Raw genomic sequence first — 57,671 nt, forward strand, 5'->3', positions numbered from 1 at the left:
AAACCTCAAAAACATACTCCTGAAAAGAAAAGTAATACCCAAACTGGAAATGGTCCATATTCGCATATTCAAGATTCAAAGTTTGTAGGACCTGGAAAGGACTTTACTGCGGCTCAAAAGAAAAAGATAATAGAAGAGAACATGAAGAAAAATGGTGGGCTAGTTAAATCTGATTCGTCAGGTAAAGTCGCTACTAAGCCACAAAAGAGCAAAAAGGCGTTACACCAGATCCAAATGAGTGGCAAATTGATCACATCATTCCTAAAGATAAAGGTGGAACTAACAGTTATAGTAATGCTCAAGTGCTTACTCGTAAGGAAAATAGAGATAAGTCAAATAAATTACCTTCTGACTCAAATGAACCAAATAAAAATAAGCCACCTTCTAAGCCGACAAGGAGGAAGAAATGAAACCAATTATTTTGAATGATGGTTTGAATAAAAAGAGTCTGTGGAACGGTTGCATACTTGCATCAATTGCACATGGAATTATGGTTGCTCACTATCCTGAGTTATCATATGAACATTCATGGGACGGAATAAACTATAGCGTAGTTGATGGTTCAGGAGGAAGAGGAACAATTACATTTAAAGATAAATATTGTGTTGGGGCGTTTCGTAATGATAACGTCACCCGTACAGAATTTTCTTCAGCTATTGACTTTTATAAAGGCGCACCACCAGAAGTCCTTGAGTTATCAAAAAATGAGACTTTAGAGTATCTTCTCGAGGAAGGAGACGATGGTATGTCAAGACCTTACATTACAACAGCATTTTGGGCTGATGACGACAGAATTTTTTCTAATGATAATATCGTAAGATTGATTCAAAATGGTGGTTATCTTTTAGAGAGACAGCTAATGGAATATGACTCTGCGGTTGAGTCTTGGCGAGATTATTATGAGATGACCAATGTACAAGTCGATCTGTTAGAGTCCATATATACTAGAAAAATTAAAAAACCAGAAGCAAAGATCATACTAACTAAAAGAGAAATTAAAATGATTGGAACGGATGATCATGAGGGATTGAGTGAAAGTAGTACTTCGTTTGAAGAAATCGGGATACAGTGGGAGAGTTAGGTTACGGGGGGGACCTGTAGGAAGTTGTCATGAATTGAGATGAACACATAAAAGCTACAATAATATACCTTAATAGCGTTATGTTGAACAGGTCGTTATGGTCAGATACCACCGTGACTGACCTGTATTTTTTAATCTTCGTTGACTTACAGTTTTTTAAATTAAAATCAATATTTTGTAAATAGATCGGGCTGGAAATTGTTTTGAAATCATCTTACCGATTATATAGGAAAACTCGGCCAGCAGGAGGGCGTCTACCTGATCTGCGAGAAACAGCAGTCTGGTGATGGACAGCAAAGTAGTGAATCAAGTTGATAGGAATGAACCATGAGACATGGAACACATAACGTGCCCATGTGTTATCGAGGATACGGCATGACCGCCAGGTGAAGGGAGCGTTTGTTCCCGGCCTGGCTTTTTGACGTGCGGACAGCCGGCTGATCAACGCTGGCCATCGATCTGGATTAATTATCCTTTTGATGATAAAGTAAGGACAATCTTTTTATAGAAAGAGAGGCCTCTGCGTTATGAATAAAGCTCAAAAAAATATATTTCTGCATTTCGTATATCTGGTGCTGATAATCGTTCTGTTTGCGATCGGATCGGACATGTTGACTGAGTACAGGGCCGAGGCTCGAACCAGATTCGAGCACAACTTGTACTATGAAACTGCAGTTCTGATTCTGTGTTTCGGAGGTATCGGCGTCGTGCTCGGTCTAAGCGGGCTCAAGCGTTCGCGCGGGGGAAGAATCGGTCTGAACAAATCCAAGCTGCTGCTTCTGGCCCTGCCGTCGCTCCTCGTGACGATAAGTCCTCTGTTGGCCCATTTTGGCGTGTTTGACTTTTACGAGTCTCTATATGTATATATTCTGGAGCATCATGATATTACTATGGTTTCTAGCATTATTTTCGGACATTCTTTTTTTACTAGTTTTGTGAAAAAATAATCGGGTACTGGAGGAGCGAAGATGACGGATGATTTTTATTGCGACGAAGTGTTAAACGGGCGAACGGCTGTACAGAAGGTGTTCGAAACGGAAAGGGTGCTTGCTTTTCATCATACCCGTCCTTATTACCCGGTGCATATTGTGGTCATACCAAAGAGACATATTGCATCTCTTGTCACGTTGGAGGAAGCGGACAATCCCCTGCTGATCGAGATGATGGACATCATCAAGCAGGTTGCCAATCAGGTCGTTGCCGAGCACGGCGCTGCCAGAGTGAATACCAATCTCGGCAATTATCAGGATTCGAAGCATCTGCATTTCCATGTGGTGTTTGGCGAGCCGCTAAAGAGGTAGGCCCATACGAGGGCGCGGGAGCCTGGCCGCCTTGTCGTCAAGGAGCTTGATCCCGTGTGTTAATTAAGTGTTAAAAAAGAAGCGGAAGGTTTGCAGGGGGGTTCCCGTTCCATTATGATGAGAAGAGATATTACAGAAGATGAGATCAAATGGGAGGAAGGGAAGGACCGAATTGGATAATACTGTGAGACTTGTCAAACCGGAAGCTATGATTTTTGATATGGATGGGACGTTGTTTCAAACGGAAACACTGCTGCTGCCTGCTCATAACAAGCTGTTTGATATTTTGCGGGAGGAAGGGCATTACGAAGGGGAAACGCCGGACGAGGAGCTCGTCCTGAGCTGCCTGGGGATGCTGCTGCCTGACATTTGGAAGAAGGTCATTCCTAACGGAACGCCTGAGGCTCACGCGCGGGCGAATGAACTGCTGCTGCAGCTGGAGCTTGAAGGTCTTGAGAACGAAGAGGCCGTCCTGTACCCGAAGGTGAAGGAGACGCTGGAAGAGCTGCATCGCCGGGGAGTGAGGCTGTTTGTGGCAAGCAACGGTCTGGAGCAATACGTCAAAGGGATTGCGGAAGCCCGCGGCATCATGCCGCTGTTCGAGGGGGTGTACAGCGCCGGGGAGCATGGGACAGCCACGAAGGTGGATCTGGTCCGGCTGCTGCTGGACACGCACGGCGTGAAGACCGCCTGGATGGTGGGCGATCGCTCTTCGGACGTCGAGGCAGGCAAAGGGAATGGGCAGACGGTCATCGGCTGCCATTATGCAGGGTTCGGTGGCACGGAGGAGCTGAAGGGGTCTGATGTGATCATCGACGCATTCGAACAGCTGCTTACCCTTTATGATCAGGCGAAGGAAGCGTAATCCGCTTTAAATATCGAGCATGAACAGGGGAACTCTCCGGCCACAAGTCCGGCAAGAGCTTCCCCTGTTCGTTGATATGTTCAGAAGCCGGCTTTCATGACCTGTTTACAAGAACTATAGGGCCGCGCTGTCTGTGGAATCGAGCCGGGATTCCTTTTTTTGTTTGTACAGCCACAGGGCATACTCAAGCGGCCTGACGATGGACTTCCGGTAGGAGACGTGATCTCCAATCTGGGAGAAGACTTCTCGGGACGGCTTGGGATTCACCTCAAGCAGAAGAATGCGGCCGTTTCTGTCAATGGCAAGATCAAGCGCAAGCTCGCACAGCGCCTCGTATTGCGATTCCAGGAAACGGGGAATCTCCACGCCTAGACGGTAAGCCTCCTGCATGACCTCCTCCCGCTTCTGCACCTCGGGAATCCACTTATCCAGCAGCCGGTCCATCGGGATGGCCCGGCCTCCGCCATGCAGATTGGAGGTCACGCTGTGCATCGGCCCCATGCGTCCGACACATCCGGTCACCTCCCACTCGCCAAAGCCGTTCTTCTGAACCAGCATCCGGTAATCATGAACCCGGCCGGTCGGCAGCTCGATTTGAATCCCCTCTTGCACAACATAGTTGCCCCGCATGTTCCAACTGGAGAGATACCCTCCGATCTGCGAGAGGGTGACTCGTCTCGGCTTGATGATGCTCCGGCTTTGGTTTCGGCCTTGAATTTCATAGATGCCGGGCAGCAGCTGCCGTTTGCTTACGCGCAGAATGCCGCGGCCTCCGGTGCCGTTGATCGGCTTCAGATAGACCGTCTGGTGTCTGGCAAGCATCCGCTGCACGTCCTGAAGGCTGTGAATGAGCTGGGTTTCCGGCAGATGCTGGCGAAACTCTCTCCTGTCATGAAGCACTTTATGAATCGTCCATTTATTGCGCAGCGGCCTGTTCAGAAACAGCAGCTTTCTGTAGCGTGAGCGGAAGCTGACGAGCTGACGGAAACGCGCGCTTTTCTGGATGCGGCACCGGTCGAAGATGATGTTCGGAAAGGAGCGCCACTTTCTGAACCATTTTCGCTGTTCCGGACTGTAATGCAGTGCATGGATCATGCCGCCTCCCGGATGCACATCGGCGGGGGTGAACACATACACGTCCAGGCCGAGCTTCCGGCCCTCCGTAATCATCCGCTCATAGATATGCCTTTCCTCCAGAACCTTGCGGTCATTTAAGTAGAGCGTTAGGATGCCTAGGACAGGCTGAGACATAGAAGTTCACCTTCTTGATTAGAGTCGGGGCTGGCCCCTTTTACAGCCGCAGGCCGGATGTCTACCCCTTTCAAATTCAGTACCGGCCTGCCGGCAGCGTCCATTTCGAGGCCTTCGGCATGCATGCCGGCAAGAAAGCACATTTTTAACGCGGCCGTATGGCCGGTCGCGACAGTGCAATGCAGCTGGCCGAGCTCGCTGATCTGCAGGCGCAGCAAGGAGGACCCGATCCGGCGGTTGCGGTAAAGAGGGTGTACCGCGGTCATGCAGGCCTCCTTTCCATAATCTGCGGCATAGCTGATCCCGATCGGCATGCTGCCAAGCTCCCCGCGAACGGTGGCTGCCACAATGGAGGTGCCTGGCTGGTGGAGCGCTTCATAGCTTAGAGCAGCCAGATGTCCGATATGTCCGGCCTTTAAGCGCCTGCCCCCGCAGCGGCTGAAGAATTCGAGGCACTCCCGGCGTAGATGAGGCCAATCGGCTGGATCATGCAGATGGAGACGTGCGATTTCCATAGTAACCCTCCTTTGTGAGTACAAATTTCAAACCCTTTATTTGTTATCCAGCAAATAGCCGCAGTACTGGAATATCCGCTCCAGCGACTTTTTGCGAATGGCTGGCTCATCAAATTTCATCGGCCGCGAATTGGCCTCGAAGAACCAGAGTGCGCCATCCGCGTCGACGCCAAGATCCATCGACATTTCGCCAAGCATGTAACCAGAGCCCTTCTCGATCTGTCTGGCAATGGATACGGCGGCTTTCTCCACCTCGTTCAGAATAACGGCTGTTCGTTCCGGGCCGAATACAATCGGCAGCAGCTTCTCCGGGTCCTCGATCGAGCCGCCGCGCGGCACATGCGTCGTGATGCTCTTGGCTCCGGCCATGCGCGCACCGATACCGGTTACTGCCCATTGGCCGGTCTCCGTCTTCTGCGCCAGAATGCGGAGATCGAAGGCGCGACCGTGGACGGAGACCAGCTCGATGCCCTGCTGCACGAGGTAGGATTTGCCCTGGGTTTCCTTGTTGACCCGGTTCCATAACCGGTTCAAGGTGGCGGCTTTATACGTCGTGCTGTTTTTGTCGCTCTGAATTTGAATCCGGTAAGGCAGCGACTTGTTCTTCTGATATTTCACCCTCATGATGCCTCGGCCTGCTTTGCCGTTTTCCGGCTTCAGGTACAAATAAGGCATGCGTTTTATCATTTGCTGCAGCGTTGCGATTCCTCGCAGCTTTCGGGTAGGCGGTGCCCATTTTTTCGTATATCGTGACTTGCTCAGCCACTTGAACAATTCGCGTTTGTTAAAAAAGAACGGGTTGTAAATCATCATATCGGGATGCTTGAGGCATTGGTTTATTTTTTGGCGGACCCAGGGGATGGCTTCGTCCTCACGGCTTGGAATCCGATTATATATGATTTGGGGCAGAGGATACTGCCTCTGCTCCCACTTGTGATTGCTTCCGACATAGTAGCCTTTCACGGTGTCCTGTTTCAGCTTCAAATCCCGCGCCGTAACGACATAGACCTGATAGCCCATGTCCTTTCCGGTTTTAAGGATCTCCTGGAAATTTTGCCGATTGCCCCGAAACATATAGTCGGGATCATGCATGGTCAGGATCGCTACTACAGCTCTTCCATCGCTTTCGAATCGTCTGTTCACGTGTCATTCCCCCTGCTGAAGCCGCTCAGATACAAGCTATGATCAAAGATGTGCTCTACGGACGCCTTGCCTTCGCTTCTCAGGGAAGGATGGTGGAAGATGGAACGCCCCGGTTTGGAGTTGGCTTCAAACATCCAGATTTTCTCGTTCTGATCGATGCCGATATCAAACCCGATTTCCCCAAGCAGGTGAGTGTGATGATTCTCAATCGACTCAGACAGGATGACTGCCGCTTCCTTGGCACGTTCCAGCACTTCCTTGGCCCTTGCCCCGAATGCCCGGGAAAGAGCGCTATCTGGCGTAAGCAAAGAACCACCGTTTTTAATATGGGTTGTGACGCTGCCCCGACCTGCTTTTTTGGCGCCGATACCAACGACGCTCCAGCGGTTCTTGCCGTTCTTATGCATATGGAACCGGAAATCGATCGGACAGCCGTCAATTTCGATCAGGCGGATACCCTGCTGGATGACATAGTTGTGGAGCTTCGAGCCGTGTCTGGACTGCAGCATTCGCATCAGGCTGTTGAAGCTCGGGAATTTGAGCAGCGTGTTGCCGCCATTGCCGTGATAGCGGGCGAAATACCCTTTCTTGGGATGATAGGTCAGCCGGTATATGCCGAGTCCGAGGCTTCCAGCCGAAGGTTTGTAATATACGAAGCTGTGACGATCGAGCATATCCTTGATTCGCTCGGGGCTCGGGTTCGAATACGTTTCCGGCAAGAAGCGGCTTGCTTGAACGTCTCCCTCCAAACGATTGAAAATATCGGACTTGTTAAAGAAGGCCCAATTGAAAAATGGAATGTTGCGCTTCGTGAACCGTTGTCTCAGCTGGTTAGTGAATGGAGAGAAGTCGGTTTTCCGGCTGGGCAGACGGTTATAAATGACATCGGGCAGCGGGACCGTTCTGCGGACGAAGCCGCCATTTGAACTGAGCAGGAAGCCATGGACCGTCTCTCTCTGCCAGTTGATGTCCCGGGGCGCGAAGGCATAGACGAACATTCGTTTATTGCCGTCCCGAAGCAACTGGCGTATATACCCTGTGCGGGAACCGAAGGGGGTGGCCGGATTGCGAGGGCCGTCGGACAGTACACCGACGACAGGCCCAAGCCGAATCTCGCCTTCCCTTGGTGAATAGATGTAAGCAGGACCTGGTCTTGGGACATGGACGGCATTGCGCACCCCGCTGCTGAGATAAAGCTGCTTCCCCGATCGTTCTATGGGCTTCACAGCTGCCGTAACCGCGCTCGTGCCGATCCGAAGCAGGACGTTTTTTTTGCCGGAAAGACCCAGGCTTCTCATTAGCGAACCGGACACAAGGACGACTTTTTCGGGCTGCTGAGAGAAATGAATATTACCGTAATTCAAACTCATGTATTTACCCTCCTAAGTTGTCGAAGCAATAAATAACGCGTGTAATGCAGCGGATTTTCGATGGCCTTTGTTGCCGCAGGCTGCTCTCCTGTCTGCTTGAATGCTTCTCGGCCAGGCTTGGAGTTGACTTCAAGGAGCCACACCTTTCCTTCTCTGTCGATGCCAAAGTCGATGCCTAGCTCGCCCAGCCGACCGAAGCTGCTCTCAAGCAGGGGAGGCACGAGCCGGGATAACCGGCGAATCGTGGCCAGTACGGAGGCAGCCGTCTCGGCTCCGAACTCCGCTGCAAGATAGGGCTGGGCTAACAAGGCGGTCCCGCCCCCGTGAAGGTTTGAGGTTAGCCCCAGCCCCGCGCCTTCGCGAACCGCGACGCCGGTTAAGGACCATAATCCTTTGGCGTTCTTCTGAACGAGTGTCCGGACGTCAAAAGGATTTCCGCTTCGCGAATATAGGTGCAGAAACGGCTGCATCAGAAATCTCCGTTTTGCGGTAAAGCGGCTCACCCATTCCGGCAGCTCTGGAAGAGCGATGAGCCGGCTGAAGATGTCATTGCTCCGGTCTCTCCCCTGCAGACGGACGCTTCCTTGATCCCGAAGCGAGATATATAATGTACGTCGCCCTTGTGATCCCCCGCTCGGCTTCATGAACACTTCCCCGTGAAAGGTGGCAAGCGCCCGGGAAAGTGATTTCGAACCGGTGTAGCTGAGGGTAGGGGGAAGAAAATCGATGACGTCGGGAGAGCGGCTTAGCGTGTTGTAAACACTGAGCTTGCCGGGAAGCCCCCGGGACCATAACCTCCATCCGGCTTTCGGCAGTCCCCCCAAAAAGGCGGCCACCGCAGCGCTTTCCCGGGCGCTTCTGTACAGACAGCGATCATAGATGACACCCGGTATGGGAAAACTGCAGGATATCCACCCTTGACCGGATGCATACCGATAACCGCGAATGTGGGCCGAGGGATTTTCGGAAGGAAGAGAAACCGCGTAGCGCGGCGCTTCCTCAGGGCAAAACACAAATACCGAAACACCGAGCCTCTCGCCGACCTCGCTTAATTCCTGGAGATAATGTTCCTCGGCAAAGGGAGGAAAGCCCGATCTTCGGCATACCATGACACCGAGTGAACCTATTGTCGTAGAGGACATAAGGACCTCCTTCTTCAAAAGCCGGACAGATAGCGGCAGTATTGAACCAGCCGTACCGCCGAAGGTCTGATCTTGGCTGAATTAAGGGGAGCATTCTCGCTTTTGGACGGCTTGGAATTGACCTCCAGCAGCCAGATATGCCCCGTCGTGTCCACGGCCAAATCGATGCCCAGCTCACCGAAATGCAGCGGGATTGCTTTCTCCAGCCCGCTTGCGATTTCAAGCGCCGCCTGCTTCATCCGGGGAAGCGCGGTCTGTCTGGCCGTCAGCGGAACTCCGCTTGAGGCAAGCGCATCCTTCACCGTCGACAGGCTGCCTCCTCGTGCCAGATTCGATACAAAGTGATTGTCGCCCGCGATCCGGGCCACGATGGAAGTCACCGACCAGTCACCACTCTTGTTCTTGTGGACGAGTGCGCGAAAGTCGACATTCCGGCCCTGGATGCGAATCAAATCGAGTCCCTGCTGAATCTGGTACCTGGTTTTTCTCATTTTCAAGGAAATGGTGCTGAACAGCTTCAAAAGCGATGGGTATGTCTTCTTCTTGGTACCTGCAAGCGAGGTGGTCATCGTCTGGTAAGTGCCGTCTCCCTGGCGGGTAATCCGGATGATGCCTGTGCCGAGGCTTCCGCGCACCGGCTTGAGGAACACCGTGGAATGGGTCCTGCACATCGCCTTGAGCGTATTGAAGTTCCTCAGCAAATAGGATTCCGGCAAATACGGCTGAAGCTTTTCATTGGAGCCAAGCGCCTCAAACACTTCCGATTTGTCCAGGAATTTTTCGTTGAACACATGAGTTCCAAACCGAGATTTTACTTCTTTCATAAAATGCTGTACGCTAGGACTGTTCTCCAGCTTGCGCGTAAACAGCCGGTTATTGATGACGTCGGGAGCCGGAAAGGTCGCTTTTTTCCATCCTGCGTCATAGTGAACCGCTTCAAGCGATGACAGGTTAGAACCTATCATGTCAGGGGTAAAGAAGTATACATATGCACCCTGGGTTTTGCAGGCCTTGACCATTTCCAAGCAGAACGATGAGATCGATCCGAACGGTTTGCCGTGATCACGGGAATCGTAGCGGCTGACCATCACGCCGATGAGCGGACCGAGCCTCAGCGTCCCCTCTAATGCGTTGTACTTGACGTTTAATACGGTGCGAGGAAGAAGTCCGGATCTGCTGAATAAAGAAGGGTGAAGTCGAAGCGTGGCCGTTTTTCCTCCCGAGTAGACGCGCACCTCCTGCTTGAAGGACCCGTAAGCTAGCCATATCGACCGGTCTGTAGGAATACGCAACTGCTTGATGAGTCGGTCGCCCAGCTTGATATTGTCATTCGGGAGAAGGGCTGAGCTCATAAGCTGAACCGTGATCTTGGATTTGGACATCATGGATCTCCTTCCGACTACAACTGGATGTCTGGTGAACAGATTGGACTTCATCTGATCATTGCATGTAATGCATCATATGAGGACATATATCCCTTGGTGATTGTACCGCTGGTGAAAAAGGAGGTGCTGAAATTGCCAGACTGGCTCTTTGTTTTGGTCAATATGGTCGTCGCTGCGTTTGTCGGCGGTGTCACGAACCATTTAGCGATAAAAATGCTGTTTCATCCGCGGGAGAAGATCGTGCTTTTTGGCCGACGCCTGCCCTTTACACCGGGGCTTATCCCGAAACGGAAGCAGGAGATTGCCGTATCGCTCGGCAATGTAGTTTCCGACTATCTTGTGACAAGCGAAGGCATTCAGGAATTAATCCGCAAGCCGGCATTCCGGAACAAAATAGAGGACACCGCCGTCCAGAAGCTGAAGGAATGGAGCGAGTCTGAGCAGACCGTTGGCCAGCTCGCGCATTCGCTCTGGGGACCGGAGCAATGGGATCGCCTGAAGCAGCTGGCCCAGGAATCGGCGAGGCGGCTGACCGCTGGCGGTGTCCATGCGATCTGGCGCGAGTACGAGCTGGAGAACAAGCCGCTGAAGGTGCTGGTGCCGGGATGGTCGGAGACCACGATCGATAAATGGAGCGGCGCTGCCGCGGATACGGTGCTGAAGGAGCTGAGCGATACGCTCCTGTCTGCCGAAGGACAGCGGCTTCTGCGTAATATGGCGGTGACGATGGTGGACCGGGCCGGGGGCTTCCTTGGGGCAATGGCGGCCATCTTTGTGGATGAGGATAAGCTGGTCACGAAGCTGACGCCGATGCTTGTCGGTCAGCTGTCAAGCGAGAAGGTCAGAGAGACCGTCAAAGGGATCGTAGCAGGCAAGTTGGAGGAATACGGCGAGATGCCGATCGGTTCTCTGCTTGAGGCGATGTCCGGGGAATCGGGGCCGGAGCTGCTTATCGGCAAGCTTGAGGAGGCGATTCCGTGGATGGACTGGATCGAGCGGCTGGAGGCGCTGCAGCTGAAGGAAATATTGGGCCCGAGAATGCCATGGCTGATGTCCGTGCTTCCCGGATTCCTCGAGAAAGGACTGGCGATGCTGGAACGCGGCGTTCCGGTCGCCATGAAGGCGGTCAACCTTCCGCAGCTTGTGCGGGAGCAGGTGGAGAAATTCCCTGTGGAACGGCTCGAGGAAGTCATTCTCAGTGTATCCGGCCGGGAGTTCCGGGCGATTACATGGCTTGGCGTCGGGCTTGGCGCCGTCATCGGTCTGTTCCAGTCCTTCATGACCTTGATGTGGAGATAGGCAGGGCGAAGACAGGCGAGCGTGATCAATAGCAGAACAGACATGAACAGCACAGATACGAATGAATAACGGCAGCATCTGCCGATAGGAGGATACGAATATGAACATTTACGATAAGGCTCACGATCTGGCGAAGGCGATGAAGGAAAGCGAGGAAGTTCAAGAGATCCAGGCTGCGATGAAGCTGGTGGATGTCGATCCGGACAGCAAGCGCATGCTGGAGGACTTCCGCCGCAAGCAGATGGAGATTCAGCAAAGAATGATGTCAGGGGACATGCCTTCCCAGGAAGAGATGGAAACGGTAGAGAAGCAATTCGAGCTGCTCAGTCTGAACCTGAATATCCGCCGCCTGTTTGATGCTGAGCGCCGCCTCAGTGTCATCATCGAAGATGTGAACAAAATCATCTCGGACAGCCTGCAGGATCTGTACGGTCCAAGCGGTCTGTAATCCGTTCATCCATGTATGAAAGCGAACCGACGGAGGGTTTCCGGCGGTTCGCTTTTTTTGGCATGGCCGAGGGTGGACTCAATTTCATCAGCTGAGGCGAAAACTTGTCTCATAAAATGCCAACCTCGCTCATAGAGTAGAAATATAGATTTCAAAAGAGTAGAGGAGCTGCATAACGATGAAAAGGAAGAAGAACAAACTCAAGCATACGCTGTATTTGCTGATTGCGCTCGGCATGCTGATCTATGCGTTGCCAAGCATTTCATTTGCAGATGGATTCTCCTGGGTGTCGATGTTCGGAGCGGTATGGGCCGGATTTGCGCTGCTGGTCATTGCGTCGCACATGTACATTTTAATCGGTGTCGATGAAGCGAAGGAGAAGCAGCTGGAGGCGATTCGCAAGGAGAAGATGCGCCAGTGGCAGCTGAAATGGCCGGATGATCATCAGGGCAAAGAAGCGGGCGGCCAGGGCATGCAGGGGTAAGGGAAAGGGCGGCCTCCTCTGAACGACAGCAAGCCGATGATAGGCGGGCTGTCTTTCAGGGGAGGCTTTTTGCTTTGCTATGCTGGCGACGGCTTGCTGTTATCGGCATATGGGACAAACCCCACAGTATGCCTCCTGACAAAACGTGTTATAATAAATGAATACAGTATAGTACAGTTTGAGTGCCGGGGGTGTAACAGTTGGACGTACGTGATGATACGATTACGAAGCACGAGCAGCTCGTACAGCATATCGAAAGTTTGAAGGTAGGCAGCAAAATATCGGTCCGCCGTCTCGCAAGGGAGATGGGGGTGAGCGAGGGGACCGCATACCGGGCGGTCAAGGAAGCGGAGAGTCTCGGGATTGTCGTAACGAAGGAACGGATCGGAACCGTGCGGGTTGAGCGCAAACCGAGAAATATATCCGAGCAGCTTACATTTGCCGATGTTGTCGAAATTGTAGAGGGCCATGTTCTCGGCGGGGCGGAGGGCTTGAACAAAACGCTGCATAAATACGTCATCGGTGCAATGAAGGTCGAGGCGATGATCCGGTATATCGACCCGGGCGACCTGTTGATTGTCGGCAACCGGGAGGATGCGCATTCGCTTGCGCTGGAGACGGGGGCCGGCGTGCTGATTACCGGCGGCTTCGGCACCAGCCGTGAGGTCAAGCAGCTGGCAGATCAGCTGAATCTGCCGATCATCTCCTCCAGGCATGATACGTTCACCGTAGCCTCCATGATCAACCGCGCTATTTTTGACCGTCTCATTAAAAAGAAAATTATGCTGGTGGAGGATATCGCTCTCGACAAGCCGCGGAATTATGTGAAAAACTCGGTGACGGTCCGCGATTTCAAGCAAATTGCCGCGGAAACCGGTGAACAGCGCTTCCCGGTCACCGATGAGTGGAACCGCGTTATCGGCATAGTCGGAATCCGGGATGTGGACGGGCTGGCCGATTCGCAGTTGATTGAGAAGGCGATGACCCGCAATCCGGTGACGGCCGGGATGAAGACGTCGCTCGCTTCGGCGGCACAGACGATGATGTGGGAAGGCATCGACTTTCTTCCGATCGTTGACCGCAACCGGAAGCTCATTGCGACCGTAACCCGCAAAGAGGTGTTGACCGCCCTGCGGGATGCCCGGAATCAGCCGCAGCTTGGGGAGACGTTTGACCAGCTGATCTGGAACGGAATGGCCGAGGACCGCGATGATGAGGGACGGCTGTTCTTTCACGGGTTTATTACGCCCCAGATGGCTACGGAACTGGGCACCATCTCCCAGGGTGTGCTCACCACGGTGATGAGTCAGGCCGCATTTAAAGCCGCGAAGGAAATGAGCGGCTGGGATTATGTAATGGACAATCTGTCCACTTATTTCATTCGCCCGGTACAGATCGAGGATTCCATTGTCGTGCTGCCGAAGCTGCTTGAGCTGAGCCGGCGGACATGCAAGATGGAGATTGAAATTCAGCATCAGTCGAGCCTGGTGGCCAAGTCAGTCATGACGATGCAGGCGATTGATCACGGATAATGCGCAGGGAACAGCCTCTTCTTGCGCACATTCATTAAAGGGCTTCCCGGCGGTGGCGATTGACCGCGGCGGGAAGCCCTTGTCCTTGTCATGCTTGTTGCTAACTGGAGGATGGAGAGTTCTTGAGTTTCTTATAGTAATCCCGGCTGCGCAAGCCGGCAAACAGATTGAAGGCGCCCAGCACCAGAAAGGCGGCTTCCACAATGACAGCTAGCGTTGAACCGCTGAACAGAAACATGCAGACGAGCGACAGGGATGCGAGCATGATGCCCATGCAGATGTTCATCATGGCAAGGTTGATGCCGCGGTCCGCAGGATCCGGCATGCGGCGGGCCCGGATGCTGTACAGGGCAGCCGAGATGCAGGATAGAACGAGTATAATAAATAAAGCGTATCGAATGATTGCTAGCATGAGTAAGCTCCTTTGTCATCCAAGCACCTGCTCCTGACGGCGAAGCGCCGGGAAGCAAGGTCCGTATCGGTCTATTGAAGATACTGGTATTGTATCATGCTCAGCCCGCGTTTGCATCCATCTGGCTGATGGTGATCCAGATCTGCAGCACGCCCTCCATAACCAGCATCGTCCTGATCCGGATGCGGTAATCCTTCTCCCTTACGGTGTATATTTTGTCGTCCAGCAGGGAGCGGGTCAGCCTGCTGTCGGTATCGATGTCAAACACGTTGCGGCCGCGAAGCGGGGCCAGATCCTCCCCCATCAATTTGATGATCTCCCTCTCGATCAGCGCATCCAGAGGGGCTTTTCCATTGTCCTCGGCCCGGATTTTGATTTCGCGAATGACAGTCGTCTGCGTGCTGTATTTCTTCAAGGAGGTAATATCATCCTTCAGCTGCTGGATCTCCACCTGCTGCTCATGATTGGTGTGCCACAGCTTATTGTAGCTGGCATGATAGAGCGAGTTATAGAAGACGCTGCCGACGATCATGCCGAGCAGGAAGATGGAGGTGGCCTGATAGAAGGGGCGGAAACGTTCAAAAGGCGGCACTCTCATGACCTAGTTCCTGCCCGAGCACACCCATTTGACCAGCTCGCTGCCCATATGTGCGCCTAGAAATGCAAAGCCGAGATACAGGATCTGCTTGACCGCCGGAGATATGTTGCCGCCCAGCATGTTGCTTTCGATGACGCGCATCGGATCGATCGTGCCGCCGATCGCTGCTGCCAGCGCCCAAATTTTGATGCGATCGGCAATTTCCAGCATCGTTGTGGTCGGGGGCTGCATGGATAATACGGCACCGACTCCTCCGATCATGGCGCCGCCAAGCACGATGCCGAAGGCTATGAAAAAGTCGAGAATCGCTTTTGACAAAAATGCGCTCATGGACGTCATCTCCTTTCTGCTCCCTTACAGAGGGTGCCAACCGCCTGTCCGATTAGCATCCTTGTCTTCATTCTATGGGCGGGTCCTGCCGGATTATGATAAAATGATAGAAGTTGATTTTTAGAATGTACGAATACACGTCGAGGGACGTATAACGTGAGTTATTTCATCGCGAAAGGAAGGCGTTAAGGATGAGCTCTTTCGTGCATTTGCATGTGCATAGCGAATACAGCTTGCTCGATGGGGCGGCGCGTATTGGCGACCTGGTGCGTGAAGCGGCAGCGCTTGGGATGAAGTCGCTTGCCCTGACCGACCACGGGGTCATGTACGGCGCCGTTCCCTTTTATAAAGCATGTCTTGAACATGGCATCAAGCCGATCATCGGCTGCGAGGCCTATATAACGGCCGGATCGCGCAAGGAGCGGGGAAGCCGCAAGGATCAGCCGATCTATCATTTGATTCTGCTGGCGAAGAACAATACCGGTTATCGCAACCTGATGAAGCTGATCTCGATCGGCCATCTGGAGGGCTTTCATTACAAGCCGCGAATCGATATGGAGGCGTTGGCGGCTCACAGCGAGGGGATTGTATGCCTGAGCGCCTGCCTTGGCGGGGAGGTGCCGCAGCACCTGCTGCATGGCCGGGAAGCGGAGGCGAAGGCGGCTGCGCTTCGTTACCAGGCGATCTTCGGCTCCGATTTCTATCTGGAGCTTCAGGATCACGGGATGCCGGAGCAGAAGCGGGTCAATCCGCAGCTGATCGCGCTTGCCCGCGAGACGGGCATTGCTCTCGTGGCAACCAACGATGTTCATTACCTGACCGCTGCCGATGCGGAGGTCCAGGACATGCTCATCTGTATCGGAACCGGCAAAACGGTGCAGGACGAGGACCGGCTGCAGATGACGACCAATCAGCTGTATCTGAAGAGCGCGGAGGAGATGGGCCGCCTGTTTCCCCATGTCCCGGAAGCGATGGAGAACACGCTTCTGATCGCGGAGCAGTGCAACGTGGAGCTTAAGTTCGGGCAGTCGATTTTGCCCGAATACCGGCCGCTGCCTGAAGGAAAGAGCGCATCCGACTATCTCCGCGAGCTGTGTTATGCGGGGCTGAAGGAGCGCTATGAGGGCAGTGAGCGCTGGGCGTCCGAGGAGCTGCGCAGTGAGCTTGAGCAGCGGCTTGCGTACGAGCTGGGCGTTATCGACAGCATGGGTTTCAGCGACTATTTCCTGATCGTATGGGATTTCATCGCCTATGCGCACCGGCATCATATTGCCGTCGGTCCGGGCCGGGGCTCGTCGGCGGGCAGCCTGGTTGCTTACACCTTGCGCATTACGAATGTGGACCCGATGAAATACCGGCTGCTCTTCGAGCGCTTCCTGAATCCGGAGCGGGTGACCATGCCGGATATCGATATTGACTTCAGCGACGAGCGCCGGGACGAGGTGATTGACTATGTCGTCCAGAAATACGGCAGGGAGCATGTCGCCCAAATCATTACGTTTGGCACGATGGCTGCCCGGGCCGCCGTCCGGGATGTGGGCCGGGCGCTGAACGTGCCGTTTGGCGACGTTGACAAGACGGCGAAGCTGATTCCCGGACATCTCGGGATCAGCATCGCCAGGGCGCTTGAGGAGAGTCCGCAGCTGAAGGAGCAGTATGACACGAACCGGCGGATTCGCGAGTTAATCGACATGGCGATGAAGGTGGAAGGCATGCCTCGCCATGCTTCGACGCATGCGGCCGGCGTTGTCATATCGCGCGATCCGCTGACTGATGCGGTGCCGCTGCAGGAAGGCAGCGAGACGACCGCGCTGACGCAGTACTCGATGGAGCATCTTGAGGCCATCGGGCTGCTCAAGATGGATTTTCTCGGCCTGCGGACATTGTCGATTATCGAACGAACGATGCGATGGATCGCCGAGCTGACAGGAGCGGCTCCCGATTTCGGCACGGTGCCGGATGACGACAGCCGCACCTATGAAATGCTGGGACGCGGAGAGACGACGGGCGTATTTCAGCTGGAATCCCCGGGCATGCGGCGGGTGCTGAAGGAGCTGAAGCCGTCCTCCTTCGAGGATATCGTCTCCGTGAACGCCCTGTACCGGCCGGGTCCGATGGAGTTCATTCCGAAGTTCATTCAGGCGAAGCATGGCCTGATTGAGCCGGAATATCCACATGAGGATCTGATTCCGATTCTGGCCGATACGTACGGCATCATCGTCTACCAGGAGCAGATTATGCAGATCGCTTCGAAGATGGCCGGATTTTCGCTGGGCGAAGCGGATTTGCTGCGCCGGGCAGTTTCCAAGAAGAAGCGGGAGGTGCTGGACCGCGAGCGCAGCCATTTTGTGTCCGGAAGCGCTGGACTGGGATATACCGAAGAGGAAGCCAACCGCGTCTATGATATGATTGTGCGCTTCGCCGATTACGGGTTCCCGCGCGCGCACGCGGCTGCATACGGCGTGCTGGCCTTTCAGACCGCATATCTGAAGGCGCATTATCCGGTGCCGTTCATGGCATCGATGCTGACCGCCGTCATGGGCAGCCACCGAAAGGTGGCGGAATATGTCGTTGAGGCGCGGCGGATGAACATTGACGTGATGCCGCCGGATGTCAATGAGAGCGGGGCTTATTTCACCCCGGTATCGCTTGAACGTTCGGAGGCGGAGGGTGCTGGCCGCCCCGCTGGTATCCGTTTCGGTCTGGCGGCGATCAAGAACGTCGGCACGCAGGCGGTCGAGACGATTGTGGAGACCCGGAAGGACAAGCCGTATGAGAGTCTTGTCGATTTCTGCCGCCGGGTCGACCTGCGGGTATGCAATAAGCGGGTCATTGAATCGCTTATTCAGGCTGGAGCCTTTGATACGCTGCCGGGACATCGCGCGCAGCTTGTGGCGATGCTCGATGAAACGGTGGAGGCCGCTCTGAAGTGGAAGAAGGAGCGGGATGATCTGCAGATTCAGCTGTTTGACTTTGTGGAGACGCCGAATTGGGAGATCGAATATCCTGATATTCCGCCGTACTCTGCCGGGCAGCAGCTGGAGTTCGAACGCGAGCTGCTCGGCATGTATTTGTCGGGCCATCCGCTGGACGGCTATGAGGAAGTCCTCGAGCAGACGGGTGCGGACCGGCTGATGGATCTCTATGAAGGGGAGGACGAGTCGCTTGTGACGGTAGCCGCCATGGTCGTTTCCCTCAAAACGATTACGACCAAGCAAGGCAAAGCGATGGCCTTTATGCAGTGCGAAGACCAGATCGAGCGCAGCGAAGTGGTGCTGTTCCCGGAGGTGTGGAAGCGAAGCGCGCACCTGATCGAGAAGGGGGCGCTGCTTGCCATTCGGGCCAAGCTTCAGCACCAGGACGAGGGCTTCAAGCTGCTGGCCGAGGAAGTGGCGCAGCTGAGCCCCGAGTCGCTGCAGCAGCTGGCCCGCCGCGGCAAGACTCGCCGCACCGGCGCTGCGGCGAAGCCGCCGGCCGCAGGCAGCGGGGCTGCCGCGGCGCCGGCGGCCCGGGCGCTCCCGGCGGAGCGCGCCGCCGGGCCGGAGCGTGCGGCGGCGGCAGGAGCGGGGCCGGGGCCTGCGCCGGGCAGCGCAGCGCCGCGCGCGGCAGAGGGCAGCGCCGCTGGAGCGGCGGGCCGGGCGCGGACGGAGCAGCGCGTGTTCGTCAAGATCACGGCGGATGCGGAAAAGCCCGAGCTGCTGACACAGCTGAAGCGTCTGCTCCAGGAGCATCCGGGTCCTGTCGCGACCGTGCTCTTCTATGAGCGAAGCCAGAAGGTGTTAGCTTTAAGCGAGGCGTACCGCATCAAGCCTTCGCCGGAGCTGTTCGGCCATATCGAGCGCATGTTCGGCGCCGATACCGTCAAGGTGCGATGAATCAGCCTAGCGGCCATCTGATCTAAAATTGGGATGAACGTTTTGTCCCCCTCACGCATACAATTAGGACACTACGGATAACTTGGCCGAGCGGCCCAGAACGTCCGGCAGACCCGGGCGCTGGCCTGCTTGCCCAAGTGTGTTGAGGGGGATTTAAGGAATGTCAGCAGAGATGGCAGAACAAATGCTGCGTCGCCGGGGAGTGACAGTCAGTTCGATCGCCGACATCGTGTTTACACTGCAGCAGCGGTACCACCCGGCATTGACGATGGCGCAATGCGAAGAGAGCGTGCGGGCCGTTCTGGGAAAAAGAGAGGTTCAGTATACGCTGTATACCGGGATTGCTCTTGATGAACTGGCGGAGAAGAAGCTGTTGCCCGAGCCCCTGCAGTCGATTATGGAGCAGGATGAGCCGCTGTATGGCGTAGATGAAACGATGGCTCTCGGGGTGACAAGCATCTACGGCATGATCGGGCTGACCAGCTTCGGATATTTGGACAAGGAAAAAATTGGCGTAATCGAAATATTGAACTCCAGAAAGGACGGCATTCATGTGTTTCTGGACGATCTGATCGCAGGCATCGCAGCCGCCGCATCGTCAAGAATCGCCCACCGCAACCCGGATGCTGTGAAGTATACGGATTAACGAGAGAACGGTCTTATCCCGTTCCGTTGGAAGAAGAAGAGCCCTTCAGCCCCCTTCTCTCTTTGTTGAGCTAAAAACTGAAGTATGTTATCATTATCCATTATATCGGCTCAGGATATGCCTGTGAAAGCGAGATTAGGGGGATCTGAAAGGCATGTGGACGGTTATCTATATTGCGCCGACGGCTAAGATGGCGGAAATGATTAAAACCAGACTGACGGAAGAAGGTTTTTTGGTTAAGAGCCGTCCTGTGAATCTTTCCAAACAGCAGTTTGAGATTTTGGTACCCTCCGGTGAGCTTGAGGAAGTACAGGAAGTATTAAATTCGATATTGCACCCCTAGTTTTTTGAAAGGGTTACATAGCGAAGCAACAATTCGGGTCAGCGAATCGCTAGCGCGGGCGGCCATTCAAATCTACGGCTGAAGAGGTGTAGTTGTGTTTAAAGATCTGTTTCAGAAAAAAAGGAAATACGCAACCATCCCATCAGAACGACTGGGGACGGAAGGGCAGCAGGAAGGCGAACGCCCAAAGCGCGAAATACCAGAAGGTTTGATGAACAAATGTGTCAAATGCGGCACAATTCAATACAGCAAGGAACTTGAAAAAAATCTGAAGGTATGTCAGGAATGCGGCCATCATATGCGTTTGAACGCTTTGGAACGGATTCAAATGACGCTGGATGAGACAGGCTTCGAGGAGTTTGACGCCGATATGATCTCCGTGGACCCTCTCCAGTTCCCTGGCTATGCCGCCAAGCTGGAGCAGCAGAAGATGAAATCGGGACTTCGGGAAGCGGTCATTACCGGACAAGGCTCGATTCTTGGACAGCCTGTCGTCGTTGCGGTGATGAGCTTTGATTTCTTCACGGGCAGCATGGGGTCGGTTGTCGGTGAGAAAATAACACGCGCCATTGAAACGGCAACGGAAAAGCGCTTGCCGCTTATTATTTTCTCCACATCGGGCGGAGCCCGGATGCAGGAGAGCATCCTCAGTCTGATGCAGATGGCCAAAACCAGCGCCGCCCTGGCCAGATTCAATGAACTGGGCGGGCTTTATATTTCGGTTATTACCGATCCGACCACCGGCGGTGTATCGGCGAGCTTTGCGACGCTTGGCGACATCAACATCGCCGAGCCGGGCGCAGTATTCGGCTTTGCCGGCCGGATCGTAATTGAACAGACCATTCGCCAGAAGCTGCCGGATGATTTCCAGACGGCGGAGTTCAACCTTGCGCATGGTCAGCTTGACATGGTTGTTCATCGAAAAGACATGCGTTCCACGCTCGGTAAATTGCTGGATATGCATGCCGTGAAAGGGGGATTTTGATGTCAGGCGAACTGCCTTTTGAAATGCCTCTGGCAGAGATGCGCAAGAAGATCGAAGAGCTGGAACAGTTCGGTCAGGAGAAAGGGATCGATTTCACGGATGAAATCGCCCGTCTTGAAGAACGTTACAAGCGGTTGGAAGAGGAGATTTACTCCAACATTTCGCCTTCGCAGAAGATGCATTTGGCCCGTCATCAGCAGCGGCCGACGTCGCTGGATTTGATTCAACTGATCTTTACCGATTTTATCGAGCTGCATGGAGACCGTCTGTACGGGGATGACCTGGCGGTTGTCGGCGGGCTCGCCAAGCTGAACGGTGTGCCCGTGACTGTGCTTGGCCAGCAGCGGGGCAAGGATACGAAGGATAACATTGCCCGCTTCTTCGGAAGCGCGCATCCCGAAGGATTCCGCAAAGCGCTGCGCCTGATGCAGCAGGCGGACAAATTCCGTCGCCCGATCATTACGTTTATTGATACGAAGGGCGCATACCCTGGCAATACAGCTGAAGAGAGAGGTCAGTCCGAGGCGATCGCCCGCAATCTGCGGGAAATGTCATCGCTCGGGGTGCCTGTTGTTTGTGTGGTCATCGGCGAAGGTGGAAGCGGCGGTGCTCTTGCGATGGCAGTAGGCAACCGTGTGCTGATGCTGGAGCATGCGATCTACTCGGTCATTTCCCCGAACGGGGCTGCATCGATTCTGTGGAAGGACGCCTCAAAGGCAGACCAGGCTGCGGAAGCGATGAAAATTACCGCACAGGATCTGTTGAAGATGGAAGTGATCGAGGAGATTATTCCGGAGCCCAAAGGCGGAGCCCATAAGAATTATGAAGAAACGGCCGAGTCCATTCGCAGTGCGCTTCTGCGCCATTTGTCCGAGCTGTCGGGCATGGATGCCTGCGAGCTGAAGGAAGACCGGTACCGCAAATTCCGCAAGATCGGCGAATTTGAGGTGGCGGCAAGCGAGCCGATCGAGCAGCAGGACGAGCAGGATGCCGTGCTGTAGCTGCTTTTTTATTCAGCATAAAGATGAAGATATTCGGATGATATGACAAAGTTCCTATACAAACGAGTCATTTTGTAGTAAATTTAGTTGTTGGAAAAAGAGATATAGAGACCCTTGAAAAAAACGGAGGAAACCCAAATGCGCAAAACGAAAATTGTATGTACCATCGGTCCTTCCAGTGAATCGTTGGAAAACACCAAGAAGCTCATTATGGCTGGCATGAACGTGGCTCGTCTGAACTTCTCCCACGGTGACTTCGAGGAGCATGGCAACCGGATCAAAACGATCCGCAAGGCTTGCGAAGAATTGAACAAAACGGTAGCAATCCTGCTTGACACGAAGGGACCGGAAATTCGTACCGGCAAGCTTGCGGTAGAGCCGATTGAGCTTGTGCAGGACGAGTATGTAACCTTGACAACCGAAGAAATTCTCGGAGACAAAAACCGGCTTTCCATCACGTACAAGGATCTGCCAAATGATGTTCAAGTTGGATCTACGATTCTGATCGATGACGGTCTGATCGGTTTAACCGTAGTGGAGGTTCAAGGCACGGAAATCAGATGCCGCATTGTTAACGGCGGAACCATTAAGAGCAAAAAAGGCGTGAACGTTCCTGGCGTGTCCATCTCGCTTCCGGGCATTACCGACAAGGACGCCAACGATATCATTTTCGGGATCGAGCAGGGCATCGATTTTATCGCGGCTTCCTTCGTTCGTAAAGCAAGCGACGTGCTTGAAATTCGCGAGCTGCTGAAAAAGCACAACGCAGAGCATATCCAAATCATTTCCAAAATTGAAAATCAGGAAGGCGTGGACAATCTCGATGAGATTCTTGAGGTGTCCGACGGCCTGATGGTTGCCCGCGGGGACCTGGGCGTTGAGATTCCTGCAGAAGAAGTGCCGCTTGTACAAAAGCGCATGATCGAGAAATGTAACCTCGCCGGCAAGCCTGTCATTACAGCTACACAAATGCTGGATTCCATGCAGCGCAACCCGCGTCCTACACGCGCTGAAGCGAGTGACGTGGCCAACGCTATCTTCGACGGAACCGATGCGATCATGCTGTCTGGCGAAACGGCTGCTGGTAAATATCCGGTGGAATCGGTGCTCACCATGTCCCGTATCGCTGAAAAAGCGGAGTCCGCACTGAGCTATCGTGAGATGTTCCTGAAGCAGCGCATTGCTCAGGAAACGAGCGTAACCGAGGCGATCAGCCAATCGGTGGCCATCTCGGCGCTGGATCTTAATGCCAAAGCGATTATTTCGTCCACAGAGTCCGGCCACACGGCACGGATGGTGTCCAAATATCGTCCTCAAGCACCAATTATCGCTGTAACTACGCAGGAGAGAACGCTGAGACGTCTTGCCCTGACTTGGGGCGTAACCCCGGTCAAAGGCGAAACCGCTACTTCCACGGACGAAATGTTCGAATATGCCCTTAAAGGCGGCATCAAATCCGGTCTTGTGAAGGAAGGCGACCTGGTTGTTATCACGGCTGGCGTTCCGCTCGGTCGTTCCGGCTCGACGAACCTGCTGAAGGTTGAACAGGTTCCTGCACAATAATAGAACCGCAATCGATGATTACAATTTAGATTTTGCATATAGAGCAAACAAGCAATGGACGAGTATCGGGCCATTGCTTTTTGCATAGATAAGGGGGCTGCATCTCGTGGGAGCTTCATCGGAACTACAGCTGAGCCGCTGGTTCAGCATCTCTATTCGGGTGCGTTATCAAGAAACGGATCAGATGGGCGTCGTATACCACGCCAACTACCTGAACTGGTTTGAGATCGGAAGAACGGCAATGATCAGGGAGCTGGGCTATTCGTACCGAGATATGGAAGAAGAAGGGTTGCTGCTGCCGGTGGTCGATCTGGATGTCCGTTATCGGAAGCCCGCCAAATATGACGATGTCGTTACGGTGTTCACGCGCATGAGTTCATTTTCTCCATTGCGAATAAACTATGAGTACGAAGTCCGCAACTTAAACGAGGCGGAACTCGCTCAGGTGCAATCGCTCCTTGAAGAGGGTGCGGCACAGCTTCCAGGGGAGCTGCTGGCTTCCGGGGCGACCCGGCATGTATGGCTGAATCAGGAGTGGAAAGCGGCCAGACTGGATAAAAGCTCGCCAAAGCTGTATGATGCATTAAGGAACACCCTTTTGGGGAGGAAGGAGTAAACACTTATGTGGAAATGGATATTGGCGGCTATCATTTTCCTGCCTGCCATTGAAATATTCGGTTTTCAGTATGTCGCCGAGCAGGTTGGGGGAATGAACACGTTGCTTCTTACGCTCCTGACCTCTGCCATCGGTGTAGCCATGATGCGGTTCGAGGGCCGCAAAGCAATGGAGGATGCCAAGCTGAGAATGAACTCGGGGATGGTGCCGGGATCATCGATGGCGGATGGGCTCTGTATATTTCTCGGCGGTATGCTGCTGATTCTGCCTGGATTCGTAACGGATATTATCGGCTTCACGATGGTATTTCCGCTGACCCGTCCTCTGTACAAACTATTGCTGCTCAAATGGCTGATGAAAAATATAAAAGACGGCAAAATTACGATTTTCCGCAGATAATCGCATAGGCCGGGCTGTGAAGCTGCATCGCTATGGCGGGATACAGCGGCTAGCGGATGAATCTGCTGGATCACAAGAATCATGGTTTCCCCGTCAAGGGATAGAATAGCAAGGCCAGCCGAGCATGTTCGCATGCTCTGGCTGGCTTGTTTTGTTGGGATATGCACCCATTAGCGCACCCTTCCGCCAATAATGTAGTTTCGCAGGTCCCGGAAGACATTCGCCCTTCGAAAGGCATCGAGAATGACAAGGGACACCGGACCTATAATGAGTCCCAGAAACCCGAACAGTTTGAGGCCGACAAACATGCCGAACAGCGCAGCAAGCGGGTCCAGTCCGACACTGCTGGCCAGCACCTTCGGCTCCATAATCTGTCTGACGATCAGAATGACGCTGTACAGGACGGTCAGGCCGATGGCCAAAGGGAGATTGCCGGTCATGAAGCAGTAGACGGACCAGGGGACGAGGACGATTCCGACACCCAAATAGGGCAGAAGATCGACCAGCCCGATCAATAGCCCGATCGCAAGCGCGGATTTAACGCCGAGCGCATACAGGGCGATGACGACGATAACCCCGGTGATGGAGATGAGAATCAGCTGGGCTTTAGCGAATCCGAACAGCGCTTTTTTCAGGTCGGATACAATGGTGGACATCGGCTTGCGGACCATGTCGGGCACGGCCTTAAGCAAGGTTCGGTTATGCCGCTCCCAGCTGTTGCTCAGGAAGAAGGCGGACAACAGCACCACGATCAGAATGGTGCCGAGATTCGGCAAGGAATAGATCACTTGCAGGATGCCGTTAAAAATGCCGGATATTAGCTCGGTAACCGCTGTGCCGAGCGTCTCGGTCGTTTTGCTGATATTTTGGTTGATTGTATCGTGATAATTAGGGTTGTTCTGATAGAAACGGCTGATTTCATTCACAATGCTCTGAAAGCTCTCATTCTGGGTCCAGGCTGTAACCCATTGAATCCAGGAATCCATATGCAGATTCAGCGATTGCGTCAAGGCGATCAGCTCCTTGACCAGCCTCGTCACCGCTGCAGTCAGGATAAGCAGGGCGCTTCCGACGTAGACGATCAGCGACAGCGTGACTGCAAGCCAGCGAGGGAGCTTCAGCCTGCGCTGGAGCAGGCCTACAAACGGGTTCATGGCATAAGCGACAAGCCAGGCAAGAAGAAAGGGGTACAGCAGCGGCAGCAGCATATAGATGGCGTACACAGCAAGGGAAATAGAGGAGATGACCCAGAGCCCTCTGCCGATGCGTTTAAGCAGCAATCGTTCCAAGAGATCACGCTCCTTGTATGTTCATCAGGACAAGTGGAAACAGGTCGACTTCTATATACGTATGCAGCTTATCCATCCATAAGGCTAATAGATTAAAACAATCTTTTTTCAAGATTCGACAAGGACAAATGTCACAGTTATAATGGAATTGTAAGTGATTTCAAAAAAATGTTTATGAATACGATAAACAATTTTGATGTGATGAATGTTCCATCTTATGTTCACTTATCAGACAAAATCCAGTATGATATGAGAAGGTTTTACAGTCAGCTTCAGGAAGTGAGCATAGGCACTATTTTTTTGCTTTTTTTCATCCGACTTCATGAAAATGTTTTCATTGACGTCACCAATCAGTTTATCTAACGATAAAAGGAGAGATGAAACATGACAGCTACCAAGGGTTTGGAAGGCATTGTAGCTACCACTTCTTCGATTAGTTCGATCGTTGATGGCGTTCTGACTTATCGGGGATATAATATTGATGATCTCGCAGAGCACGCAACGTTTGAAGAAGTGGCTTATTTACTATGGTTCGGCAAGCTGCCGAATGCCGAAGAGCTCAAAGCGCTCAAGCAGGATCTGAGCGACTACGCTGCCATTCCGGATGAGCTCATTCAGCAGCTGAAGCTGTATCCGAAGGATGCCAACACAATGGCGGCCCTTCGCTCGGCGGTATCGGCGCTGGCATTGTATGATGAAACAAGCGACGACATGAGTCGTGAAGCGAACGAGAAGAAAGCGGTTAAACTTCAGGCTCAGCTGCCAACGATCGTGGCTGCAATCGCCCGCATTCGGCAGGGTAAGGAGCCTGTGGCTCCGAAAGCCGGGGTTTCTGTCGCCGAGAATTTCCTGTATATGCTGCGGGGCGAAGATCCGGAGGAGACTTCCGTGAAGGCGCTGGATCAGGCGCTGGTGCTGCATGCGGATCATGAGCTGAACGCATCGACGTTTGCATCTCGGGTAACGGTAGCGACGCTGTCGGACATCTACTCGGGCGTAACCTCAGCTATTGGCGCCTTGAAGGGGCCTCTCCATGGTGGAGCCAATGAGGCGGTTATGAAGATGCTCAATGAGATCGGTTCGCTTGATCGTGCAGAATCGTATATTATGGAGAAGCTGAACAACCGTGAGAAGATCATGGGCTTCGGTCACCGGGTATACAAGAATGGCGATCCTCGCGCGAAGCATCTTCAGAAGATGTCCCGCGAGCTGGGTCAGATGAAGGGCGATCTGACGCTGTATGAAATGTCGGTGCTGGTGGAGGAGACGGTGACGAAGCAGAAAGGGCTGAAACCGAATGTTGATTTCTACTCCGCATCCGTTTATACACAGCTTGGCATTGAGCAAGAGCTGTTCACACCGATATTTGCAATCAGCCGCGTGTCCGGATGGACCGCCCATATCCTGGAGCAATACGACGGCAACCGCATTATCCGTCCTCGTGCAGAATACACGGGTCTGACGGATCAGAAGTATGTGCCGGTAGAACTTCGCTAATTCGCTGTTTTCATGTACAATAGACAGGAGAAGACCGCTCGAACGCCGGTGAAACCGCGACGGCGGCTTTCTCTATGTCCTTTCATGCTTCTGAATCAACATATTCGAAGGAGGAACTCATACTCATGAAACTGGAGAAATTCGCATTACCAACCGAAGGCGAGAAAATTACAATTGATAACGGCAAGCTGCAGGTGCCTAACAACCCGATCATTCCTTTCATCGAAGGCGACGGAACCGGTCGCGACATTTGGAAAGCTTCCAAGCGCGTGCTGGATGCAGCGGTTGAGAAGGCTTACGGGGGTTCCAGAAAGCTGGCATGGTATGAAGTGTTTGCCGGAGAGAAAGCATACAATACATACGGAGAGTGGCTGCCTAACGATACACTGGAAGCGATCCGTGAATATATCGTGGCTATCAAGGGCCCACTGACGACTCCGATCGGCGGCGGCATCCGTTCCCTGAACGTTGCTCTTCGTCAAGAGCTTGACCTGTATACCTGCTTGCGTCCGGTACGTTATTTCAAGGGTGTACCTTCCCCTGTTAAACGTCCGGAGCTGGTTGATATGGTTATTTTCCGTGAGAATACAGAGGATATCTATGCAGGCATCGAGTACAAGGAAGGCACGGAAGAAGTGAAGAAGGTCATCAAGTTCCTCCAGGACGAGATGGGTGTTCACAAAATCCGCTTCCCTGAAACGTCCGGTATCGGCATCAAGCCAGTATCCTCCGAAGGCTCCAAGCGCCTTGTGCGCGCTGCGGTAGAATATGCAATCAAGCATAACCGCAAGAGCGTCACGCTCGTTCATAAAGGCAACATCATGAAATTCACCGAAGGTGCCTTCAAGAACTGGGGCTATGAAGTGGCTGAGGCTGAATTCGGAGATAAAGTGTTCACTTGGGCACAATATGACATCATCAAGGAAAAAGAAGGCACAGATGCAGCGAACGCAGCCCAGAAGGCAGCGGAAGAGGCTGGCAAGATCATCGTGAAGGATGCGATCGCAGATATCGCATTGCAGCAAGTTCTGACGCGTCCGACAGACTTCGATGTCATTGCAACGCTGAACCTGAACGGTGACTACCTGTCCGATGCACTTGCTGCTCAAGTCGGCGGGATCGGTATCGCTCCAGGCGCGAACATCAACTACGTGACAGGACATGCTATTTTCGAAGCGACTCACGGCACGGCTCCTAAGTATGCCGACAAGGACGTGGTGAACCCGGGTTCTGTTATCCTGTCCGGCGTAATGCTGCTTGAGCACCTCGGATGGCAGGAAGCGGCTGACCTGATCTACAAGGGCATGGAAACAGCGATCAACAACAAAACCGTTACGTATGACTTCGCACGTCTGATGGAAGGTGCAACGGAAGTGAAATGCTCCGAGTTTGCAAACGAGATCATTAATAACCTGTAAGGGGGAGAGCTTCGTGGCAATTACTCGTAAGAAAATAACGGTAGTGGGTGCTGGATTTACGGGAGCAACAACGGCTTTGATGCTGGCTCAGAAGGAACTGGGCGACGTCGTGCTGCTTGATATTCCCCAGCTGGAGAATCCGACGAAAGGGAAGGCGCTCGATATGCTTGAGGCCAGCCCGGTGCAAGGCTTTGACAGCCATATTGTCGGAACATCCAGCTATGAGGATGCCAAGGATTCCGACATCGTCATCATTACGGCTGGCGTAGCCCGCAAGCCGGGCATGAGCCGGGATGATCTGGTCAACACGAATGCTGGCATCGTGAAGTCGGTATGCGAGAACGTGAAGACGCATGCGCCGAATTCCACGGTCATCATTTTGAGCAACCCGGTGGATGCTATGACCTATGTGGCTTACCATAGTCTTGGGTTCCCGAAAAACCGGGTGATCGGACAATCCGGCGTTCTGGACACTGCTCGTTACTGTACGTTTATTGCCCAGGAGCTTAATGTATCCGTTGAGGATGTGCGCGGATTCGTGCTCGGCGGCCACGGGGATGACATGGTGCCGCTTGTCCGCTATTCCAGCGTTGGCGGCATTCCGATCGACACGCTGATTCCGAAGGATCGCATTGAGGCGATCGTGCAGCGCACGCGGGTAGGCGGCGGCGAGATCGTGAACCTGCTGGGCAACGGCAGTGCCTATTACGCGCCGGCTGCCTCTCTCGTCCAGATGACCGAGGCGATTCTGAAGGACAAGAAGCGGATTCTGCCGGTCATCGCGCTGCTCGAGGGAGAGTACGGCTATCAGGATCTGTTTATGGGCGTGCCTGTTATTCTCGGCGGAGATGGGATCGAGAAAGTGTTCGAGCTGGAATTGACGCCGGAAGAGAAGGCAGCGCTCGACAAATCGGCCGAATCGGTGAGAAGTGTAACTTCTGTAGTGACGTTATAACGAATGCGATTTCACAAAATTGCCTAGAATCCAATCCCGTCCCGATGTTTCGGGGCGGGATTGCTTTTCTTTGGAGAGATTGTCCAGTATAATATAAGGCGATAATGACAAGAAAGTGACATGAATCACACTAACGATGTTGGAGGAATTTATTCATGTGGAATGTGACATTTTTTCTGCATATGGTCGGAACGGCAGCGCTTGGATTTTATTTGATTCTGCCATTGGTTGTCGGCGGTATTCAGAAGCTGTCCTCAGGTGCACAAGAAGGGGCAATTAGCACTATTCATGTAGCGAATCGGGTTGCACAGTATGGTTTGGTGCTTCAGCTGTTGACAGGGGGATACATGATGTCCCAGGGCAACTACACCTACGTGTGGATGGCGGTAGTAACGGTTCTGCTGCTTGCGATGTTCGCGGTTGGGGGCATCATGAGCAAGCCGCTTAAGAACGCGCTCGCAGGAATTCGGGAGAAGCGTGATGTGAAAGCCGACATCGGCAAGCTCGGCACATTCAGTGCGGTGCTGTCGCTGCTGCTGCTCGTTATGATTTTCTTCATGGTATTTGACAACATTATTTAAGAGCGCGCATGAAGCGTGAGAAGCGCGGCTGATCTGCTGTTTATCTGTAGGTTAGATAGACAGGCCGTGTTCTTCAGACGATAACCGGACCAGGCTAAGGGGATTTCCCTTGCTGGTCCGGTTTTTTATATTGGACCGCCATATATAATGTTCGCAATAGAGCTGGTAGTGGGAACATGGGGTTCGGACGAATGGGATGAGCGGGTTAAGCGGGATAAGCCAGGGGCCAAGCCTTCCGGGGGATGGCGTTTGATCAAGCGGAAACTGTGGTAATTATCATATCGTAAGGCTCCGGCAAGAATAAAGAGCCAAAACAGACACATCCTATGAAAGGCCGATACTGACCTGAAAGGAGAGATAAGCAAATGTCACAGAACAACGGGAAGCAAACGCTGCCGCCGCAGCATCAGGATCGCCGGCCGGGCGTTGAGACGGAAATGAATCCACAGCCTGTATTTGAGACAAGTGAATATAAAGCTGCCGGCAAGCTGGAGGGCAAGGTGGCGCTCATTACCGGAGGAGACAGCGGCATTGGCCGTTCGGTGGCGGTTCACTATGCCAAGGAAGGCGCTGACGTAGCGATTGTATATTTGAACGAGCATCAGGATGCGGAGGAGACGAAGCGCCAGGTCGAGCAGGAAGGGCGTAAATGCATTTTGATTGCTGGTGATGTGGGCGATGACGGATTCTGCCGTGATGCCGTGAAGCGCACGGTGGAGGAGCTCGGAAAGCTGGACATTCTAGTCAACAACGCAGCTGAGCAGCATCCGCAGCAGAAGATTGAAGATATTTCGAAGGAGCAGCTTGAGCGCACGTTCCAGACGAATATCTTCTCGATGTTCTATCTGACTCAGGCGGCCATGCCGCATCTGGGCAAAGGGAGTACCATTATCAACACAACCTCGATTACCGCATACCGAGGCAGCCCGCAGCTGCTCGACTATTCGTCGACGAAAGGGGCGATTGTTGCGTTCACGCGTTCCCTGTCCATGAACCTTGTAGAGAAGGGCATCCGTGTCAATGCCGTAGCTCCGGGGCCGATCTGGACGCCGCTCATTCCGTCCACTTTCCCGGCGGATCAGGTGAGCGAGTTCGGCGGAACGCAGCCGATGAAGAGACCGGGCCAGCCGGAAGAGCTCGCACCTGCTTACGTATACTTGGCATCAGGCGATTCCTCTTACGTTAGCGGACAGGTCATTCATGTCAACGGCGGCGAAGTGATCAACGGGTAAGACGAACGGTTAGGATTAGTCAAGATTAGCAGTAAAGATTAGCGGTCAAGATTCACGGTAAAGATTAACGAAGCAGCGGAATCGTTTCCTGACGAGGAACTGAGGGACACGAACCGGGATTATAACACGGGACATAACAGCGGGCGGCATGCATTAGGGCATGCGAATGCCCGCTGTTTTTCTGGTCGGATTCAACCGATTATACTACTCGGCGGCAAGCGGCATGTTCGGATAATCAATTTTTAAGTAAACCCTTTCATGACAGAAGGGATATGATATGATAGAACTAGAATAAGGTATGATTATTATCACAGCCACCAGGTTCTGGTCATGAGAGAGGAGTTAGTCTAAAGTGATTAGGCAGTTTGAAGAGAGCATGTACCAATTGATCGTAGAAACCTCCACGAACCTTCCGGGTGATGTGCGAAGAGCGGTTCTTCGCGGAAAAGCCGCAGAGGATGCCGCAACGCGCGCCGGTTTGGCGCTTGCCACCATTACGCAAAATATCGAAATGGCGGAGCAGGAAGTATCTCCGATCTGCCAAGATACCGGCATGCCTACCTTTATCGTACATACGCCTGTCGGGGCGAATCAAATCGAAATGAAGAAGGCAATCCGCGCCGCCGTTGTGAGAGCGACCAAGGATGGCAAGCTGCGTCCGAACTCTGTCGACTCCCTAACCGGGGCCAACAGTGGAGATAATCTCGGCCCGGGCACCCCGGTCATTCATTTTGAGCAGTGGGAGAAGGATGCGGTCGAGGTGCGCCTGATTCTGAAGGGCGGCGGCTGCGAGAATAAAAACATCCAGTACAGCCTGCCGACAGAGCTCGAAGGATTGGGCAAAGCGGGACGGGATCTGGACGGCATTCGCAAATGCATCATGCATGCGGTTTATCAGGCCCAGGGTCAAGGGTGCAGCGCCGGCTTTATCGGCGTTGGCATTGGCGGGGACCGGACAACCGGATATGAGCTGGCGAAGCAGCAGCTGTTCCGGAATGTCGATGATGTCAATCCGAATGAGGATCTGCGAAAGCTTGAAGAGTATGTTCTGGACAATGCCAACAAGCTGGGCATCGGTACGATGGGCTTTGGCGGTGAAGTCACGCTGCTTGGCTGCAAAATCGGCGCGATGAACCGGCTGCCGGCGAGCTTTTTCGTCTCGGTTGCCTATAACTGCTGGGCCTTCCGCCGTCAGGGCGTCCTGATCCAGCCAGACAGTGGCGAGATTACCGACTGGCTGTATGAGTCCGGGCATGAAGTAGGCATGAATCCGGAGACGGAGAAGGAGCTGGCTGCGACAGATGCAGCTGGCACAGCATCCAGCGGACGTGAAATCGTGCTTCAGACGCCGATCAGCGAGGAGCAGATTCGCAGTCTCAAGGTCGGCGATGTGGTCATTATCCGCGGGGAAATGCATACTGGCCGCGATGCGCTGCACAAATATTTGATGGACCATGATGCGCCGATTGATCTGAACGGTGCGGTTATTTATCACTGTGGACCAGTGATGCTGAAGGATGAGGATGGCTGGCATGTCAAGGCCGCCGGTCCGACAACGAGCATTCGGGAGGAGCCTTATCAAGGCGATATTTTGAAGAAATTTGGCATTCGTGCGGTCATTGGCAAAGGCGGAATGGGGCCGAAGACGCTTCAGGCCTTGCAGGAGCATGGCGCGGTATACCTTAACGCCATTGGCGGAGCGGCGCAATATTATGCCAAATGTATCCGCAAGGTGAACGGCGTCGATTTCATGGAGTTTGGTATTCCGGAGGCGATGTGGCATCTGGAGGTTGACGGATTTGCAGCCATCGTGACGATGGACTCTCACGGCAACAGTCTGCACGCTGATGTGAACAAAGACTCGGCCGCCAAGCTGGAGATGTTTAAAGAGCCGGTATTCCTTTAATTAGGAGATAGCTGAATCAACGATGCGTGAATAGCCACGCGCTTGGATTTATAACCACGAACACCGATTGCTGTCAGTAGGCGATCGGTGTTTTTTTTATTAAGTCTTTTTTTCGAAGGTCAGGATATGGTGTTGCCAAGGAATTAACGATGCCCGAGTGTTTTTCCAAGACGATATCAAGTTTGTGGTCAAGGCGTTTAAATCTTTCGTTGCGGTTAGGCCGGCGAAGGAGGTATGATGAGAAACAAATACGAATGAAAGAGTTTCGCACACCGGCAGGTGGCGAGGAGGAACACGTGAGGAAATACGGACTAACTTTTGCTGCTTGGTTTGAAAAATATACGTTCATCCTCATTCCCGGCTCATTGGTGCTCGGCTGGCTTTTGTCGGATCATCTGATCGCTTATGTCGGCTGGATCCCGTATCTGTTCGGCTACATTACGCTTGTGATGGCACTTGGATGTGGCGTCAGGCACTTGCGGGACGTGATGAAGCGGCCGTTGGCCGTCATTCTGACATTGCTCATCGCCCACGCTGCGGCACCGCTGCTTGCATATGGCCTGGGAGCTGCCGTGTTCGGGCCGCAGTCGGATTACACCATCGGATTGCTGCTGTTTGCGATTATTCCGCTCGGTATTTCCTCAGTGATGTGGGTAGGAACCTCCGGCGGAAGCGTGCCGTTCATATTGGCGCTGGTCGTCCTGGATACGATGCTGAGTCCTATCGTTGTGCCGACGTTGATGGGAGCTTTTTTCAGCAATGCTGCGATGGATTGGGATGCGAAGGGGCTGATGGTGGATTTGCTGCAGATGGTCGTTCTGCCTACCTTGGTCGGCGTGCTGTTATATGAATGCTCGAAAGGGAAAATTAAAGCGTGGTCAGCGCCGGTGGCCCAGCCGATATCGAAGGTGTTCTTTATGCTGGTCGTGCTGCTGAATGCGGCCTCGATCGCCCCGCATGCGGCCGGGATGAAACAGGAAATGATGATTGTCATTCCGGCTGTGATCTTGCTGATCATGATCTGTTATGCTCTTGGTTACTTTGGCGCATATGCTGTGCGGAAACCGAGCCGGGAGCTGCAGATTACGGTAACCTATGCTTCCGGCATGCGGAACATATCACTTGGCATGGTGCTGGCAACCGCTTATTTTTCTCCGCAAGCTTCCATTCCAGTTGTACTCGGGATCATGTTCCAGCAGCCGGCAGCTACGCTGATTCATGCCTGGTGGAGCAGACGAAGGAACAAGGGAGGTCGAGCCGAGCAGGAAGGCGCCTGGAAGCGGCGAATTAGTTCCTAGCGCCAATGGCTGATGAAGGAAAGCTGCATCCCGATGACAGAACACTAACGAGAGAAAGAGGAGTGGGCAATGAAGCAGTATCGAAACCGGCTGACATTAATCATACTAACGTTAATCGGTCTGTCCATGGTGGGAGCTGGACTGGCTATGGTGAAGGTATTCAAGGATTCCCATATTCGAATGCTGGAACAAAATATGACCCGGGAAATAAAATTGCTGCAGGCAACGATGGAATTTGCCGATATGAACAGCGACACGGCCATCGACTATTATACGGATCTCGCTCTCCGCTTGAGGGAAATTTCCGAGGTCCGGGTGACGTTTATCAAAAATGACGGGACCGTCATCGGAGATTCAGAAATGGACCCGCGGACGATGGACAATCATGCAGACCGTGAAGAGATGCTGAGAGCTGTGGAGGAAGGCCAGGGAAGTGCAGTCCGTTACAGCAGCACGTTGAATGAGGATATGCTATATGTCGTCTTGCCGGTCCAGGCGGGTACGGCGTATGACGGGTACATCCGGTTATCGGTTACGCTGCAGGCGGTCGATTCGGGTATTCGGCAAGGCTGGATGATGATGGGAGCCGGACTGTTTGTACTGTTTGTCATCGCAGCGGTTGTCAGCTACCGGGTGTCGAGGGAGATTACGTCCCCGTTGGAGAAAATTACGAAAGTGGCAAGGCGTATATCCAGATTGGAATACGATGCAAGGGTGGATATCCAGCGCAAGGATGAAATCGGGCATCTCGCCTCGGCCATTAACGGAATGGCGGACAGCCTTCAGACCCAGCTGCGCACGATCCGCGACAACGAAGATTTGCTGCAAAGTGTATTGAACAATATGACCGGCGGCATCATTATGGTTAACCAGGCAGGCATCATTGTGCTCATCAACCGCGCTGCCGAGGAGATGCTGGGCGTTCAGGCGAAGGTTGTAACCGGGAAATCGTATCGCGAGCTGCGCCAGCATTATGAATTGACCAAGCTCATTGAGGATGGGATGGCAAGCAGAAGCAGCTTCCGGGAAGAGCGGACGTTGTATCCTGCAGAATCGATTATCCGTATGGACGGGGTGACGATGGTGCAGGAGGACGGCTCCTACCGCGGCATGCTGTTCCACCTCCAGGATGTGACGGACATTCGCAGACTGGAGCGCATGCGCAGCGAATTCGTGGCGAATGTATCCCATGAGCTGAAGACGCCGCTCGCTGCCGTGAAGGGATTTACGGAGACGCTTCTGGTCGGTGGTGTGAGCGACGAGAAGACCGCCCGTTCGTTCCTGCAAATTATTTATGATGAGTCCGAGCGGCTGAACAGGCTGATCGGTGATATTCTAGAGTTATCCAAAATTGAATCCAAACGAATCCAGATGGACTATTCTCCGATTCATCTGTCCAGTTTCTTTGATACGATTACGGAAATGATGCGCGCGGTAGCCGAGAAGAAACGGATTACGCTGGATGTGGATGTATCCGAAGAGCTGTTCCTTGAAGGGGACGAGGACAAGCTTCGTCAAATTTTCGTCAATTTGATTTCTAATTCTGTTAATTATACCCAGGAGGGCGGGAAGGTCGAGGTGACGGCTCGCGAGAAGCCGGGGGGAGACAACCAGGATGATATGATCGAGATTGTGGTGAAGGACTCGGGAATCGGGATCCCGAAAAAAGACCTGCCGCGCATTTTCGAGCGCTTCTACCGGGTGGATAAGGCGCGTTCACGCGGATCAGGCGGAACGGGGCTGGGCTTGTCCATTGTGAAACATTTGGTAGAGCAGCATCATGGCAGAATCAGTGTGGACAGCGAAGTCGGGGTGGGCAGTTCCTTTATGATCGAGCTTCCGATTCTGCAAGAAATGAACGAGATGTGAACGTTTAACACTGGCTTAACATTCCGTTGATATACTTCAACATGTGAATGATAAATTTATAGAATAGGCGGGGGTAACTTTGACTCAACGTTTGCTTGTTATTGAAGATGAGCCCACATTGTCGCGTCTGTTATCTTACAACTTGACTCAAGAAGGTTTTGATGTCGTAGTGGAAGAGCACGGAACGGTTGGGTTTGAACGAGCATCACAGGAAAGCTTCGATCTCATCCTTCTGGATGTTATGCTTCCGGGGATGAATGGCTTTCAAATTCTGGAAAAGTTGCGCAGTAAGGGAATTACCACGCCGATCATCATTCTAACGGCCAAAAATGCCGAAGAAGAGGTGGTACAGGGGCTGAAGATGGGGGCAGACGATTACATTACGAAGCCGTTTGGCGTATCCGAACTGCTCGCACGAGTGTCGGCGGTGATGCGCAGAGCGTCCGGTCAACCTGAAGAGGTGAAGATTAAAGAGGATCAGAGCAACGTGATTTCACTCGGACAGCTTGAAATCTTTCCGGACAAGTATGAAGTGAGACTTGGCGGACAGAGCATCAACCTGCGTCCGAAGGAATTCGAGGTTCTGCTATATTTGGCGAAGAAGCCGGGGGTTGTATTGACTCGGGATGATCTGATGAACGTCGTATGGGGCTTCGATTATATCGGCGGCCAGCGTACGGTAGACGTGCATGTCAGCTCGCTTCGCAAAAAGTTGGAGCTAGACCCTGAATCTGTGCACATCGACTCCATTCGAGGAGTGGGCTATAAATTAGTAGTTAATCCGAAAAAAGGCTCCCATCATTCTATTTAAATGATGAGGGGCTTTTTTTATTGGCCAGATCCGGGCTGGTTTACAATACGTTATCTTACCATGCATATTCTTTTAACATTCCTCCGTTAAGATGCGTCTTGAGGACTAGTGAAAGGAGTGGAGCTGCATGACGCTGCTTCCAACCAAAGACCCGATTGATGAGACTCATGTATTAGTTATACAACAAGAAGAGGTGCAGTCATTGTCCGTTCTTCCATACTGCCGGAGTGTTCCTGTGATCAGCGAGACCGAGACTTGCCAAGAGGTGCTGAGAGTGTTTGCCAGGGACAAGGCGATACCGTGTGTTGTTTACGAGACAAACGGAGAGCCCGCAGGTCTTATTATGAGAGATGCGTTTTACCAGCGGATGATGGGCAGATTCGCGGCGGATCTTTTCTATTCACGCCCTGCCTGCACGTTCGCGGATCTCAGCCCCGCTATGGCTGAGCTGAATGATCCAGTGGACAAGCTGCTGAAGCTGTCGCTCGAGCGTCCGGATGCCAAGTTCTATGATTGTGTCATTGTTACCGAAGAGCGTCGACTGGTTGGGGTGCTCACAGTCCGTGACTTAATGATTCTATCGAGCGAACTTCAGACGGATGCGGAGCGAAAGCGCAAATGGATTTTGCAGGAGAGCTTCCGCCATACGAGCAATATGGAAGAATCGCTTGAAAAAGTGTCGGAGGCCGCTGCACTCACGAAAGAGGAAACCGTGCAAATGAAATCATGGTCCCTTTCCGGCACGGAGAAACTGGAACAAGTAAGAACGACATATCAGCAGCTCGTCAGTGACATGGCCCAACGAGAACAACAGGTGGCCGAACTGGCAGAGAAGGCGAACAGCATTTCTTCCATTACCGCCCGGATCGCTGAAGTGGCCAGCCACAGCAGCTTGCTGGCAATGAATGCTTCGATTGAAGCGGCGCATGCCGGAGAACACGGGAGAGGATTTCAAGTTGTAGCCAGCGAGGTGCAGGTGCTTGCCAAGGAGACGCGCAAGCTGTCGGGAGATATTGCCGATCTGCTGGGCGATATTCAGCTGCTGGCAGCGGACACCGCGCAGGCCATTGCCAGCGCGCTTCAGGAGCTGAATGCTTGCGAGACTTACGTGGCCGAGGGGAGTCAGATGTTCTACGAGCTTAGACAAGCTGCACGCACGGTGGAGGAGTCCGGGGAACGCGTACATAGGCTGGCAGCAGAAACGACGTCACGCATATCGAGTGTGAAGCAGGAGCTGCTCGAGATAGGCGGACACGTAGAGGAAGCGCCAATCCGGTAGAGTTAAAACTTACAAGCTATGAATTTAATATTTTACACAGAGTTTACATTTCTGAAAAACTGCAATTACAAACCAGCATTATGATCTAATATGTAAGTCGAAGGAAATGATTACAATCATTTTGAAGGAGTGGATTGGTTTGTTTAGAAAAAGGGGTCGTAAACCTGCAGGTATTCTGGTTCTGGTGCTGCTACTGAGCACAATTCTCGCAGCATGCGGAGGCGGCAGCAACGGTGGTTCTACTGCGGGCAGCGGAACTGAAGAGAATAATGCAAACAATGGTTCGCAGCAAAGCGAAGAAACTAAAGTAGAAGCTTTGTCCGGAACAATTGAAATTGACGGTTCAAGTACGGTTCATCCATTGACTGAAGCTATCGCTGAAGAGTTCGGTGCAGTACACCCTGACGTACGCGTTCCAATCGGAACAGGCGGTACAGGTGCTGGATTCAAACGTTTTGCAGCTGGTGAGATCGCAATCTCCAATGCTTCCCGTCCAATCAAAGACAGCGAAGCTGAAGATCTGAAAGCAAACGGCGTTGAATATCTGGAAGTCCTGGTTGCTTACGACGGACTGTCTGTCGTTGTAAACAAAGACAATGATTTCGTAGACAAGCTGTCTGTAGATGAGCTTAAAAAGATTTATGAGCCAGATAGCACAGTGAAAACTTGGGCTGACGTACGTGAAGGCTGGCCGGCAGAGGAAATCAAAATCTACTCCCCAGGTACAGATCATGGTACATTCGACTACTTCACTGAAGCAATCAACGGCGAAGCTCAAGTGAGCAGAAACGATAGCCAAATCACATTCAGTGCGGATACAAATGCTGTAGTACAAGGTGTTGCTGGTGACAAGTTCTCCGTAGGTTACTTCGGCTACTCTTTCTATGAAGAGAACCAAGACAACCTGAAGCTGGTTCCAATTGACAACGGTACTGCAACAGTTGCACCAAGCACAGAAACAATTAAAGACAACAGCTATTCACCGCTGTCTCGTCCGCTTTACATTTACGTAAGCAAGAAGGAACTTGAGCGTCCTGAAGTGAAAACTTTCGTAACCTTCTACCTTGAAAATGCAGGTCAACTGGCTGGAGAAACAGGCTTCGTATCTCTGCAAGATGATGAGTACACAGCTGAACTGGCCAAGCTTGAGCAATAAGGTTGAAGGCATTTAAAAGCGGGGAATAGAAAGGGAAGAGGAGAATGAACAAAACATCGACCGAGGTAGTAGCGACAAAGAACATGACCTTTCGCCGAAGCAAGACACGGATCTCTGACAAAATCATTCCGTTTATTCTAGGGATCTGTGCCCTGCTCTCGGTTGTCACTACCATCGGTATCGTATATACGCTTCTTCAGGAAGCCATTGTGTTCTTCAGAGAAGTGCCGATATGGTCCTTCCTGACAGGAACGAAATGGAGTCCGATTCTCCCTCCTAAAGAATTCGGCGTGCTGCCCTTATTGGGCGGCACATTGCTGATTACAGGCATTGCGATCGTTTTCGCAGTGCCTATCGGCTTGGCATGCGCGATTTATTTGAATGAATACGCTCCTGCCCGGGTTCGGGAGGTTATTAAGCCAATCTTGGAAGTACTAGCTGGTATTCCAACGATTGTTTATGGTTATTTTGCACTTGAAACAGTAACGCCATTCCTTCAAAAATTTTTCCCGAGTATGGGTATATTCAACGCACTGAGTGCGGGAATCGTGGTCGGCATTATGGTGCTTCCAATGATCTCGTCTCTCAGTGAGGACGCGATGCGCGCGGTTCCGAAGACGTTGCGCAATGGTGCGTATGCACTTGGTGCCACACGATTTGAGGTTGCGCTTAAAATTGTGCTGCCAGCTGCACTTTCCGGTGTTGTATCATCCTTCGTATTGGCGTTCTCCCGTGCGATTGGCGAGACGATGATCGTTACCGTTGCAGCGGGCGCTACGCCGCAGCTGACCATGAACCCGCTGGATAGCATCCAAACGATGACCGCTTATATCGTCCAGGTCAGCATGGGTGACGTTCCGCGCGGAACGATCGAATATGGAACGATTTTTGCAGTAGGTCTGACTTTGTTTGTCATTACCTTCTTGCTCAACATTTTGGCGCAGTGGGTCGCTCGCCGCTTCAGGGAGGAGTACTAGGATGGAACAATTGAATCTGGGCGACAGCAAGGGAATTACCCGGAGACGCCGAAGTGACCAAGCGCTGCATCTGCTCTTCCTGGCATGCACTAGCGTCGGTATTATCGTACTGATGGCGCTGCTTGTCACCATCATAATGGACGGGGTACACAGGCTTTCCCCTGATTTGTTCACCAACTACCCGTCCCGTTCTGCTGACAGAGCAGGTATGAAGTCACCGATTGTCGGTACGATTTATTTGCTGCTGCTTATGACGCCGATCTCCTTCATTCTTGGTGTCGGCGCGGCGATTTTTCTGGAGGAATATGCGGGACGCGGCCGCTGGATTCGGTTGATACAGCTGAACATCAGTACGCTTGCGGGCGTTCCTTCCATTATATACGGGATTCTCGGTCTGGCGATTTTCGTCCGAGGCATGGGTCTGGGCCGAAGCTTGCTGTCCGGTGTCCTGACGATGACATTGCTTGTTCTACCTATTATCATTGTTGCATCTCAGGAGGCGATCCGGGCTGTTCCGAAAAATCGCCGTGATGCTTCGTTTGCACTGGGAGCAACAAAATGGCAAACCGTATCAAGATCGGTTCTTCCATCGGCGATGCCGGGCATTATGACCGGGGTTATCCTGGCCTTGTCCCGTGCGATCGGGGAGACCGCACCGTTGATCATGATTGGCGCATTGACGTATGTGGCTTTCTTGCCGGAGAATCTGATGGATTCCTTCTCCGTCATGCCGATCCAGATCTTCAACTGGATTTCAAGGCCGAGCCAGGCATTCCATGAGCTGGCTGCGTCGGGTATTATTCTGCTGCTCATCATGCTGTTCATTATGAACATTACTGCGGTGTGGATTCGGAACAAGTATTCGAAGAACCTGTAAACCGATGGGCGTATCCTAATAGTAAAAAAGGAGACATGAACAAGATATGGAAGCCATCATTCAGATAAATAAATTGAACTTGTACTACGACACGTATCATGCGCTGAAAAACGTCGATCTGGATTTGCCCGAAAAAACAGTTACAGCGTTTATCGGACCTTCCGGATGTGGTAAATCTACGCTGCTGCGTACCCTAAACCGGATGAATGATATGATTCCCGGGACGCGGATCGAGGGGAGTATTAAAATCGGAGGCACTGAAATATATAGTGATGAGGTACATGTCGAGGCACTGCGCAAGCAGGTAGGCATGGTGTTTCAGCAACCGAACCCGTTCCCGAAATCAATTTATGACAACATCGCTTACGGTCCGCGTCTGCACGGGATTAAGAGCAAGTCTGAGCTGGACGGCATCGTGGAGCAGAGTTTGAAGCAAGCGGCGCTGTGGGACGAAGTGAAGGATTACTTGAAGCGTTCGGCGCTCAGTCTTTCGGGCGGTCAGCAGCAGCGCCTGTGTATTGCCCGCGCGCTGGCTGTTCAGCCTGATATTCTGCTGATGGACGAAGCGACATCGGCGCTTGATCCGATCTCGACGCTGAAAATCGAAGAGCTGGTGCAGGAATTGAAGAGCAAATACACCATCGTTATGGTCACACACAACATGCACCAAGCTGCCCGCGTATCGGGTCAAACGGTATTTTTCCTGAACGGTGAAGTGGTGGAATCCGCCAATACGGACGTGCTGTTCTCCACGCCTTCGGACCCTCGTACAGAGGACTACATTTCGGGCCGATTCGGCTAATCAATTATTATAGTGACAGTTGGGAGGAGCACACATGATCCGGAGAATTGAGTTTGATCAGCAGCTCGAAGAGCTGAAAACCACACTGCGGGATATGGGCAGGCATATGGAAGAAGCGCTCGCTGCTGCTGTTGAGTCTCTGAAGAGTCTGGATGCAGAGAAAGCGCAGCATGTCATTCACAATGACGTGCGGCTGAATGCGATGGAAGAGCAGATTATGGATATCGGAACTCGTCTTATTGTGACTCAACAGCCGGTAGCTAAAGACCTTCGTCGAATTCTTGTTGCATTCCGCATCGCGAGCGATCTGGAACGTATGGGGGATCTGGCGCGTGACGTGGCCAAGGTAACCATTCGTCTTCAAGGCGAGAAGCTGATCAAGCCGCTGGTTGATCTGCCACAGATGTCGGATAAGGTACGGGCGATGGTATCGGAATCCATCGAATCCTATCTGACCGAGAATACGGACCTTGCTTATAAAATGGCGGAGGATGACGACGAGGTTGACCATTTGTACAGCAAGATTCTGAAGGAGCTGTATTCGCATCTGTCATCCGATCCGGATCATGCGAATCAGGCGATGCTGTTGATTATGGTAGGACGCTACATCGAACGGATTGCTGACCATGCCACCAACATCGGCGAGAGCACGGTATATCTGGTCACCGGACATCGTCCGGACTTGAACCAGTAGCTGTGTGTAAATGAACTTATAGAGGCTGCCATCACCGATCATAAGATCAAGGGTGGGCAGCTTCTTTTTTTGTTAAGAGGGCTTATTAACGTATCCATCATGACGCGGGCTTCGATCTGGTCCTGATCGTTCGGAAATATGGCAAACCTATGTTATGATGGGTGGAGGAAGTTATATTGGTGCGAGGTGTAATATGGAGAAGCTGATCTTGATTGATGGAAATAATATCATTTACAGAGCGTTTTTTGCCATGCCGCCGTTGACTAACGCCAGCGGTCAGCAGACGAACGCGGTTTACGGCTTTACTACGATGCTGCTGAGGCTTATCGAAGAGCATAAACCGACGCATATGATGGTCGCTTTTGATGCGGGCAAGGAAACGTTCCGCCACGCGGATTACCAGGACTACAAAGGCGGACGCCAGAAGACCCCGCCGGAGCTGTCCGGTCAGTTTCCGCTGCTGAAGGAGCTGTTGAAGGGGCTCGGCGTATCCCAATTTGAGATCAGCGGTTATGAAGCGGATGATATTATCGGTACAATTACCCGTCAGGCCGATGAGGCCGGCCGCCAGGTCATGGTTGTGTCCGGGGACAAGGACATGCTCCAGCTGGCTTCCGGTAATACCACGATCGCTGTCGTACGCAAGGGCGTGACGGAAATCGAATATTTCGGTCCGGAGCAGATCAAGGAGCGTTATGACCTCACACCGGAGCAGATTATTGATCTTAAGGGGCTGATGGGCGATGCCTCGGACAACATTCCCGGGATTCCGGGCGTTGGGGAGAAGACGGCGCTGAAGCTGCTGCATCAGTTCGGCACGGTAGAGCAGGTCATATCGCGGACGGATGAACTGAAAGGCAAGATGAAGGAGAAGATCGAAGAGCATGCGGATTCCGCTGTGCTGAGCAAGAAGCTGGCGACCATCTATCGCGAGGTTCCGCTGGAGCTGTCTCTGGACGACATGAAATTTGACGGCTTGAATCAGGAGACGGCGGGGCCGGCTCTGGCGAAGCTTGAATTCAAGTCCTTGATCGAACGTCTGGATCTCAGCACGCATGCTGGCGCAGATGCAGCAGAAGGAGCCGCCAAGCAGGCACAGGTGAACGTCACCGTAGTTCATGCTGGGGAGCTGGCTGAAGTTAAAGAGGCACTGGATTCGGTCCAGGTGCTGCATGTGGAAACCCATGGCGACAATCCTCATCATGCCGAAGTGATCGGACTGGCACTGGCGACGGAGCAGCGGCAGTTCTACATTCCCTTTGAGGTATTGAAGTCCGAAGAAGCGGAACCGCTCCGTGCTTGGCTCGCTGACAGCGAAGTGCCGAAGCGGGGATATGACCTGCACCGGCTTGATCTGGCGCTTCACTGGCAGGGCATTGCTTTTGCCGGGGCCGCATTTGACGTACATCTGGCTGCCTATTTGCTCGATCCGACCGAATCGAATCAAAGCCTGAGCGGGCTTGCTGGTAAATACGGGCTGTCCTATTTACAGGCGGATGAAGAGGTGTTCGGAAAAGGAGCGAAATACAAAGTGCCGGATGAAGCGGTGCTGAGCGAGAATCTGGCCAGAAAGTGCCTGGCCGTCTCCGAACTGGTTCCGATCCAGGAGAAAGAACTGGAGGCTAACGGGATGCTGCCGCTGTTCCATGAGCTGGAGATGCCGCTGTCCCGGATTCTTGCGGACATGGAGAAGCAGGGCATTGCCGTCAATGTGGAGGATTTGAAAGAGCTTGGCCGTGAGTTCGAATCGCAGATCGAGAAGCTGGTTCAGCAAATCTATGAAATTGCCGGAACCGAGTTCAATCTGAACTCGCCGAAGCAGCTGGGGGAGATCCTGTTCGTCAAGCTGCAGCTGCCGGTGATCAAGAAGACCAAGACCGGCTTCTCGACCGATGCCGAGGTGCTGGAGAAGTTGGCTCCGTATCATGATATCGTGCGGTTAATTTTGCAGTACCGGACGATAGCCAAGCTGCAATCAACGTATGTGGAAGGGCTGCTTAAGGAGATTTCGGATCGCACCGGCAAGGTGCATACGTATTATCGCCAGACCATTGCTGCGACCGGGCGGCTCAGCAGCCAATATCCGAACCTGCAGAACATTCCGATCCGCTTAGAGGAAGGACGGAAGCTGAGAAAGGTATTTGTTCCATCCGAGCCCGGCTGGAGCATTCTGGCAGCAGACTATTCCCAGATTGAGCTGCGGGTGCTGGCACATATATCGGATGATGAGCGGCTGAAGGAAGCCTTCATTCATGATATGGACATTCATACGAAAACAGCGATGGACGTGTTCGGTGTAAGTGAGGATCAGGTGGACGCGAACATGCGCCGCTCGGCCAAAGCGGTCAACTTCGGTATTGTGTACGGGATCAGCGATTACGGCCTGTCCCAGAACCTGAACATTACCCGGAAGGAAGCGGCCGCTTTCATCGATCAGTATTTTGAAGTGTTCCAGGGTGTTCGGCGTTACATGGATGAGATCGTGAAGCAGGCGAAGCAGGAAGGTTATGTGAAAACATTGCTCGAACGCAGACGCTATCTGCCGGAAATCAATGCGAGCAACTTCAATCTTCGCTCCTTTGCCGAGCGGACGGCGATGAATACGCCGATCCAGGGCACAGCGGCCGATATCATTAAGCTGGCGATGGTGCAGATGGACAAGGCACTGCAGGAGAAGAAGCTGAAGAGCCGCATGCTGCTTCAGGTGCATGACGAATTGGTATTTGAGGTGCCGGAGGATGAGCTTGAAGTCATGAAAAAGCTGGTGCCGGAAGTCATGAGCCACGCGCTCAAGCTGTCGGTTCCGCTGAAATCGGATGTCAGCTACGGCAGCAACTGGTACGAGGCCAAGTAAGATTGACGCCGGCAGGAGGAAGCTTGGTTCAGGGCCGTTCACGCTGTAGGCTTGTGATTGGTTTTTCCAAAAACCGCTGCCCCGCTAGAGGTTCGCATCCGGTATAATGGAGAATGAGGTGAAGTCATCATGCCGGAACTACCGGAAGTCGAAACAGTCAAACGAACATTAAATCAACTTATCGTTGGAAAACATATAGAACGCGTAACCGTGAATTTGCCGCGCATTATTCAGCGTCCTGACGACATTCAGCAGTTTGCGTTCATGCTAGAGCAGCATACGATCCAGGGAGTGGAGCGGCGCGGGAAGTTTCTGCGGATCTTGCTGGACGGGCTTGTGCTGGTCTCCCATCTGCGGATGGAAGGACGCTATGGGGTATACCGGGCCGAGGAGCCTGTGGAGAAGCATACCCATGTGATCTTTCATTTTACAGACGGAACGGAGCTGCGGTATAAGGATGTGCGCCAGTTCGGCACGATGCATCTGTTTGCGACGGGGGAGGAGTTTCAGCATCCTCCTCTCGCCAAGCTGGGCTTTGAGCCGCTGGACCCGGATTTTACCGCTGACAAGTTCAAAGCCATCATCCGCACGAAGAAAACCAAAATCAAGGCGGTGCTGCTGAACCAGGCATACATCGTCGGGATCGGAAATATCTATGTGGATGAGGCTCTGTTCAGGGCAGGCCTCCATCCGGAGCGCATTGCCCACACTTTGAGCGAGGCTGAGCTGGACCGCCTGCACCAGGCCATTGTGGACACACTGACTGAAGCGGTGGAAGCCGGCGGCTCTTCCATCAAGTCCTATGTGAACGGTCAAGGGGAAATGGGGATGTTCCAGCAACGTCTGAAGATTTATGGGCGAAAGGATGAGCCCTGTCATTCATGCGGGAAACCGGTCCACAAAACGGTGGTCGGCGGCCGGGGCACGCATTATTGTCCGAGTTGCCAGCCGCTGGGGACTGTAGCTGTTTCAGCTGGCAAGATGAAGCGCAAACGCTAAGATAAAATATAGGCATGCACCTATCTTTTCCGAAAGCCATATACTGTGATGAACATATGCCGAAGGCGTGAGGATGTCCGCTGTTCATCACAGAGGCGGCTTGATCTTGATGCCGCGGCCTTCAAGGGAGGGAAGAGGGTGCTCAGTCTTATTTTCTCACCTGTACTGCTTGCCTTTGCACTTAGCCTGGACGGATTCGGGGCCGGGGTTACATATGGTCTACGCAAAACGAGAATCCCGCTGCTATCCGTACTGATCATTTCGCTATGCTCGGGACTTGTGCTCGGCATTTCCATGCAGGCAGGCGCTTTGTTACAACGGTTCTTTTCCCCGTTTGCAGCCTCCGTCATCGGGGCTGTGATCCTCATTCTGTTAGGCTGCTGGTCGTTGTGGCAGCAGATCAAACGAGCAGGCGATTCCGAGTCCGAGCCGCCGCTGGTGCTTCATAAGGAAGTGGAGGAGCGCAGTGAAGCATCCGTTTCCGGTGAGCTTCCAGCAACAGCAGCGGGTATACCCGCGAAGCGGAGTGAGCCGGGAGACGGTCAGAAGGCGGTCTTCTCGCTTGAGATCCGGAAGCTGGGCATCGTCATTCAGATTTTGCGCAGCCCGGCGCGAGCGGATATGGATGACTCGGGAAGCATATCGCCATGGGAAGCGATGTGGCTCGGCATCGCATTGTCACTGGATGCGTTTGGCGCAGGGCTTGGCGCGGCGATGCTTGGTTTCTCTCCGCTTGGGACAGCGGTGATCGTGGCTATTTTCAGCGGCACCTTTCTCTTGCTGGGGATGAAGATCGGGCTGCGGTTCGCTTCGAGCAGGAGTATGAAGTATATCTCCTATCTGCCTGCTTTTTTATTAATCATCATGGGTATAATGAAGCTGTTATGAGGTGAAGTCATGAATATCGGTTTAACCGGGGGAATCGCAACAGGAAAAAGCACAGTGTCCTCGATGCTGGTCGAAAAGGGAGCGCTTCTCGTTGATGCCGATGTTATCGCCCGGGAAGTGATGCTCCCGGGCCATCCGGTTCTGCTTGCGGTGACTGCTCATTTTGGACAAGAGATATTGCTGGCGGACGGAAGCCTAAATCGTAAAAGACTGGGCGAGATTATTTTTCACAATCCGAGCGAGCGGCAGGCGCTGAATGACATTACCCATCCGGCCATCCGCCAGGAAATCCGCAGGCAGGTACAAGCCTATGAGCGGGAGCATCCCGGTCAGCCTGTGGTGGTGGACATTCCACTGCTGCTGGAAGCGAGGGAGGAGTACCCGTACCTGAATACGATTGTGGTCGTATATGTGCCGCAGGAAGTGCAGCTTCAGCGTCTTATGGAACGTGACGGAATATCGAAGGAACAGGCAGAGGCCAGATTAAGCAGCCAACTCGACATTGAGCAGAAGAAGCAGTTGGCTGACATCGTGATCGACAACAGCGGGACATTGGCGGATACCGAGCAGCAGGTGGACAAGCTATGGCAGAGGATGGTTAGAGAGGCATGAGGTGGCTCCGGAAAAAGAGAGTGCTGCTTCTGCTGTTGATTTCTTTTTTATCCCTGCTGTTTCTGACGTCCAACTGGATGTCGCTCTTGTATCCTATCCATTACAAGGATGAGATTCGGAAACATGCGTCCTATTATGATGTCGATCCTTTCCTTGTTGCTTCGATTATCCGCGTGGAGACCAATTTCAAGCCGGGCAAGGAGTCCAAGAAAGGCGCGCTCGGCATTATGCAGCTGATGCCGGATACGGCCAACTGGGCGATGGAAATGGCCAAGCTGCCGGCCAGCTCGCTGGACAACGTCAAGCATGAGGTGGACGTCAACATCCAGCTCGGCACCTGGTACATCAGAAATCTGTACCAGCAAATGGACGGCAATCCGATAGCGGCGATTGCGGCCTACAATGCCGGGCCAGGGAACGTCAAGAACTGGCTCAGCAAAGGCACCTGGGACGGCAGCTATGAGAATGTGAAGAGCATTCCTTTTGGCGAGACCCGGCATTATGTACAGCGAGTCATTTATTATTATAATCAGTATACGAGCATATACGATGAGTTCTGAATGAAAAAGAGCGCTGGAAAGGCTTGAATGCTCAAGCCTTCCCAACACTCACTTTGTCAAAGGAAGAATCGATTATTGACCGGAGAATTGACCAGCCAATTGTTGCTCGGCCAGGGTTACCAGACGCTTGGTGATGTATCCCCCGATCGAACCGTTTTCGTAGGAAGTCATGTTACCTTGGTAGCCGTCTTGTGGGATGGAGATACCAAGTTCTTGAGCCACCTCGTACTTCAACTGCTCAAGAGCAGCGTTTGCGCGAGGAACAACCAGGTTGTTGGAGCTGTTGCTTTGTGCCATTGTTAGTTCACCTCCTTGGGTTGGTACAAGTATTATGTCTCGGGTTTCGGATTTTCATAACCTAAAATGACTTTTCATTTATTGGTAATTTTTATATAAGGAAGTGGTGTAGCGTATGAAGTGTCCGTATTGCAGTCATGCAGGGACCAAGGTGCTGGACTCCCGTCCGGCGAATGAGAACAAGTCGATCCGCCGCCGCAGAGAGTGCGAGCAGTGCAGCAGGAGGTTTACGACCTTTGAGATGGTGGAAGAGACGCCGCTCATTGTCGTGAAGAAGGATGGGAGCCGTGAGGAATTCAGCAGGGAGAAGGTGCTGCGCGGTCTGATTCGTGCTTGTGAGAAGCGGCCGGTGTCGGTGGATCAACTTGATAAAATTGTATCCGACGTGGAGCAGGCGCTGCGCAATACTGCGGCTGCAGAGGTCGAGAGCCGCCAGATTGGCGAGCTGCTGATGGAGCGGCTATATCCTGTGGATGAGGTGGCGTATGTCCGCTTTGCTTCGGTGTATCGTCAGTTTAAAGATATCAACATGTTTATGAAGGAACTGAAGAGCCTGCTGTCCAAGGGAACAGACGAAACCGAGGTATAGAAGAAGAGGAACCGAGGTGCGTAAGCTGCCTGAATATGCGGCAGCAGAGAATCAGGGCAGTCTTAGGCAGGCGGAATTGCTTCATGCCGAGAACTGCCCGGAGCCGCCGTGTTAAGCTTAAGCTCGTCCGCGATTCAGCTCCCGTTGGCTGCTGATTTTTTTGAAAAAAAACTATTGCATGTCCAGGATGCTATATGGTATATTATTCAGGCGGGAAGAAAACGGGTATCGTTGAATTCGCAAATGAATAACATACGGGGCCTTAGCTCAGCTGGGAGAGCGCATCGCTGGCAGCGATGAGGTCAGGGGTTCGATCCCCCTAGGCTCCATAATAAGAAAACCCTTGATATTCAAGGGTTTTTTGTTTTCCGAATTTAATAAGAACTTAGAACTTGGTTTCTTAAAGTGTCTTACATCAGTGGGAAATCGGTGAGATCGGTTCATTCGGCCTGACGTCGCAGGAATACCGAACCTTCAGGCTAAGCCGGGATGGAGCATAATAATTGCGACCAGGCGTATGGTCAGACAGCAGTCCTTGGATAACCCAAGGACTAATTTGCATTGGCTTGGCAGATTAGGAGGCGACCATCTTACGATATTCGTTGGCACTTACGCCGGTATAGGATTTAAATCGTTTATAAAACCAGTCGATTTCAGTATATCCCACCTCGTTCGCAATTTCGTAAATCTTCAGATCTGTTTGCTCCAGCAGCATTTTCGCTCTTTCCATACGTTGAATGAACAAATATTGGTTAAAACTCATATTTTCATGGTTTTTGAACTTTTGGCCAAGATAGGAGCGGTTGAAATGGAATTTGCTTGAAATGTCTTTAAGCGTAATATTCTCGTGAAGCTTCTTCCCCACATATTCCTTGACTCTGTGAATCACGTCATCCTCAGTGCGGCGTTGGTTCGCGTAAACAGCAGCTACGCTCTTCACCAGTTCCTCAGCCGGCAACGTGCTCGGTACGTAATCGCTTACCTGCAGCTGCAGCGCTTTGCGGATGAAGGCAAATTCCATGGTATCCTCAACAACAATGATGGGTAATCGGCTGATCCTCCGGATTCGACCGCACAGCTCCAACCCTTTCTTGGGGCTGCCGGTCATGTTGATAACCGCCAGTGAATAGCCATTCTCCTCAATCTGGCGCAGCGATGCCTCATAATCATCATCGCAGATTTCCATGTTCATCCCACATTTGCGCCAATCCTGCAGGCGAAGCATGTCATCGGAGCAGCAGCCCAGATTGATATACAGTAACTTAGACATAATGACTCCCTCCCCAGATAATGCGAAAAGCAGAATATCCATCAAAATGTTTACGCTTACATTATGTTGTCCGGCCCCCCTTTTCCACAATGTGCTTTTCTTTGCATTCCTAACCGTTCTTTACTTCTTGCAAAGCTGGGTTGAAATAGATTGGCGGACAAGCCGTTGCAGGGGACGGTCTTCTAGCGTTTCAGGGGTAGAATATCTCGATTTCCCCAGGTTGTTGCATGGAAATGTAAGCGCTAAACTTTGGGTGAATCTGGACCAAACATCAAACGTTGAGGGGGATTAAAGATGCGTGTTCGCAAATTAATGGTTCTGTTATTGGGACTGGTTCTGCTGCTTGCAGCCTGCAGCGGTGGCTCGGACAACCCGAGCAGCGGCACTCAAGAAGCCGTGGAATCGGGCACGAATAGCAGCACTGAAAACGAGACGTCGAAGGGAACGGACGAGACGGAAAACAGCGGCGGGGATGAAGTCTACAGAACGCCGGAAATGGATTTCGATTTAGGCGGTAAGACGATCAAAATCGTCTCTTGGTGGGATATGACGATTCCGGAGGATACCCCGGACAATATCCAGCGCAAGAAGAATCTTGAAGACCTGATGCAAAAGCATAATTTTAAAGTGGAGTACGTGGCCATCGACTACGGCGAGTACCAAGAGAAAGTTACTGCTTCCTTGCTCGCTGGTGAACCGGTCGGTGATATTGTTCGCCTTGGCAAAACCTACACGGTGCCTACCTTGGTTAAACAGGATCTGCTCTGGCCGATCGACGAATACACCAAAAACCCCGTCGCCTTTAATCAAAAGGTTACAAACGAATACTACACGTATGAAGACAGGGGGTACGGATTCACCGAAAATCAAGCAAATCTGGTTCAGGGCATCTTTTACAATCGTACACTTATGAACCAGCTTGGCTTAAAGCCGCTTCAAGAGTACGTGAACGAAGATAACTGGAATTGGGAAACATTCATAAAAGTGGCTAAAGAAGCCAACAAAGATACGAACAACGATGGCAAGCTGGACACTTGGGGGCTAGCAAACTCCTCGCTTATGGATCATGCCTTATATTCCAACAACACGGGTCTGACCAAAGAAGATAAGCAAAATCTAGAAGATCCTGCAACACTGGATGCTCTTCATTTCATTTCTCGTATTGCTACCGAGAAACTAGCAAGACCAACCGAGGGCGGCGACTGGACGGAGCCAGGCCAATTTTTCCGTCAAGGCAATACATTAATGTACGCCGGTGCCCTCCACGAGTTGAGCGGCATGCAGACGGATATGCCGGATTACGACATCGGTTTCGTACCTTTTCCGAAAGGGCCGAACGCAACGGAGTACCACTCTGCCGAAGCACTCTTCCAGGCGCTCACCATTCCGAAAGCAGTCGAAAATCCGGAACAGCTGCTTTATATCTGGGAGAAAATCAACGACATTGAATCCGTATACGACTATCCGGACCAAGCCTCTTACGAAACGTTATTCTCGAGCGAAGACGATTTAAATAACGCCAAAATGGTGGCGCCAAACATGATTATTCTTGACCACAATACATTCCCGAATTTGAAGTACTACGATTTCGTCGGCGAGCTGAATGAAGGGATATCTGTTTCTACCGTGGTTGAGAAGTACAAGTCAACCTTCCAAGCGGCCATTGACGAAGTATATGGTCCTTGACATTGAACATTACCCGAGAGGTGAACGTCCCTGCGCAGCGCATTGCTGCGGCCGGGACTGTCATTGGATGGATTAACCGTATGGGAGGGAGAGAAATTGAACACCAGGAACAAGCGTTTCGGCAGCGCCATACTTGTCATTGTCCTATTTTTTTTGTCTCTATGGGCCTTCTACCCTTCGAAATCGACAAACCAAGGCTTCGTTCAAGCGACCTCCGACTTTGAAGCGGTCATAAAAACGGAAGGGCAGGACGGGTACAGCCAGTATTTAGAGGCCCATGTATCGGCGAGCCGTCCGGACCGCATCGTTCGCATCGAAGGCGAGTCCTTTGCATCAACCTCTGGGGAAGGATTCGAGATCGCGGAGAAATTACACGGCTCCGAAGGGAAGTCCGTGATCACGCCAGAGGTTGGCTCCATCTCATGGGACGTAAACGTGGAAGAACCGGGCTTATACCATGTCCGGATCCGATTCTATCCAATAGAGGGGAAGAGTTCGGCAATCGAAAGGCAATTCTCTATCAATGACGAGGTGCCTTTCAAGGGAGCAGATATCCTACTATTCGACAGGGTATGGGGAAACCGGGACGAGGAAATCAGACAGGATAACCGCGGAAACGATCTGCGGCCAAGGCAGATCGAGCAGCCTTCCTGGCAGCTTGCGCCGCTCTCCGATCGGTACGGCTACTATGATGAACCATATTCCTTTTATTTTGACAAGGGCAAGCAGAAGCTTACGCTAACGTCCTTGCGGGAGCCGATGGCCATTGATTATATCGAGCTGTACCAGGAGCATGCCTTGAAAACATACGAGGAGCTGGCGAATGAATATGAGTCTGAGGGCTTGGAACCGACCCGGGGTCAGTACATTCTGATTCAGGCGGAGGATGCCAAGCGGAAATCGTCGCCGACCTTGTATCCTACATCCGACAGATCCAGCCCGACCGTTGTGCCGTACGACGTTTCCAAAATCAGAATCAACACCATCGGAGGCGTTAACTGGAAGCTGCCGGGGCAATGGATCGAATGGGAGTTCGAGGTGGAAGAAGAAGGTTTGTACCAAATCGCCTTGAAGCAAAAGCAGGACCAGCTCCGGGGCGTATTTGCCACCCGAAGTCTTATGATCAACGGGGAGTTTCCCTTTGAGGAAATGAAACGAATCCGCTTTCATTATGATCGCGATTGGCAAATGAACGTGCTGGGCGAGGAAGAACCTTATTTATTCCATTTCACTAAAGGGACGCATCAAATTCGAATGATGGTGTCTCTCGGCGAGATCGCGCCGCTCTTGCAGACGATTGAATCCAGCGTGCTGGAGCTGAACGAAATGTACCGCAAAATATTAATGATCACCTCCAATACGCCGGATCCGTTCCGCGATTATCAATTGGAGAAGCGGATTCCGGATATGGTGGAGGTGTTCACCGAGCAGGCCGAAATCATTCAGAGCGTTGCCGATTATCTGGAAGAAGCAACGGGCGAGCGAAGCGAAAAGGTAGCCGTCCTGCATTCGATGGTGCACCAGCTGAACGAGCTTGCCGAAAATCCCGAAACCGTCGCCAAGCGCTTGGATACGTATAAAGTGAACGTAGGCGGTCTGGGAACCTGGATGCTGCAGATTAAAGAGCAGCCCATCTCGCTCGATTATCTGATCATTCACTCGCCGGATCGTAATCTGCCCAAAGCGGACGCGTCGTTACTCGAGGTTGCGGGCCATGAGCTAGGCGCTTACGTGGCTTCGTACACGGAAGACTATGACACGATCGGCAACGCCGGCGATGAAGAAGAAGCCATCACCGTTTGGGTGACGACAGGACGCGATCAGGCGCAAGTACTGAAAGCATTGATCGACGACACGTTTACGCCTGAATCGGACATTCCGGTGCATCTCCGGCTTGTTCCGGGAAATATCCTTCTGCCAGCCACGCTTGCCGGAGAAGGTCCGGATGTCGCCATGCAAATCGGCGAGGACGTGCCGGTCAATTACGCGATGAGGGGCGCTGCAGCTGATCTAACGAAATTCGATGATTTCGAAGAGGTGGTCACCCGATTCCGCGATAGCGGGCTTGAGCCTTATAGATATAACGGTGGAGTGTACGCCTTGCCTGAGCAGCAGACCTTCCCGATGTTGTTCTATCGCAAGGATATTTTGGAGGAACTTGGCTTGAAGCCGCCCGCGACCTGGCAAGAAATCTATGACATGATTTCCGTGCTTCAGAAGCACAACATGGAATTTTATTTACCGCTTGAAGCCGCCAATGCGAGTCTAGTCCCGAATGCGACGTTTGCGATGCTGCTGTATCAGAACGGTGGGCAGTTCTATCGCGATAACGATACGAGGAGCGCGCTCGACTCCGACATCTCCATGGAAGCCTTCAAGAAGTGGACGCAGTTCTATACCAGCTACAAGTTCCCGCTGCAAGCGGATTTCCCGAACCGTTTCCGCACCGGAGAGATGCCGATCGGGATTGCGGATTACACGACGTACAACATGCTGACGGTGATGGCCCCCGAGATAAAGGGGCTGTGGGATTTCACGATCGTGCCGGGCACTGAACGCGAAGACGGCACCGTAAACCACGAAGTTGCCAGCCATACGACCGCCGTCATGCTGCTTCAAAATTCAAAGAGCAAAGAGGCTTCTTGGCAATTTCTGAAGTGGTGGACCGACAAGGAGACGCAAATTGCGTATGGCCGAGAGATGGAAGGCTTGATGGGAGAGGCTGCCCGCTATCCAACGGCCAACATCGAAGCGCTGGAGGAACTGCCATGGCCGGTGAAGGATTATCGGAATCTGGATAACCAGTGGCGGTGGGTACGAGGCATTCCGCAAGTGCCAGGGGGATATTTCACGGGCCGGCATTTGGACAATGCCTTCAGGAAAGTGGTCAATGCCAGCGAAAATCCTCGCGAAGCCCTATCTGATTATATTCTGTACATTAACGATGAAATTGAGATCAAGCGGAAGGAGTTCAATTTGCCATATTAACAGGGGAGGTGCGGTAGTCGATGCAAGTTGAACCAGGAATTCAAACCGTAAAGAGCCCCAAAGCGAATATGCAGCAGAACAGCCGTTGGGTCTCTTTCACAAAAGAGTTGAAGCGCAGCAAGCACTATTATTTGCTGATGAGTCCGTATATGATTATTTTCTTTCTGTTTACGGTCATTCCGGTGGTCTTTTCCTTTGCCCTAAGTTTCTTCTATTTTAACATGCTGGAATTTCCGAGGTTCGTCGGTTGGCAAAATTATTCGAGGCTGTTTCTGAATGATGATATCTTTATGATCGCCTTGAAAAATACGCTGATGTTTGCCGTCATCACCGGTCCCGTCAGTTATATCGCCTGTTTTGTATTCGCATGGATCATTAATGAATTGTCGCCCAAAGTGCGGGCGTTCATGACATTGGTCTTTTACGCGCCTTCGATATCGGGCAACGTTTATTTCATTTGGCTCATCATCTTCTCCGGTGACAGCTACGGGTATTTAAACGGGTTTCTGATGAAGGCCGGCTTTATCCTGGAACCGATTCAATGGCTCCTGAATGAAAACTATATTCTATGGATCGTGATTATCGTACAGCTTTGGCTCAGCCTGGGCACCAGTTTCTTGGCGTTTATCGCCGGACTGCAAACGATCGACAAGTCGCTGATCGAAGCCGGGGCGATGGACGGCATCAAAAATCGCTGGCAGGAGCTCTGGTATATTACGCTGCCGTCCATGAGGCCGCAGCTGATGTTCGGGGCTGTCATGCAGATCACAACCGCATTTGCCGTCGCAGATATCTCCATCGCGCTAGCCGGGTTTCCGAGCGTTAACTATGCGGCGCATACCATTGTTACCCATCTGATGGATTTCGGCACGATCCGCTTCGAACTGGGCTACGCCTCGGCCATTGCGACGTTCCTGTTCTTGCTGATGGTCGGGACCAACAAATTAACGCAAAAAATGTTGAGAAAGATAGGTGAGTAACGTTGGCTGCGAAAATGATTCGATATTTCCGGCTGCCGAGAACGCTGAACCGCTCTTTGCCCGTTAGCATTTTGCTGTTTTCGCTGCTCGCCTTGTTCGGAGCCTTCATGGCATTGCCCTTGATTTACGCGGTGAACAACGCATTCAAGCCGTTGGACGAATTGTTCATATTCCCCCCACGGTTCTTCGTAAACAATCCGACGATGGATAATTTCCTGGATTTGATGGTGTTAATGGGGAATTCGTGGGTCCCCTTATCGCGTTATTTCGCAAATACGCTGTTGATCACCATCATTGGCACGGCCGGACATATCCTGCTGGCGTCTGCAGCAGCCTATCCGCTGGCCAAATACCGCTTTCCCGGCTCAAGGGCGCTGTTTTCCATAGTGGTGCTTGCCTTGATGTTTTCGCCTCATGTTACGGCGATTCCCAACTATATGGTCATGTCTTGGCTGGGTTGGATCAATACGCATGCTTCCATTATCGTGCCTTCCTTGGCATTTCCGCTCGGGCTGTTTCTGATGAAGCAATTCATGGAGCAGATTCCCGATGCCCTGCTTGAGGCATCCAAAATCGACGGGGCCAGCGAATATCGGATCTACTGGTCCATTGTGATGCCAAACGTGAAGCCTGCCTGGCTGACACTAATGATTTTACAATTTCCGGCACTTTGGGGCAGCGATGGGGGCAGCTTCATTTACAGCGAGCATCTGAAGACGTTAC

At 52.5% G+C, this 57,671-nt stretch carries 54 protein-coding genes and 1 tRNA gene (1 of these 55 running past the window's edge); 43 read left to right on the forward strand and 12 right to left on the reverse strand.

The window, feature by feature from the left end:
- Positions 1-257: 257 nt before the first annotated feature.
- From CHH75_RS25540 to CHH75_RS07610, 5 genes are all read left to right on the forward strand, one after another.
- A complete protein-coding gene (locus CHH75_RS25540) occupies positions 258-410 on the forward strand; it encodes a hypothetical protein (protein ID WP_369680147.1) in 153 nt (50 codons plus the stop codon).
- The gene (locus CHH75_RS07595) at positions 407-1,081 is read left to right on the forward strand and encodes a hypothetical protein (protein WP_095263774.1); all 675 of its coding nucleotides are present in this window, start codon (positions 407-409) and stop codon (positions 1,079-1,081) included. Before CHH75_RS25540 ends, CHH75_RS07595 begins: the two co-directional genes overlap by 4 nt.
- Before the next feature lie 527 nt (positions 1,082-1,608).
- Positions 1,609-2,028, forward strand: coding sequence for a hypothetical protein (locus CHH75_RS07600; RefSeq protein ID WP_095397884.1), 420 nt, complete (start codon positions 1,609-1,611; stop codon positions 2,026-2,028).
- A gap of 21 nt (positions 2,029-2,049) precedes the next feature.
- A complete protein-coding gene (locus tag CHH75_RS07605) occupies positions 2,050-2,382 on the forward strand; it encodes an HIT family protein (protein WP_095263776.1) in 333 nt (110 codons plus the stop codon).
- A gap of 139 nt (positions 2,383-2,521) precedes the next feature.
- Positions 2,522-3,247 (forward strand): HAD family hydrolase, encoded by a 726-nt coding sequence (locus CHH75_RS07610; RefSeq protein WP_483310922.1) that lies wholly within the window; start codon positions 2,522-2,524, stop codon positions 3,245-3,247.
- A gap of 114 nt (positions 3,248-3,361) precedes the next feature.
- Here the strand turns inward: CHH75_RS07610 and CHH75_RS07615 are convergent, their stop codons facing one another.
- The 6 genes from CHH75_RS07615 to CHH75_RS07640 are packed head-to-tail and all read right to left on the reverse strand — an operon-like array spanning position 3,362 to position 10,050.
- Positions 3,362-4,498 (reverse strand): YheC/YheD family endospore coat-associated protein, encoded by a 1,137-nt coding sequence (locus tag CHH75_RS07615; RefSeq protein WP_095397886.1) that lies wholly within the window; start codon positions 4,496-4,498, stop codon positions 3,362-3,364.
- Positions 4,480-5,013, reverse strand: coding sequence for an N-acetyltransferase (locus CHH75_RS07620; protein ID WP_095397887.1), 534 nt, complete (start codon positions 5,011-5,013; stop codon positions 4,480-4,482). The genes CHH75_RS07615 and CHH75_RS07620 overlap by 19 nt, the downstream gene beginning before the upstream one ends.
- 36 nt (positions 5,014-5,049) lie before the next feature.
- Positions 5,050-6,156: a YheC/YheD family endospore coat-associated protein gene (locus CHH75_RS07625; RefSeq protein WP_095397888.1), complete on the reverse strand. Its 1,107-nt coding sequence runs from the start codon at positions 6,154-6,156 to the stop codon at positions 5,050-5,052.
- Positions 6,153-7,526 (reverse strand): YheC/YheD family endospore coat-associated protein, encoded by a 1,374-nt coding sequence (locus CHH75_RS07630; protein WP_095397889.1) that lies wholly within the window; start codon positions 7,524-7,526, stop codon positions 6,153-6,155. The genes CHH75_RS07625 and CHH75_RS07630 overlap by 4 nt, the downstream gene beginning before the upstream one ends.
- Positions 7,523-8,668 (reverse strand): YheC/YheD family endospore coat-associated protein, encoded by a 1,146-nt coding sequence (locus tag CHH75_RS07635; RefSeq protein WP_095397890.1) that lies wholly within the window; start codon positions 8,666-8,668, stop codon positions 7,523-7,525. Before CHH75_RS07635 ends, CHH75_RS07630 begins: the two co-directional genes overlap by 4 nt.
- 14 nt (positions 8,669-8,682) lie before the next feature.
- The gene (locus CHH75_RS07640; RefSeq protein ID WP_095263783.1) at positions 8,683-10,050 is read right to left on the reverse strand and encodes a YheC/YheD family endospore coat-associated protein; all 1,368 of its coding nucleotides are present in this window, start codon (positions 10,048-10,050) and stop codon (positions 8,683-8,685) included.
- 126 nt (positions 10,051-10,176) lie between these two features.
- Between CHH75_RS07640 and CHH75_RS07645 the strand changes: the two genes are divergently transcribed.
- From CHH75_RS07645 to CHH75_RS07660, 4 genes are all read left to right on the forward strand, one after another.
- Positions 10,177-11,352, forward strand: coding sequence for a DUF445 family protein (locus CHH75_RS07645; protein ID WP_244908087.1), 1,176 nt, complete (start codon positions 10,177-10,179; stop codon positions 11,350-11,352).
- A gap of 100 nt (positions 11,353-11,452) precedes the next feature.
- Complete coding sequence (locus tag CHH75_RS07650; protein WP_095263784.1) at positions 11,453-11,800, forward strand: YlbF/YmcA family competence regulator; 348 nt, start codon at positions 11,453-11,455, stop codon at positions 11,798-11,800.
- Positions 11,801-11,978: 178 nt separating this feature from the next.
- Positions 11,979-12,284, forward strand: a complete 306-nt coding sequence (locus tag CHH75_RS07655; RefSeq protein ID WP_095263785.1) for a hypothetical protein — start codon at positions 11,979-11,981, stop codon at positions 12,282-12,284.
- A 200-nt stretch (positions 12,285-12,484) separates the two neighbouring features.
- Positions 12,485-13,816, forward strand: coding sequence for a DRTGG domain-containing protein (locus CHH75_RS07660; RefSeq protein WP_095263786.1), 1,332 nt, complete (start codon positions 12,485-12,487; stop codon positions 13,814-13,816).
- Positions 13,817-13,916: 100 nt separating this feature from the next.
- On the opposite strand, the gene CHH75_RS07665 is transcribed toward CHH75_RS07660, so the two are convergent.
- The 3 genes from CHH75_RS07665 to CHH75_RS07675 form a co-directional block, all read right to left on the reverse strand.
- Entirely contained in the window at positions 13,917-14,228 is a 312-nt protein-coding gene (locus CHH75_RS07665) for a YtpI family protein (protein ID WP_095263787.1), read from the reverse strand.
- A gap of 100 nt (positions 14,229-14,328) precedes the next feature.
- A complete protein-coding gene (locus CHH75_RS07670) occupies positions 14,329-14,826 on the reverse strand; it encodes a sporulation membrane protein YtrI (RefSeq protein ID WP_095263788.1) in 498 nt (165 codons plus the stop codon).
- Positions 14,827-14,829: 3 nt separating this feature from the next.
- Complete coding sequence (locus tag CHH75_RS07675) at positions 14,830-15,156, reverse strand: YtrH family sporulation protein (protein ID WP_095263789.1); 327 nt, start codon at positions 15,154-15,156, stop codon at positions 14,830-14,832.
- A gap of 191 nt (positions 15,157-15,347) precedes the next feature.
- On the opposite strand from CHH75_RS07675, the gene CHH75_RS07680 reads away from it, so the two are divergent.
- The 8 genes from CHH75_RS07680 to CHH75_RS07715 all read left to right on the forward strand — a co-directional run bounded on the left by CHH75_RS07680 (position 15,348) and on the right by CHH75_RS07715 (position 24,584).
- Positions 15,348-19,031, forward strand: a complete 3,684-nt coding sequence (locus CHH75_RS07680; protein WP_095397891.1) for a DNA polymerase III subunit alpha — start codon at positions 15,348-15,350, stop codon at positions 19,029-19,031.
- A gap of 160 nt (positions 19,032-19,191) precedes the next feature.
- A complete protein-coding gene (locus tag CHH75_RS07685; RefSeq protein WP_095263791.1) occupies positions 19,192-19,677 on the forward strand; it encodes a phosphatidylglycerophosphatase A family protein in 486 nt (161 codons plus the stop codon).
- Positions 19,678-19,831: 154 nt separating this feature from the next.
- On the forward strand, positions 19,832-20,020 hold the full coding sequence (locus tag CHH75_RS07690) for a glutamate decarboxylase (protein ID WP_095263792.1): 189 nt from the start codon (positions 19,832-19,834) through the stop codon (positions 20,018-20,020).
- Between the two features lie 94 nt (positions 20,021-20,114).
- Complete coding sequence (accD, locus tag CHH75_RS07695) at positions 20,115-21,005, forward strand: acetyl-CoA carboxylase, carboxyltransferase subunit beta (protein ID WP_095397892.1); 891 nt, start codon at positions 20,115-20,117, stop codon at positions 21,003-21,005.
- Positions 21,005-22,006 (forward strand): acetyl-CoA carboxylase carboxyltransferase subunit alpha, encoded by a 1,002-nt coding sequence (locus CHH75_RS07700; RefSeq protein ID WP_095263794.1) that lies wholly within the window; start codon positions 21,005-21,007, stop codon positions 22,004-22,006. Before accD ends, CHH75_RS07700 begins: the two co-directional genes overlap by 1 nt.
- Before the next feature lie 138 nt (positions 22,007-22,144).
- The gene (gene pyk, locus CHH75_RS07705) at positions 22,145-23,569 is read left to right on the forward strand and encodes a pyruvate kinase (RefSeq protein ID WP_095263795.1); all 1,425 of its coding nucleotides are present in this window, start codon (positions 22,145-22,147) and stop codon (positions 23,567-23,569) included.
- Positions 23,570-23,753: 184 nt separating this feature from the next.
- Positions 23,754-24,185, forward strand: a complete 432-nt coding sequence (locus tag CHH75_RS07710) for an acyl-CoA thioesterase (protein ID WP_095263895.1) — start codon at positions 23,754-23,756, stop codon at positions 24,183-24,185.
- A gap of 6 nt (positions 24,186-24,191) precedes the next feature.
- On the forward strand, positions 24,192-24,584 hold the full coding sequence (locus CHH75_RS07715) for an FxsA family protein (RefSeq protein ID WP_095263796.1): 393 nt from the start codon (positions 24,192-24,194) through the stop codon (positions 24,582-24,584).
- A 170-nt stretch (positions 24,585-24,754) separates the two neighbouring features.
- On the opposite strand, the gene ytvI is transcribed toward CHH75_RS07715, so the two are convergent.
- The gene (gene ytvI / locus CHH75_RS07720) at positions 24,755-25,873 is read right to left on the reverse strand and encodes a sporulation integral membrane protein YtvI (protein ID WP_095397893.1); all 1,119 of its coding nucleotides are present in this window, start codon (positions 25,871-25,873) and stop codon (positions 24,755-24,757) included.
- Positions 25,874-26,257: 384 nt separating this feature from the next.
- On the opposite strand from ytvI, the gene citZ reads away from it, so the two are divergent.
- From citZ to CHH75_RS07825, 20 genes are all read left to right on the forward strand, one after another.
- Positions 26,258-27,370, forward strand: coding sequence for a citrate synthase (citZ, locus tag CHH75_RS07730; RefSeq protein WP_095263799.1), 1,113 nt, complete (start codon positions 26,258-26,260; stop codon positions 27,368-27,370).
- A 125-nt stretch (positions 27,371-27,495) separates the two neighbouring features.
- Complete coding sequence (icd, locus tag CHH75_RS07735) at positions 27,496-28,788, forward strand: NADP-dependent isocitrate dehydrogenase (protein ID WP_095263800.1); 1,293 nt, start codon at positions 27,496-27,498, stop codon at positions 28,786-28,788.
- Between the two features lie 13 nt (positions 28,789-28,801).
- Complete coding sequence (mdh, locus tag CHH75_RS07740; protein ID WP_095397894.1) at positions 28,802-29,743, forward strand: malate dehydrogenase; 942 nt, start codon at positions 28,802-28,804, stop codon at positions 29,741-29,743.
- A gap of 155 nt (positions 29,744-29,898) precedes the next feature.
- On the forward strand, positions 29,899-30,324 hold the full coding sequence (locus CHH75_RS07745) for a hypothetical protein (RefSeq protein WP_095263802.1): 426 nt from the start codon (positions 29,899-29,901) through the stop codon (positions 30,322-30,324).
- Positions 30,325-30,689: 365 nt separating this feature from the next.
- Positions 30,690-31,556 (forward strand): SDR family oxidoreductase, encoded by an 867-nt coding sequence (locus CHH75_RS07750; RefSeq protein WP_095397895.1) that lies wholly within the window; start codon positions 30,690-30,692, stop codon positions 31,554-31,556.
- Positions 31,557-31,911: 355 nt separating this feature from the next.
- Positions 31,912-33,462 carry a fumarate hydratase gene (locus tag CHH75_RS07755; protein ID WP_095263896.1) on the forward strand — a complete coding sequence of 517 codons (1,551 nt, stop codon included), beginning with the start codon at positions 31,912-31,914 and terminating at the stop codon, positions 33,460-33,462.
- Between the two features lie 296 nt (positions 33,463-33,758).
- Positions 33,759-34,760 (forward strand): bile acid:sodium symporter family protein, encoded by a 1,002-nt coding sequence (locus CHH75_RS07760; protein ID WP_095263897.1) that lies wholly within the window; start codon positions 33,759-33,761, stop codon positions 34,758-34,760.
- A gap of 69 nt (positions 34,761-34,829) precedes the next feature.
- Positions 34,830-36,629: a two-component system histidine kinase PnpS gene (gene pnpS / locus CHH75_RS07765; RefSeq protein WP_095397896.1), complete on the forward strand. Its 1,800-nt coding sequence runs from the start codon at positions 34,830-34,832 to the stop codon at positions 36,627-36,629.
- Positions 36,630-36,708: 79 nt separating this feature from the next.
- Complete coding sequence (locus CHH75_RS07770; protein WP_095263805.1) at positions 36,709-37,440, forward strand: response regulator transcription factor; 732 nt, start codon at positions 36,709-36,711, stop codon at positions 37,438-37,440.
- 127 nt (positions 37,441-37,567) lie between these two features.
- Positions 37,568-38,719, forward strand: a complete 1,152-nt coding sequence (locus tag CHH75_RS07775) for a methyl-accepting chemotaxis protein (protein ID WP_095397897.1) — start codon at positions 37,568-37,570, stop codon at positions 38,717-38,719.
- Between the two features lie 139 nt (positions 38,720-38,858).
- Positions 38,859-39,875 (forward strand): PstS family phosphate ABC transporter substrate-binding protein, encoded by a 1,017-nt coding sequence (locus CHH75_RS07780; protein ID WP_095263807.1) that lies wholly within the window; start codon positions 38,859-38,861, stop codon positions 39,873-39,875.
- 44 nt (positions 39,876-39,919) lie between these two features.
- Entirely contained in the window at positions 39,920-40,852 is a 933-nt protein-coding gene (gene pstC, locus CHH75_RS07785; protein WP_095397898.1) for a phosphate ABC transporter permease subunit PstC, read from the forward strand.
- 1 nt (position 40,853) lies between these two features.
- The gene (gene pstA / locus CHH75_RS07790) at positions 40,854-41,729 is read left to right on the forward strand and encodes a phosphate ABC transporter permease PstA (RefSeq protein ID WP_095263809.1); all 876 of its coding nucleotides are present in this window, start codon (positions 40,854-40,856) and stop codon (positions 41,727-41,729) included.
- A gap of 46 nt (positions 41,730-41,775) precedes the next feature.
- Positions 41,776-42,531 carry a phosphate ABC transporter ATP-binding protein PstB gene (pstB, locus tag CHH75_RS07795; protein WP_095263810.1) on the forward strand — a complete coding sequence of 252 codons (756 nt, stop codon included), beginning with the start codon at positions 41,776-41,778 and terminating at the stop codon, positions 42,529-42,531.
- 34 nt (positions 42,532-42,565) lie between these two features.
- Complete coding sequence (phoU, locus tag CHH75_RS07800) at positions 42,566-43,225, forward strand: phosphate signaling complex protein PhoU (protein ID WP_095263811.1); 660 nt, start codon at positions 42,566-42,568, stop codon at positions 43,223-43,225.
- Positions 43,226-43,418: 193 nt separating this feature from the next.
- Complete coding sequence (polA, locus tag CHH75_RS07805; protein WP_095397899.1) at positions 43,419-46,079, forward strand: DNA polymerase I; 2,661 nt, start codon at positions 43,419-43,421, stop codon at positions 46,077-46,079.
- A gap of 129 nt (positions 46,080-46,208) precedes the next feature.
- Positions 46,209-47,078 (forward strand): DNA-formamidopyrimidine glycosylase, encoded by an 870-nt coding sequence (gene mutM, locus CHH75_RS07810; RefSeq protein WP_095397900.1) that lies wholly within the window; start codon positions 46,209-46,211, stop codon positions 47,076-47,078.
- A gap of 138 nt (positions 47,079-47,216) precedes the next feature.
- Positions 47,217-47,966, forward strand: a complete 750-nt coding sequence (locus CHH75_RS07815) for an MntP/YtaF family protein (protein WP_095397901.1) — start codon at positions 47,217-47,219, stop codon at positions 47,964-47,966.
- A gap of 9 nt (positions 47,967-47,975) precedes the next feature.
- Positions 47,976-48,578 carry a dephospho-CoA kinase gene (gene coaE / locus CHH75_RS07820; RefSeq protein ID WP_095263815.1) on the forward strand — a complete coding sequence of 201 codons (603 nt, stop codon included), beginning with the start codon at positions 47,976-47,978 and terminating at the stop codon, positions 48,576-48,578.
- On the forward strand, positions 48,575-49,138 hold the full coding sequence (locus CHH75_RS07825; protein WP_095263816.1) for a lytic transglycosylase domain-containing protein: 564 nt from the start codon (positions 48,575-48,577) through the stop codon (positions 49,136-49,138). The genes coaE and CHH75_RS07825 overlap by 4 nt, the downstream gene beginning before the upstream one ends.
- 72 nt (positions 49,139-49,210) lie before the next feature.
- Here CHH75_RS07825 and CHH75_RS07830 read toward each other — a convergent pair whose 3' ends face one another.
- Positions 49,211-49,435, reverse strand: a complete 225-nt coding sequence (locus tag CHH75_RS07830; protein WP_095263817.1) for an alpha/beta-type small acid-soluble spore protein — start codon at positions 49,433-49,435, stop codon at positions 49,211-49,213.
- A gap of 115 nt (positions 49,436-49,550) precedes the next feature.
- Here CHH75_RS07830 and nrdR point away from each other — a divergent pair, with 115 nt between their 5' ends.
- On the forward strand, positions 49,551-50,024 hold the full coding sequence (nrdR, locus tag CHH75_RS07835; RefSeq protein ID WP_095263818.1) for a transcriptional regulator NrdR: 474 nt from the start codon (positions 49,551-49,553) through the stop codon (positions 50,022-50,024).
- Between the two features lie 256 nt (positions 50,025-50,280).
- Positions 50,281-50,353 (forward strand) — tRNA-Ala (locus CHH75_RS07840).
- A gap of 245 nt (positions 50,354-50,598) precedes the next feature.
- On the opposite strand, the gene CHH75_RS07845 is transcribed toward CHH75_RS07840, so the two are convergent.
- Positions 50,599-51,294: a response regulator transcription factor gene (locus CHH75_RS07845; RefSeq protein ID WP_095397939.1), complete on the reverse strand. Its 696-nt coding sequence runs from the start codon at positions 51,292-51,294 to the stop codon at positions 50,599-50,601.
- A gap of 294 nt (positions 51,295-51,588) precedes the next feature.
- On the opposite strand from CHH75_RS07845, the gene CHH75_RS07850 reads away from it, so the two are divergent.
- The 4 genes from CHH75_RS07850 to CHH75_RS07865 form a co-directional block, all read left to right on the forward strand.
- Positions 51,589-52,980, forward strand: a complete 1,392-nt coding sequence (locus CHH75_RS07850) for an ABC transporter substrate-binding protein (RefSeq protein WP_095263820.1) — start codon at positions 51,589-51,591, stop codon at positions 52,978-52,980.
- A gap of 96 nt (positions 52,981-53,076) precedes the next feature.
- Positions 53,077-55,968 carry an extracellular solute-binding protein gene (locus tag CHH75_RS07855; protein WP_095397902.1) on the forward strand — a complete coding sequence of 964 codons (2,892 nt, stop codon included), beginning with the start codon at positions 53,077-53,079 and terminating at the stop codon, positions 55,966-55,968.
- A gap of 68 nt (positions 55,969-56,036) precedes the next feature.
- Positions 56,037-56,948 carry a carbohydrate ABC transporter permease gene (locus tag CHH75_RS07860; protein ID WP_230875634.1) on the forward strand — a complete coding sequence of 304 codons (912 nt, stop codon included), beginning with the start codon at positions 56,037-56,039 and terminating at the stop codon, positions 56,946-56,948.
- 14 nt (positions 56,949-56,962) lie between these two features.
- Positions 56,963-57,671, forward strand: the 5' portion of a protein-coding gene (locus CHH75_RS07865; protein ID WP_176475499.1) for a carbohydrate ABC transporter permease. The gene runs 155 nt beyond the window's last position; the window shows 709 of its 864 coding nt (coding positions 1-709); the start codon lies at positions 56,963-56,965; its stop codon lies off the right edge, out of view.

It is taken from the genome of Paenibacillus sp. 7541 (assembly GCF_002276395.1).
Taxonomy (GTDB): domain Bacteria; phylum Bacillota; class Bacilli; order Paenibacillales; family Paenibacillaceae; genus Paenibacillus_AQ; species Paenibacillus_AQ campinasensis.

Coding starts and splice junctions, on each gene's coding strand:
- CHH75_RS07680 (WP_095397891.1), top strand. CDS start 15,348: ATGAGCTCTTTCGTGCATTTGCATGTGCATAGCGAATACAGCTTGCTC.
- pyk (WP_095263795.1), top strand. CDS start 22,145: ATGCGCAAAACGAAAATTGTATGTACCATCGGTCCTTCCAGTGAATCG.
- CHH75_RS07830 (WP_095263817.1), bottom strand. CDS start 49,435: ATGGCACAAAGCAACAGCTCCAACAACCTGGTTGTTCCTCGCGCAAAC.
- CHH75_RS07850 (WP_095263820.1), top strand. CDS start 51,589: ATGCGTGTTCGCAAATTAATGGTTCTGTTATTGGGACTGGTTCTGCTG.
- CHH75_RS07860 (WP_230875634.1), top strand. CDS start 56,037: ATGCAGCAGAACAGCCGTTGGGTCTCTTTCACAAAAGAGTTGAAGCGC.
- icd (WP_095263800.1), top strand. CDS start 27,496: ATGAAACTGGAGAAATTCGCATTACCAACCGAAGGCGAGAAAATTACA.
- CHH75_RS07600 (WP_095397884.1), top strand. CDS start 1,609: ATGAATAAAGCTCAAAAAAATATATTTCTGCATTTCGTATATCTGGTG.
- pstB (WP_095263810.1), top strand. CDS start 41,776: ATGGAAGCCATCATTCAGATAAATAAATTGAACTTGTACTACGACACG.
- CHH75_RS07675 (WP_095263789.1), bottom strand. CDS start 15,156: ATGAGCGCATTTTTGTCAAAAGCGATTCTCGACTTTTTCATAGCCTTC.
- CHH75_RS07615 (WP_095397886.1), bottom strand. CDS start 4,498: ATGTCTCAGCCTGTCCTAGGCATCCTAACGCTCTACTTAAATGACCGC.
- coaE (WP_095263815.1), top strand. CDS start 47,976: ATGAATATCGGTTTAACCGGGGGAATCGCAACAGGAAAAAGCACAGTG.
- CHH75_RS07655 (WP_095263785.1), top strand. CDS start 11,979: ATGAAAAGGAAGAAGAACAAACTCAAGCATACGCTGTATTTGCTGATT.
- citZ (WP_095263799.1), top strand. CDS start 26,258: ATGACAGCTACCAAGGGTTTGGAAGGCATTGTAGCTACCACTTCTTCG.
- CHH75_RS07750 (WP_095397895.1), top strand. CDS start 30,690: ATGTCACAGAACAACGGGAAGCAAACGCTGCCGCCGCAGCATCAGGAT.
- nrdR (WP_095263818.1), top strand. CDS start 49,551: ATGAAGTGTCCGTATTGCAGTCATGCAGGGACCAAGGTGCTGGACTCC.
- CHH75_RS07685 (WP_095263791.1), top strand. CDS start 19,192: ATGTCAGCAGAGATGGCAGAACAAATGCTGCGTCGCCGGGGAGTGACA.
- pstA (WP_095263809.1), top strand. CDS start 40,854: ATGGAACAATTGAATCTGGGCGACAGCAAGGGAATTACCCGGAGACGC.
- CHH75_RS07635 (WP_095397890.1), bottom strand. CDS start 8,668: ATGTCCTCTACGACAATAGGTTCACTCGGTGTCATGGTATGCCGAAGA.
- CHH75_RS07700 (WP_095263794.1), top strand. CDS start 21,005: ATGTCAGGCGAACTGCCTTTTGAAATGCCTCTGGCAGAGATGCGCAAG.
- CHH75_RS07595 (WP_095263774.1), top strand. CDS start 407: ATGAAACCAATTATTTTGAATGATGGTTTGAATAAAAAGAGTCTGTGG.
- CHH75_RS07690 (WP_095263792.1), top strand. CDS start 19,832: ATGTGGACGGTTATCTATATTGCGCCGACGGCTAAGATGGCGGAAATG.
- CHH75_RS07620 (WP_095397887.1), bottom strand. CDS start 5,013: ATGGAAATCGCACGTCTCCATCTGCATGATCCAGCCGATTGGCCTCAT.
- CHH75_RS07775 (WP_095397897.1), top strand. CDS start 37,568: ATGACGCTGCTTCCAACCAAAGACCCGATTGATGAGACTCATGTATTA.
- mutM (WP_095397900.1), top strand. CDS start 46,209: ATGCCGGAACTACCGGAAGTCGAAACAGTCAAACGAACATTAAATCAA.
- CHH75_RS07825 (WP_095263816.1), top strand. CDS start 48,575: ATGAGGTGGCTCCGGAAAAAGAGAGTGCTGCTTCTGCTGTTGATTTCT.
- CHH75_RS07670 (WP_095263788.1), bottom strand. CDS start 14,826: ATGAGAGTGCCGCCTTTTGAACGTTTCCGCCCCTTCTATCAGGCCACC.
- CHH75_RS07710 (WP_095263895.1), top strand. CDS start 23,754: ATGGGCGTCGTATACCACGCCAACTACCTGAACTGGTTTGAGATCGGA.
- pnpS (WP_095397896.1), top strand. CDS start 34,830: ATGAAGCAGTATCGAAACCGGCTGACATTAATCATACTAACGTTAATC.
- CHH75_RS07605 (WP_095263776.1), top strand. CDS start 2,050: ATGACGGATGATTTTTATTGCGACGAAGTGTTAAACGGGCGAACGGCT.
- CHH75_RS07665 (WP_095263787.1), bottom strand. CDS start 14,228: ATGCTAGCAATCATTCGATACGCTTTATTTATTATACTCGTTCTATCC.
- CHH75_RS07745 (WP_095263802.1), top strand. CDS start 29,899: ATGTGGAATGTGACATTTTTTCTGCATATGGTCGGAACGGCAGCGCTT.
- CHH75_RS07715 (WP_095263796.1), top strand. CDS start 24,192: ATGTGGAAATGGATATTGGCGGCTATCATTTTCCTGCCTGCCATTGAA.
- CHH75_RS07650 (WP_095263784.1), top strand. CDS start 11,453: ATGAACATTTACGATAAGGCTCACGATCTGGCGAAGGCGATGAAGGAA.
- pstC (WP_095397898.1), top strand. CDS start 39,920: ATGAACAAAACATCGACCGAGGTAGTAGCGACAAAGAACATGACCTTT.
- polA (WP_095397899.1), top strand. CDS start 43,419: ATGGAGAAGCTGATCTTGATTGATGGAAATAATATCATTTACAGAGCG.
- CHH75_RS07610 (WP_483310922.1), top strand. CDS start 2,522: ATGAGATCAAATGGGAGGAAGGGAAGGACCGAATTGGATAATACTGTG.
- phoU (WP_095263811.1), top strand. CDS start 42,566: ATGATCCGGAGAATTGAGTTTGATCAGCAGCTCGAAGAGCTGAAAACC.
- CHH75_RS07640 (WP_095263783.1), bottom strand. CDS start 10,050: ATGTCCAAATCCAAGATCACGGTTCAGCTTATGAGCTCAGCCCTTCTC.
- CHH75_RS07630 (WP_095397889.1), bottom strand. CDS start 7,526: ATGAGTTTGAATTACGGTAATATTCATTTCTCTCAGCAGCCCGAAAAA.
- CHH75_RS07845 (WP_095397939.1), bottom strand. CDS start 51,294: ATGTCTAAGTTACTGTATATCAATCTGGGCTGCTGCTCCGATGACATG.